47 protein-coding genes and 2 pseudogenes (1 of these 49 only partly in view) are annotated in these 57252 nt (G+C 72.1%); 23 read left to right on the top strand and 26 right to left on the bottom strand.

The window, feature by feature from the left end; translation table 11 throughout:
* The 4 genes and pseudogenes from ACFVWU_RS09535 to ACFVWU_RS09550 all read left to right on the top strand — a co-directional run.
* On the top strand, window positions 1-8466 hold an 8466-nt coding region (locus tag ACFVWU_RS09535), incomplete at its 5' end, for an amino acid adenylation domain-containing protein (protein ID WP_387617494.1).
* A gap of 178 nt (window positions 8467-8644) precedes the next feature.
* On the top strand, window positions 8645-9529 hold the full coding sequence (locus ACFVWU_RS09540; protein ID WP_387617496.1) for a siderophore-interacting protein: 885 nt from the start codon (window positions 8645-8647) through the stop codon (window positions 9527-9529).
* Between the two features lie 422 nt (window positions 9530-9951).
* On the top strand, window positions 9952-10593 hold the full coding sequence (locus ACFVWU_RS09545; RefSeq protein ID WP_387617498.1) for an LmbU family transcriptional regulator: 642 nt from the start codon (window positions 9952-9954) through the stop codon (window positions 10591-10593).
* A gap of 294 nt (window positions 10594-10887) precedes the next feature.
* A pseudogene (locus ACFVWU_RS09550) lies at window positions 10888-11190 on the top strand (IS630 family transposase); the annotation flags it as partial.
* A 157-nt stretch (window positions 11191-11347) separates the two neighbouring features.
* Here the strand turns inward: ACFVWU_RS09550 and ACFVWU_RS09555 are convergent.
* The 3 genes from ACFVWU_RS09555 to ACFVWU_RS09565 are packed head-to-tail and all read right to left on the bottom strand — an operon-like array spanning window position 11348 to window position 14003.
* Window positions 11348-12388, bottom strand: a complete 1041-nt coding sequence (locus ACFVWU_RS09555; protein ID WP_387617500.1) for a methyltransferase — start codon at window positions 12386-12388, stop codon at window positions 11348-11350.
* A gap of 59 nt (window positions 12389-12447) precedes the next feature.
* Window positions 12448-13311 carry a tryptophan 2,3-dioxygenase gene (locus tag ACFVWU_RS09560; RefSeq protein WP_387617502.1) on the bottom strand — a complete coding sequence of 288 codons (864 nt, stop codon included), beginning with the start codon at window positions 13309-13311 and terminating at the stop codon, window positions 12448-12450.
* On the bottom strand, window positions 13308-14003 hold the full coding sequence (locus ACFVWU_RS09565; RefSeq protein WP_387617504.1) for a DUF6875 domain-containing protein: 696 nt from the start codon (window positions 14001-14003) through the stop codon (window positions 13308-13310). Before ACFVWU_RS09565 ends, ACFVWU_RS09560 begins: the two co-directional genes overlap by 4 nt.
* A gap of 436 nt (window positions 14004-14439) precedes the next feature.
* On the opposite strand from ACFVWU_RS09565, the gene ACFVWU_RS09570 reads away from it, so the two are divergent.
* The gene (locus ACFVWU_RS09570; protein ID WP_387617506.1) at window positions 14440-14604 is read left to right on the top strand and encodes a hypothetical protein; all 165 of its coding nucleotides are present in this window, start codon (window positions 14440-14442) and stop codon (window positions 14602-14604) included.
* A gap of 19 nt (window positions 14605-14623) precedes the next feature.
* Here ACFVWU_RS09570 and ACFVWU_RS09575 read toward each other — a convergent pair whose 3' ends face one another.
* The 6 genes from ACFVWU_RS09575 to ACFVWU_RS09600 form a co-directional block, all read right to left on the bottom strand.
* Window positions 14624-15019, bottom strand: a complete 396-nt coding sequence (locus tag ACFVWU_RS09575; RefSeq protein WP_387617508.1) for a hypothetical protein — start codon at window positions 15017-15019, stop codon at window positions 14624-14626.
* Window positions 15000-15974, bottom strand: a complete 975-nt coding sequence (locus ACFVWU_RS09580) for a formylglycine-generating enzyme family protein (protein ID WP_387617510.1) — start codon at window positions 15972-15974, stop codon at window positions 15000-15002. Before ACFVWU_RS09580 ends, ACFVWU_RS09575 begins: the two co-directional genes overlap by 20 nt.
* Complete coding sequence (gene ribA, locus ACFVWU_RS09585) at window positions 15971-16648, bottom strand: GTP cyclohydrolase II RibA (protein ID WP_387617512.1); 678 nt, start codon at window positions 16646-16648, stop codon at window positions 15971-15973. The genes ACFVWU_RS09580 and ribA overlap by 4 nt, the downstream gene beginning before the upstream one ends.
* On the bottom strand, window positions 16645-18489 hold the full coding sequence (locus ACFVWU_RS09590; RefSeq protein WP_387617514.1) for a WD40 repeat domain-containing protein: 1845 nt from the start codon (window positions 18487-18489) through the stop codon (window positions 16645-16647). Before ACFVWU_RS09590 ends, ribA begins: the two co-directional genes overlap by 4 nt.
* 76 nt (window positions 18490-18565) lie before the next feature.
* Entirely contained in the window at window positions 18566-19846 is a 1281-nt protein-coding gene (locus tag ACFVWU_RS09595) for an MFS transporter (protein WP_387617516.1), read from the bottom strand.
* A gap of 2 nt (window positions 19847-19848) precedes the next feature.
* The gene (locus ACFVWU_RS09600; protein WP_387617518.1) at window positions 19849-21741 is read right to left on the bottom strand and encodes a WD40 repeat domain-containing protein; all 1893 of its coding nucleotides are present in this window, start codon (window positions 21739-21741) and stop codon (window positions 19849-19851) included.
* A gap of 427 nt (window positions 21742-22168) precedes the next feature.
* On the opposite strand from ACFVWU_RS09600, the gene ACFVWU_RS09605 reads away from it, so the two are divergent.
* The 5 genes from ACFVWU_RS09605 to ACFVWU_RS09625 all read left to right on the top strand — a co-directional run bounded on the left by ACFVWU_RS09605 (window position 22169) and on the right by ACFVWU_RS09625 (window position 27033).
* Window positions 22169-22945 (top strand): flavin reductase family protein, encoded by a 777-nt coding sequence (locus tag ACFVWU_RS09605; protein WP_387617520.1) that lies wholly within the window; start codon window positions 22169-22171, stop codon window positions 22943-22945.
* On the top strand, window positions 22942-23775 hold the full coding sequence (locus ACFVWU_RS09610) for a carbon-nitrogen hydrolase family protein (RefSeq protein WP_387617522.1): 834 nt from the start codon (window positions 22942-22944) through the stop codon (window positions 23773-23775). Before ACFVWU_RS09605 ends, ACFVWU_RS09610 begins: the two co-directional genes overlap by 4 nt.
* Before the next feature lie 65 nt (window positions 23776-23840).
* Window positions 23841-24776, top strand: a complete 936-nt coding sequence (locus tag ACFVWU_RS09615) for an isopenicillin N synthase family dioxygenase (RefSeq protein ID WP_387617524.1) — start codon at window positions 23841-23843, stop codon at window positions 24774-24776.
* Between the two features lie 122 nt (window positions 24777-24898).
* A complete protein-coding gene (locus tag ACFVWU_RS09620; protein WP_387617526.1) occupies window positions 24899-25288 on the top strand; it encodes an SDR family NAD(P)-dependent oxidoreductase in 390 nt (129 codons plus the stop codon).
* A gap of 227 nt (window positions 25289-25515) precedes the next feature.
* Window positions 25516-27033: an oxidoreductase gene (locus ACFVWU_RS09625; RefSeq protein WP_387617528.1), complete on the top strand. Its 1518-nt coding sequence runs from the start codon at window positions 25516-25518 to the stop codon at window positions 27031-27033.
* Window positions 27034-27135: 102 nt separating this feature from the next.
* Here the strand turns inward: ACFVWU_RS09625 and ACFVWU_RS09630 are convergent, their stop codons facing one another.
* Window positions 27136-27873: a flavodoxin family protein gene (locus ACFVWU_RS09630; RefSeq protein ID WP_387617530.1), complete on the bottom strand. Its 738-nt coding sequence runs from the start codon at window positions 27871-27873 to the stop codon at window positions 27136-27138.
* A 168-nt stretch (window positions 27874-28041) separates the two neighbouring features.
* Here ACFVWU_RS09630 and ACFVWU_RS09635 point away from each other — a divergent pair, with 168 nt between their 5' ends.
* Complete coding sequence (locus tag ACFVWU_RS09635; RefSeq protein WP_387617532.1) at window positions 28042-28230, top strand: hypothetical protein; 189 nt, start codon at window positions 28042-28044, stop codon at window positions 28228-28230.
* Between the two features lie 484 nt (window positions 28231-28714).
* Window positions 28715-28972, top strand: a pseudogene (locus tag ACFVWU_RS09640) (oxidoreductase C-terminal domain-containing protein); the annotation flags it as partial.
* On the opposite strand, the gene ACFVWU_RS09645 reads toward ACFVWU_RS09640, so the two are convergent.
* Window positions 28969-30021: a Clp protease N-terminal domain-containing protein gene (locus tag ACFVWU_RS09645; protein WP_387617534.1), complete on the bottom strand. Its 1053-nt coding sequence runs from the start codon at window positions 30019-30021 to the stop codon at window positions 28969-28971. The pseudogene ACFVWU_RS09640 and the gene ACFVWU_RS09645 sit on opposite strands and share 4 nt — an antisense overlap.
* A gap of 214 nt (window positions 30022-30235) precedes the next feature.
* Between ACFVWU_RS09645 and ACFVWU_RS09650 the strand changes: the two genes are divergently transcribed.
* Window positions 30236-31219, top strand: coding sequence for a S1C family serine protease (locus ACFVWU_RS09650; protein ID WP_387617536.1), 984 nt, complete (start codon window positions 30236-30238; stop codon window positions 31217-31219).
* Window positions 31220-31227: 8 nt separating this feature from the next.
* On the opposite strand, the gene ACFVWU_RS09655 is transcribed toward ACFVWU_RS09650, so the two are convergent.
* The 4 genes from ACFVWU_RS09655 to ACFVWU_RS09670 form a co-directional block, all read right to left on the bottom strand.
* Window positions 31228-31821: a GNAT family N-acetyltransferase gene (locus tag ACFVWU_RS09655; protein WP_387617667.1), complete on the bottom strand. Its 594-nt coding sequence runs from the start codon at window positions 31819-31821 to the stop codon at window positions 31228-31230.
* Window positions 31822-32355: 534 nt separating this feature from the next.
* Window positions 32356-32772 (bottom strand): hypothetical protein, encoded by a 417-nt coding sequence (locus ACFVWU_RS09660; protein WP_387617538.1) that lies wholly within the window; start codon window positions 32770-32772, stop codon window positions 32356-32358.
* 6 nt (window positions 32773-32778) lie between these two features.
* Complete coding sequence (locus ACFVWU_RS09665; protein ID WP_387617540.1) at window positions 32779-33333, bottom strand: universal stress protein; 555 nt, start codon at window positions 33331-33333, stop codon at window positions 32779-32781.
* 385 nt (window positions 33334-33718) lie between these two features.
* The gene (locus tag ACFVWU_RS09670) at window positions 33719-36103 is read right to left on the bottom strand and encodes a DUF4118 domain-containing protein (protein WP_387617542.1); all 2385 of its coding nucleotides are present in this window, start codon (window positions 36101-36103) and stop codon (window positions 33719-33721) included.
* Between the two features lie 80 nt (window positions 36104-36183).
* On the opposite strand from ACFVWU_RS09670, the gene ACFVWU_RS09675 reads away from it, so the two are divergent.
* The 3 genes from ACFVWU_RS09675 (at window position 36184) to ACFVWU_RS09685 (ending at window position 38210) form a co-directional block, all read left to right on the top strand.
* On the top strand, window positions 36184-36531 hold the full coding sequence (locus tag ACFVWU_RS09675; RefSeq protein ID WP_387617544.1) for a GntR family transcriptional regulator: 348 nt from the start codon (window positions 36184-36186) through the stop codon (window positions 36529-36531).
* 68 nt (window positions 36532-36599) lie between these two features.
* Window positions 36600-37529: a DUF1648 domain-containing protein gene (locus ACFVWU_RS09680; protein ID WP_387617546.1), complete on the top strand. Its 930-nt coding sequence runs from the start codon at window positions 36600-36602 to the stop codon at window positions 37527-37529.
* Window positions 37530-37601: 72 nt separating this feature from the next.
* A complete protein-coding gene (locus ACFVWU_RS09685) occupies window positions 37602-38210 on the top strand; it encodes an AAA-associated domain-containing protein (protein WP_387617548.1) in 609 nt (202 codons plus the stop codon).
* 7 nt (window positions 38211-38217) lie between these two features.
* Here the strand turns inward: ACFVWU_RS09685 and ACFVWU_RS09690 are convergent, their stop codons facing one another.
* Window positions 38218-39447: a hypothetical protein gene (locus ACFVWU_RS09690; protein ID WP_387617550.1), complete on the bottom strand. Its 1230-nt coding sequence runs from the start codon at window positions 39445-39447 to the stop codon at window positions 38218-38220.
* A 190-nt stretch (window positions 39448-39637) separates the two neighbouring features.
* Here ACFVWU_RS09690 and ACFVWU_RS09695 point away from each other — a divergent pair, with 190 nt between their 5' ends.
* Both ACFVWU_RS09695 and ACFVWU_RS09700 read left to right on the top strand, forming a co-directional pair.
* Window positions 39638-40387, top strand: coding sequence for a hypothetical protein (locus ACFVWU_RS09695; RefSeq protein WP_387617552.1), 750 nt, complete (start codon window positions 39638-39640; stop codon window positions 40385-40387).
* Between the two features lie 189 nt (window positions 40388-40576).
* Window positions 40577-41353: an SAM-dependent methyltransferase gene (locus tag ACFVWU_RS09700; protein ID WP_387617669.1), complete on the top strand. Its 777-nt coding sequence runs from the start codon at window positions 40577-40579 to the stop codon at window positions 41351-41353.
* Window positions 41354-41368: 15 nt separating this feature from the next.
* On the opposite strand, the gene ACFVWU_RS09705 is transcribed toward ACFVWU_RS09700, so the two are convergent.
* Window positions 41369-42031 (bottom strand): response regulator, encoded by a 663-nt coding sequence (locus tag ACFVWU_RS09705; RefSeq protein ID WP_387617553.1) that lies wholly within the window; start codon window positions 42029-42031, stop codon window positions 41369-41371.
* Window positions 42028-43218 carry a sensor histidine kinase gene (locus tag ACFVWU_RS09710; RefSeq protein WP_387617555.1) on the bottom strand — a complete coding sequence of 397 codons (1191 nt, stop codon included), beginning with the start codon at window positions 43216-43218 and terminating at the stop codon, window positions 42028-42030. The genes ACFVWU_RS09705 and ACFVWU_RS09710 overlap by 4 nt, the downstream gene beginning before the upstream one ends.
* A 124-nt stretch (window positions 43219-43342) precedes the next feature.
* Between ACFVWU_RS09710 and ACFVWU_RS09715 the strand changes: the two genes are divergently transcribed.
* Both ACFVWU_RS09715 and ACFVWU_RS09720 read left to right on the top strand, forming a co-directional pair.
* Window positions 43343-44254, top strand: coding sequence for an ABC transporter ATP-binding protein (locus ACFVWU_RS09715; RefSeq protein ID WP_387617557.1), 912 nt, complete (start codon window positions 43343-43345; stop codon window positions 44252-44254).
* Window positions 44251-45072 carry an ABC transporter permease subunit gene (locus ACFVWU_RS09720; RefSeq protein WP_387617559.1) on the top strand — a complete coding sequence of 274 codons (822 nt, stop codon included), beginning with the start codon at window positions 44251-44253 and terminating at the stop codon, window positions 45070-45072. Before ACFVWU_RS09715 ends, ACFVWU_RS09720 begins: the two co-directional genes overlap by 4 nt.
* Window positions 45073-45152: 80 nt before the next feature.
* On the opposite strand, the gene ACFVWU_RS09725 is transcribed toward ACFVWU_RS09720, so the two are convergent.
* Window positions 45153-46622 (bottom strand): MFS transporter, encoded by a 1470-nt coding sequence (locus ACFVWU_RS09725; protein ID WP_387617561.1) that lies wholly within the window; start codon window positions 46620-46622, stop codon window positions 45153-45155.
* Window positions 46623-46775: 153 nt separating this feature from the next.
* Between ACFVWU_RS09725 and ACFVWU_RS09730 the strand changes: the two genes are divergently transcribed.
* Window positions 46776-48842 (top strand): MDR family MFS transporter, encoded by a 2067-nt coding sequence (locus tag ACFVWU_RS09730; RefSeq protein ID WP_387617563.1) that lies wholly within the window; start codon window positions 46776-46778, stop codon window positions 48840-48842.
* A 25-nt stretch (window positions 48843-48867) separates the two neighbouring features.
* On the opposite strand, the gene ACFVWU_RS09735 is transcribed toward ACFVWU_RS09730, so the two are convergent.
* Window positions 48868-51270, bottom strand: coding sequence for a sodium-translocating pyrophosphatase (locus ACFVWU_RS09735; RefSeq protein WP_387617565.1), 2403 nt, complete (start codon window positions 51268-51270; stop codon window positions 48868-48870).
* Between the two features lie 214 nt (window positions 51271-51484).
* Between ACFVWU_RS09735 and ACFVWU_RS09740 the strand changes: the two genes are divergently transcribed.
* Complete coding sequence (locus tag ACFVWU_RS09740) at window positions 51485-51967, top strand: inorganic diphosphatase (RefSeq protein WP_387617671.1); 483 nt, start codon at window positions 51485-51487, stop codon at window positions 51965-51967.
* A gap of 55 nt (window positions 51968-52022) precedes the next feature.
* Here the strand turns inward: ACFVWU_RS09740 and ACFVWU_RS09745 are convergent, their stop codons facing one another.
* The 3 genes from ACFVWU_RS09745 to ACFVWU_RS09755 form a co-directional block, all read right to left on the bottom strand.
* Window positions 52023-52409: a VOC family protein gene (locus ACFVWU_RS09745; protein ID WP_387617567.1), complete on the bottom strand. Its 387-nt coding sequence runs from the start codon at window positions 52407-52409 to the stop codon at window positions 52023-52025.
* 9 nt (window positions 52410-52418) lie between these two features.
* The gene (locus ACFVWU_RS09750; protein ID WP_387617568.1) at window positions 52419-52871 is read right to left on the bottom strand and encodes a cupredoxin domain-containing protein; all 453 of its coding nucleotides are present in this window, start codon (window positions 52869-52871) and stop codon (window positions 52419-52421) included.
* A 116-nt stretch (window positions 52872-52987) separates the two neighbouring features.
* A complete protein-coding gene (locus tag ACFVWU_RS09755; protein ID WP_387617673.1) occupies window positions 52988-54025 on the bottom strand; it encodes an aldo/keto reductase in 1038 nt (345 codons plus the stop codon).
* 204 nt (window positions 54026-54229) lie between these two features.
* Here ACFVWU_RS09755 and ACFVWU_RS09760 point away from each other — a divergent pair, with 204 nt between their 5' ends.
* Window positions 54230-54868 (top strand): TetR/AcrR family transcriptional regulator, encoded by a 639-nt coding sequence (locus ACFVWU_RS09760; protein WP_387617570.1) that lies wholly within the window; start codon window positions 54230-54232, stop codon window positions 54866-54868.
* 97 nt (window positions 54869-54965) lie between these two features.
* Here the strand turns inward: ACFVWU_RS09760 and ACFVWU_RS09765 are convergent, their stop codons facing one another.
* The 3 genes from ACFVWU_RS09765 to ACFVWU_RS09775 form a co-directional block, all read right to left on the bottom strand.
* Complete coding sequence (locus ACFVWU_RS09765; protein WP_387617572.1) at window positions 54966-55613, bottom strand: hypothetical protein; 648 nt, start codon at window positions 55611-55613, stop codon at window positions 54966-54968.
* Between the two features lie 139 nt (window positions 55614-55752).
* On the bottom strand, window positions 55753-56799 hold the full coding sequence (locus ACFVWU_RS09770) for a TerD family protein (protein ID WP_387617574.1): 1047 nt from the start codon (window positions 56797-56799) through the stop codon (window positions 55753-55755).
* 125 nt (window positions 56800-56924) lie between these two features.
* On the bottom strand, window positions 56925-57252 hold the 3' portion of the coding sequence (locus tag ACFVWU_RS09775) for a cytochrome P450 (protein ID WP_387617576.1). The gene runs 857 nt beyond the window's last position; 328 of the gene's 1185 nt are visible here — the last part of the coding sequence; the start codon falls outside the window, past its right edge; the stop codon is at window positions 56925-56927.

Raw genomic sequence — 57252 nt, forward strand, 5'->3', positions numbered from 1 at the left:
AACGCCCCCGAGAGCCGCTTCGAGCTGCCCGGCCTGGAGGTCGAGGTCGGCCAGGCCCGCACCGGCACCGCCAAGTTCGACCTGTTCTTCAGCCTCGTCGAGCGGAGGACCGCCGACGGGGCGCCGGCCGGCATCCACGGCGCCGTCGAGTACGCCAGTGATCTGTACGAACCGGACACCGTACGGGCCCTGTTCGACCGGTGGGTGCGCCTGCTGACCACGATCGTCAACGCCCCCGAGCGGCCGATCACGGACGTCGAGGTGCTGACCGCTGCCGAGCGCGGCCGGGTCCTGCGGTCCTGGAACGACACCGAGGTCCCCGTCGCACCCGCCCTGCTGCCGCAGCTGCTCGCCGAGCAGGTGACGGCGACGCCCGACGCCGTCGCCGTCGTGGCCGAGGGCGCCACGCTGACGTTCCGGGAGCTGGACCGGCAGGCCAACCGGCTGGCGCACGAGATCCTGGCGCACGGCGGCGGTCCGGGCACGCTGGTGGCCGTCGCGCTGCCGCGGACGGTGGAGCTTCCCGTCGCGCTGCTGGCGGTGCTGAGGACCGGGGCGGCCTACCTCCCGCTCGACCCGGAGTATCCCGCGTCGCGGCTGGACTTCATGCTGCGCGACGCCCGCCCCGCCGTGCTGCTCACCACCCGGGCCACCGCCGAGGCGATCCCCGCCGGCGACGGCCCCGTGCGCGTCCCGCTCGACGAGCCGCGAACCCTGGCCGCCCTGAGCGCCCGGCCGGACACCCCACCGCAGATCACCGTGGCGCCCCAGCACCCGGCGTACGTCATCTACACCTCCGGGTCGACCGGCACGCCCAAGGGGGTGGTGGTGCCGCACCTGGCGCTGGCCAACTTCCTGAACGCCATGGACCGGCTGGTCCCCCTCACGCCCGAGGACGCCCTGCTCGCGGTGACCACGGTCGCGTTCGACATCGCGGCGCTGGAGCTGTACCTGCCGCTGATCAGCGGCGCGCGGGTCGTCCTCGCGCCCCGCGACGCGGTGCCGCAGCCGTCGGCGCTGCTGAACCTGGTGTCCGAACACGGCATCACCGTCGTGCAGGCGACGCCAGCGGTCTGGCAGACGCTGGTGTCACACGATCCCGCGCCGCTGCGCGGACTGCGCATCCTCACCGGCGGCGAGGCCCTCCCCGAGCGGCTCGCCTCGGCGCTGGCCGGCCTGGGGCCGGTCACCAACCTGTACGGACCGACGGAGACGACCGTCTGGTCAACCGCGAGCACCGAGACGGGCGCGCGGCCGCCGCTGATCGGCACGCCGATCGACAACACCCGGGCATACGTCCTCGACGAGCGACTGCGGCCGGTGCCGCCCGGTGTCGTCGGGGATCTCTACCTGGCCGGGACGGGACTGGCGCACGGCTACCTGCGCCGGTCCGGCCTGACGGCCTCCCGGTTCGTGGCCTGCCGCCACGGTGGCCCGGGCGAGCGGATGTACCGCACCGGCGACCTGGCCCGCTGGACGCCCGCCGGCGAGCTGGAGTATCTCGGCCGTTCCGACGACCAGGTCAAGCTGCGCGGCTTCCGCATCGAACTCGGCGAGATCGAGCGCACCCTCGCCGATCACCCCGGCGTGCGCCAGACCGCCGTCACCGTCCGGGAGGACCGCCCCGGCGACCAGCGGCTGGTGGCCTACGTGGTGGCCGACAGCGCGGCCGTCTCCCGCGAACACGGCTTGGAACAGCGCCAGTTGGAGGACTGGCGGGTGCTCTACGACTCGGTCTACGCCGGGGCCGCGAAGGCTCCGCTGGGCGAGGACTTCGCCAGTTGGAACAGCAGCTACACCGACGAGCCGATCCCACTCGCGGAGATGCGCGAGTGGCGCGCGCAGACGGTGCGGCGGATCCTCGACCTCAAGCCCCGCCGAGTGCTCGAACTCGGCGTCGGCACCGGGCTGTTGCTGTCCCAGGTCGCGCCGGCGTGCGAGGAGTACTGGGGCACGGACTTCTCCGACCACGTCATCGGCGACCTCGACCAGCACGTCACGGCGGATGCGGAGCTGCGCGAGCGGGTCACCCTCCGGGTGCAGGCCGCGCACGATCCGGCGGGGCTGCCCGCCGGGCACTTCGACACCGTCGTCCTGAACTCCGTCGCCCAGTACTTCCCCAGTTCCGACTACCTGGTCGAGGTCCTCACCACCGCCGTCCGGCTGCTCGCCCCCGGCGGCACGCTGTTCGTCGGTGACGTCCGCAACGCCCGCCTGCTGCGGGCGTTGCGGGCCGGCATCCACGCCCACCGGACGGCCGGCCCGCCGGACCTCACCGCGCTGCGCCGCGAGGTCGAGTACGACCTCATCACGGAGAAGGAACTCCTCGTCGACCCCGACTTCTTCGCCGTCGTCGCCGAGCGGCTCCCCGACGTCGCCGCCGTGGGCGTGTCGCTCAAGGAGGGCGGCTACGACAACGAGCTGAGCCGGTACCGCTACGACGTGACTCTGCACCGGCGGGGCGCGCCGACCACCGACGTGCGCGACGCTCCCACGCTGGCCTGGGACGCATTGGGTGATCTGGCGGCCGTCCGCGCCCACCTGACCGGGCACCGGCCGCAGCGGCTGCGGCTGACCGGCGTCCCGAACGACCGGGTCGCCGCCGAGCTGACCCTCGCCGAGGCGATGCGCACCGGGGACACGCCGGTCGCGCCCTCCCCCACCGTCGACCTTGCGGATCTGCACCGGCTCGGCGCCGAGCTGGGCTACCGCACGGCGGCCGCCTGGTCGTCGCACCCTGGGCTGGTGGACGTCGTCCTGGCGGTCGGGGACGCTCCGCTCACCGGCACCGGCCTGCCGGTGCCTAGGCCCGGCCCGCGCACCCCGCTGTCGAGTCTCACCAACGATCCGATGGCGCCGCGCACCAGCGGCGACCTGATGGCGCGGCTGCGCCGGCACGTCGAGGAGGTACTGCCGGCCCCCATGGTGCCCAGTGCGTTCGTGCCGATCAGCGCGCTGCCACTGACCGCCAACGGCAAGCTGAACCGCGCCGCGCTCCCCGCTCCGTCGCTGTCCACGGGCGGCACCGGACGCGATCCGCGCACCCCGCAGGAGCAGATCCTGTGCGAGCTGTTCGCCCAGGTCCTGGGGCTCCCCCGGGTCGGCGCCGACGACAACTTCTTCGAGCTGGGCGGGCACTCCTTGCTCGCCACCCGGCTGATCGCCGCGATCCGGGCCACGTTCGGCGTGGAACTCGCCCTGCGTGCCCTGTTCGAGCACCCGACCCCCGCGGCGGTGGCCACCGGCCTGGACACCGCCGCACCCAGCCGGCTGCGGCTCACCAAACAGCGGCGGGCGGAGCCGCTGCCGCTGTCCTTCGCCCAGCGGCGATTGTGGTTCATCCACAAGCTGGAGGGCCCGAGCGCGACGTACAACATCCCGCTCGCGCTGCGGCTGACCGGTTCGCTGGACGGGGCCGCGCTGCGGGCCGCGCTCTCCGACCTGGTGACGCGCCACGAGAGCCTGCGCACCGTCTTCCCGGAGGACGGCGGGGTGCCGCGCCAACTGGTGCTGGACCCCGTCGAGGCGGCGCCGGTGGTCGACACGGTCGCCACCGACCACGAGGGCCTGTCCGCGCTGCTGGACGCCGCAGCCCAGCGGGGCTTCGAACTGGCCGGTGAACCGCCGCTGCGGGTGCACCTGTTCACGCTCTCCGCCCAGGAGCACGTCCTGCTGCTCGTGGTGCACCACATCGCCGGCGACGGCTGGTCGCTGAACCCGCTGGCCCGCGACCTGGCCGACGCGTACGAGGCACGCTGCCGGGGCGAGGCGCCGTCGTGGGCGCCGCTGCGGGTGCAGTACGCCGACTACACGCTCTGGCAGAACGACCTGCTGGGCGACCAGGGCGACGCCGGCAGCCTGTTCTCCACCCAGCTGGACTACTGGACCCGCCGACTGCGGGGCATCCCGCAGGAGTTGCTGCTGCCCACCGACCGGCCGCGCCCGGCCGTCGCCTCCTACCGGGGCGACTACGTCACGGTCGGCATCGACGCGGAGCTGCACCGGCAGATCGCGGACCTGGCACGGCAGTCCGGCGCCACGGTCTTCATGGTGCTGCAGGCGGGCCTCGCCGTCCTGCTGTCGCGGCTCAGCGGCAGCGAGGACATCCCGATCGGCAGCCCGATCGCCGGGCGGACCGACCAGGAACTCGACGACCTCATCGGCTTCTTCGTCAACACCCTGGTCCTGCGCACCGACACCTCGGGGCGGCCCGACTTCCACGAGCTGATCGCCCGGGTGCGGGACACCGCGCTGGGCGCGTACGCCCACCAGGACGTGCCGTTCGAGTACCTGGTGGAGAAGCTCAACCCGCCGCGCTCGCTCGGCCGGCACCCGTTCTTCCAGACCATGCTGGCCGTCCAGAACGCGCCGGCCGGCTCCTTCCAACTCCCCGGACTGCGCGTGGACATCGCGCCGGGGCGCACCGGCACCTCGAAGTTCGACCTGTTCTTCAGCCTTGTCGAGCAGCGCGGCCAGGACGGTTCGGCGGGCGGCATCACCGGCGTCGTCGAGTACGCGAGCGACCTGTACGACGCCGCGACGGTGACCGGACTGTTCGACCGGTGGACGCGGCTGTTGACGTCCCTGGTGTCGGCGCCGCACCGCGCGATCGGGTCGGCGGACCTGCTCACCGACCGGGAAAGCCAGCTGCTGGAGGAGTACCACGACTCTGCCCGGCCGACGGTCGAGCGGAGCCTGCCGGAACTGTTCGACGAGCAGGTGGCCGCGCACCCGGAGGCGCCCGCGGTGGTGCACGGCAGCACCGAGGTCGGCTACCGCGCGCTGCGCGACGCCGCCGAGGAGCTCGCGGCGCTGCTGGCGGGCCGGGGTGTGCGCCGGGCCGGTACCGTGGCGCTCCTCCTGCCCCGCTCCCCCGGGCTGGTCGCCGCCGTCCTCGCGATCCTCAGGACGGGGGCCGCCTACGTCCCGCTGGACCCGAGGTACCCGGCGGCGCGGACCCGTATGATGCTGGCGGAGACGGGGGCGCGGGTGCTGGTCACCGACCGGACGCCGGCGCCCGGATCGCTCCCCGAGGGCACCACGGTCGTCCTCGTCGGCACCGACCTCGACGAGGGCTTCCTCCGGGGCCAGGAGGTGCCCGCGCCGGCCACGGTTCCCGGCGGCTGTGGCCCGGAGGACCTGGCATACGTGATGTACACCTCCGGCTCCACCGGCCGGCCCAAGGGCGTCGGCGTCACGCACCGCAACGTCGCCGAGCTGGCGGGCGACCCGCGCTGGCAGGGTGGTGCCCAGCAGCGGGTGCTGCTGCACTCCTCGCCGACGTTCGACGCGTCCACCTACGAGCTGTGGGTGCCGCTGCTCACCGGCGGCACCGTGGTGGTGGCCCCGGATGGCGAGCTCGACCTGCACGTACTCGGCGACACGATCGTCCGGCACCGGATCACCGGCCTGTGGCTGACCAGCTCGCTGTTCAACCTGGTCGCTGAGGGCCTGCCGGAGTGCCTGGCCGGGGTACGGCAGGTGTGGACGGGCGGCGAGGCGGTGTCGCCGCACGCGGTGCTCACGGTGCGGGCGATCTGCCCCGGCCTGCTCGTGGTCAACGGGTACGGGCCGACCGAGACGACCACCTTCGCGGCGAGCTGGCCCGTCCACGAGTTGGCCGAGGACGCGGCGTCCGTGCCGATCGGACGGCCGATGGCCAACACCCGGCTGTATGTCCTGGATCCAGAGCTGCGGCCGGTGCCGCCGGGCGTGGTCGGCGAGCTGTACATCGCCGGCACCGGGCTCGCCCGCGGCTACCTCAGCCGACCGGGCCTGACCGCTTGGCGCTTCGTCGCCGACCCGTCCGGCAAGCCCGGCGCCCGGATGTACCGGAGCGGCGACCTGGTCCGGTGGACGGCGGACGGCGCACTGGACTACGTCGGGCGCGGGGACGACCAGGTCAAGCTGCGAGGCTTCCGCATCGAGCCGGGCGAGGTGGAGAGCGTGCTGCTGCGCCACCCGGCGGTGCGGCAGGTGGCGGCGCTGGTCCGGGAGGACCGGCCGGGTGACCCGCGCCTGGTGGCCTACGTGGTCGCCGACCCCGAGGCCGCGGCCCGGGACGAGGCCGCCGAGCACCACCAAGTCGACGAGTGGCAGGGCATCTACGAATCCCTGTACACCTCGCCGGTGGCCGAGTTCGGCGAGGACTTCTCCGGCTGGAACAGCAGCTACGACTCCGCGCCGATCCCGCTGGAGCAGATGCAGGAGTGGCGCCGGGAGACCGTCGCCCGGATCCGGCGGCTGCGGCCGCGCCGCGTGCTGGAGATCGGCACCGGCACGGGCCTGCTGCTCTCCCGGCTCGCCCGGGACGCGCAGGAGTACTGGGCGACGGACTTCTCGCCGGTGGTCATCGACACAATGCGGGGGCACCTGGCGCAGGATCCGGAACTGCGGGACAAGGTCCGGCTGCGGGTGCTGGCGGCCCACGACACCGCGGAGCTGCCCGAGGGGTACTTCGACACGATCGTGCTCAACTCGATCGTGCAGTACTTCCCGAGCGCCAAGTACCTGCTGGAGGTGATCGAGGCGTCGATGCGGCTGCTGGCCCCGGGCGGCGCCCTGTTCGTCGGCGACGTGCGGAACCTGCATCTGCACCGCATGCTGACCTCCGCGACCCTGGCCCACAAGGTCCGCGACCGGCACGACCGCGCGAACCTGCGGCGGGCGATCGAGCGCGCCCTGGTACTGGAGAAGGAACTACTCGTCGCGCCGGAGCTGTTCGGCGCGCTCGGCGGGCACGTCCCCGGCCTCGCGGGCGCCCGGGTCGAGGTCAAGGGCGGCACCTTCCCCAACGAACTGACCCGGTATCGCTATGACGTGACGCTCTTCAAGGAGGGCGGCGGGCCGGTCATTTCGGCGCTGGACGCTCCCGTCGTCGAGTGGTCCGACCGGACCAAGACGGCCGGGCTGGCGGAGGCGCTCGCCCGGGTGCCGGCGCCGGTGCGCGTCACGGGCGTGCCCAACGAGCGTCTCGCCGAGGATGCGGCCGTGACGGCGGCGGTCCACGAGCAGGACCCGGACCTGCCCGTCGACGCCCCGCCGCTCGCGGCGCTGCATGCCCTGGCCGACCGGCTCGGGCTCGCCGCGCACGTGACCTGGGGAGCCGACCCCGGCCGGCTCGACGTGGTGTTCACCGGGCCGGACACAGCGGCCCCGGTGGTCGATCTGTACCGGCCGCGGACCCCGCTCGACCCTGCCGCTCCGCTCACCCCGTGGGTCCGGGCGCCCCTGACCGCACGGGCGGCCGGCGCGCTGGTGGCCGGCCTGCTCGACCACGCCCGGCTCCACCTGCCGGCGTACATGGTGCCGAGCGCGGTGGTGCCGATCAGCCGGCTCCCGCTCACGGCCAACGGCAAGCTGGACCGCGCGGCGTTGCCGGCGCCCGATCTCGGCTCCGGACCCGACGGCCGCGCTCCCCAGCTGCCGCAGGAGCAGGTGATGTGCGAGCTGTTCGCCGAGGTGCTCGGCCTGCCGCGGGTCCAGGTCGACGACGACTTCTTCCAGTTGGGCGGGCATTCGCTGCTGGCCGCTCGGTTGAAGGCCCGGATCCGTACGGCCTTCGGCGTGGAGCTGGGCCTGCGGGCGCTGTTCGAGACGCCCACCCCGGCCGGCATGTCCCAGCGGCTCGACACCGGCGAGACGAGCGACGGGTTCGAGGTGATGCTGCCGTTGCGCCCGCGCGGCGAGCGCGAGGCGCTGTTCTGCGTGCACCCGGGCGGCGGGATCAGCTGGTCGTACGCCGGCCTGTTGAAGCACCTGGACGCGGACCGGCCGGTGTACGGCATCCAGGCGCGCAGCCTCGGCGGGCCGGAGCCCCGGCCGACGACGCTGGAGGAGATGGCGGTCGACTACGCGGACGAGATCCAACGGGTGCAGCCCGCGGGCCCCTACCACCTGCTCGGCTGGTCGATGGGCGGCCTGGCAGCGTACGCGGTGGCTGTCGAGCTGCAGCGGCGCGGGGAGTCCCTGGGGGTGCTGGCCGTCATAGACGCCGCCCCGGGCTGGAAAGGGCTCACCCATGCCGACGTCCCGGAGCTGGACGAGGAGGATCTGCACGAGCACCTCAACTACCTCGTGGGGCTGGTCGACGAGTCGTTCGAGCTCCGCGACGGGGAGCGGCTGACCTTCGCGCGGACCATGGAGATCCTGCGGGAGCGGGGCAGCGCGCTGGCGAACCTCCGGGAGGAGCAGCTGCGGGCGATCATGGAGATCTCGGCCAACAACACGCACCTGCTCGTCGACTACGTCCCGGAACGGCTGGCCGGCGACCTGCTCCTGCTGACCGCGACCGACCAGCAGGACCCGGCGGTGACCCGCGAGGCGTGGACGCCGCACGTCGACGGGCGCATCGAGACGCACGCGCTGCCGGGCGAGCACGGCACGCTGCTCAACCGGGACGTCTCGCTGGAGGCGATCGGCCGGCTGGTCGCGGGGAAGCTGGCCGACCACCCGGACCGCGCCTGACCTCCCGGTCCCCGTCCACGGACGGGGACCGGCGCCGGACCGACATTGCAAATCCTTATGGTGTAAAGTATCGTGACGAATACGCTCCGGAGGGGAGGAGCAATTGGGCAGGCGGCAGCGTTTGCCGAACCTCGGGCCCCCTCGTCACGTCCCCCGCCCCGATCGCGCGAAGGAATCCATGAACAGCTTGCCGATCTGGCTACTCCAGGTAAGCCGGACAGAGCAGATCACCCCGCACATGGCGCGCATCACGCTCACGAGTGAGGATCTGCGCGGCTTCTCCCTGAAGGAGGCGGACCAGCAGGTCAAGCTCTACTTCCCACGCCACGGACAGCCCCGGCCGCTCCTGCCGGAGGCCACCGAGAGCACCGACCTCATGTCGTGGTACCAGGCGTACAGCGCCATCCCGGAGAACGAACGGCCATGGATGCGCAGCTACACGATCCGGGCGCACGACCCCGCCACCGACTCGATCAGCTTCGACTTCGTCCTGCACCAGCACGCCGGGCCGGCCACGCAGTGGGCGATCAACGCCAAGGAGGGCGACCTGCTCGGCGCCTTCGGGCCGACGGACTACTTCGCACGTCCGAAGGCGCTGTCGGCGTCGGTCGACGAGGCGGACTGGGTGCTGCTGGCCGGTGACGACGCCGCGATCCCCGGGATGGCGACCATCATCGAGAGCCTGCCGGCCGGCAAGCGCGCGTTCGCGTTCGTGGAGATCCAGGACGCGGCCGACGAGCAGTCGTTCCACACCGACGGCGATCTGACCACGACCTGGCTGCACCGCGGCGCGGCCGAGCCCGGGCACAGCGATGCGCTGGCGCGCGCGATCCGGGCGGCCGAACTGCCGGAGGGAAACGGTTTCGCCTGGCTCGCCGGCGAGGCCGGCGCGGTCCGGCAGCTCCGGCGGCACCTGACGGACGAGCGCGGCCTGCCCAAGCAGACGATCGATTTCTCGGGCTACTGGCGCCTGAAGCTGACCCAGGACGACGCGCCGACCGCCGAGGACCTGGCCGAGGCGCAGGAGCGCCTGGCCGAGGCACAGGCCGCCCAGTCGGGCTGACCCGAAAGTCTCTTGCGGGTAGACAACAGAAGAGCTACGGGCGAGCGGGAGATGCTGCTGGAGCAGCATCTCCCGTTTTCCTTTCGCACACCCGCGACGAAACTCCCACGCCTTCTCCATAGCCAAAAGGAGGCAAATCAGCCAATGTTCTGCACTCGATACGATATCCAAGCATACTTGATATGATCAGATCATCGAAAGGTCGGACGCCGTCGCGCCGGGTTCTACAACCTAAACGCGGTCGACAAGGTTTATTTCGCGGCCAGCTACCCCTCCCCCCCTGCGTCACGGAAAGCACTCCCCTCGGACCACTAGCAACAGGCGTCGAACGCTGGGCAGACCCTTGGGCATGTCCAGCACGCTTTGGCCATGACGGACGATGACAAGCCGATGCCGGAAGAGAGGTTCTTGTGCAGCACCCGGTGGACATCCGCGCTCAACACAGCCGCCCGCGGACCAGCGCACTCCTTCGAAGGAGCCGGACCGATGAGGGTCCGGAAGGGAAGGAGATCCTCACTACACGGGTCGGGCTGCGAATACCAGTCGCACTGACGTTCGAGAGATGGCAGCGTACGGGTTCGCAGATCTCACGTATCGTCGACTCCTCCGCCTGGTGTCTCGGCGATTGGCTGGTCTACGGCCAGCAGGAGTTCTCCGACCGATACCTCCATGCCATCGAGACGTGCGGGCTCGACTATCAGACGCTCCGCAACTATGCCTGGGTCGCCCGTAAATTCGAACTGGACCGCCGGCGCGAGACCTTGAGTTTTCAGCACCACGCCGAGGTGAGCTCCCTCCCCCCCGGCGAGCAGGACAAGTGGCTCGATCTCGCCGACGAGTTCAACTGGTCGCGCAACGAACTGCGCAGGAACATCCGCGCCCACCGTCAGCGCGACAGCGGCGGAGAACCGCCGAAGGACATCCTGCCCAAGCTCAGCGTCCCGGCCGACCGTCTGCGGCAGTGGCGCCGGGCCGCCGAACTCTCCGGCCACAGGTTCGAGCAGTGGGTGCTGCGGGCGCTCGACGAGGCCGCGCTGGCCAGCCTCCACCAGCCCGGATCCTAGTGCTGTGACCGGAGACGTTCACCGGGTCAGCGGTTGGCTTCGGGGCGCCTGACGGCGGTCGGATGGCCGCAGCATTCGACCGCCGTTCGGGGGTTCGGTAGCAGAACCGGTCATGGTCCGCAGGCTGACCGAGGACGAGGGCCACAGGCTGCAACGCATCGTGCGTCGCGGGACGACCTGGACGCTCGGTGGGCGGGAGGCTGTCCCCGCCGCCTCAGCACTGACGACGAGGACTTCGTCGCGCAGACAGCCGCCACCCGCCCGACGTGCTCGGCCAACCGTTCACCCGCCGGTCGCATCCGCCGCTGGGCCCGCCGCAACCGGCGCGAGCTGTGCTTCACCCCGACCTGCACGTCCTGCACGTCCTGGGCCAACCCGATCGAAGCGCGCTTCGGGCCGCTGCGGCAGTCCACCATCGCGAACTCGGACCACCCCAACCACACCATCCGGACCCACGCACTGCACGCCTACCTGCGCTGGCGCAACACCCACATCCGCGACCCCGGCCTCCTCGAGGCCCAACGCTGCGAACGTGCCCGCGCCCACAGCGAAAAGGGCGTCCGCTACGGCGGACGCCCCCTCACCCAGGTGGCCTGACAACCCGCCGACCCGGTGAACCCATCCGGCCACGGCACTAGGCATCGGCCCGCACCTCCGTCCGTGTCGGCCGGACAGCCCGGCACGACGGCGAAAGCTTCGTCCGGCCGCAGCGAACGGCCGGACGAAGCGGGGGTCGCTCCGGGGGCGGGTTCCGTTACTTCCACGCCCGCAGCACACCGTGCGGTGTCCACGTCCCGCCGGGAAGCCGCTCGACGCGCCGGAAGCCGACCTGGCGCAGCCACTCCTCGTACTGTCCCCAGCGGTAGAGGGTGCTGCTCGCCGCCGGCAGGGTGGCGAAGTACACGTTGTCGAGCGCGGCATAGAGCGGGCCGTCCCCGGAGTCCTCGGAGAAGGCGTTGAAGATGAGCACCTGTCCGTCCGGCGGCAGGCAGTCGTACGCCTTGCGGAGCAGGGTCGCGTTCTCCTCGGGCGACCAGATGACGAGCTGATTGGCGAACAGCACGCAGTCGTGGCCACCGGGGAAGGCGTCGGCGAAGATGTCGCCGGCCTGCACGGAGATCCGGTCCTCCAGACCGCGGTCGGCGATCCTCCGACGCGCGATGTCGAGCGCCCCCGGCATGTCGACCACCGTGAAGGACGTCCCCGGGTTGGCCTCCGCCAGGGCGATCGCGTTCACGCCGTCACCGCCGCCGACGTCCAGCACCCGGGACACGCCGCCCAGTTCCGCCCGGTCGACCAGGATCGGGTTGGACAGCCGCGACCAGGAGCGCATGCAGCGGTAGAACAGCGCCTCCAGCTCCGGCTGCGAGGCCAGCCGGTGGTAGAGGTCGTCGCCCTCGCCCGGGATGCTCCGCAGACCGACGTTGGTGTTCCGGCGCAGCGACTCCGCCAGGTCGGCCGCGGCGGGAATCGTGATGCGGTCCTCGAACCGGACGATGTCCTCGATGATGCTCCAGCTGTCGTCGGCGATCATCGAGGCGATCAGCTCGGCGTTGGTGTAGTGGTCGCCCTCGCGCACGGTCAGGCCGAGCGAGGTCGTGCCCAGCAGCAGGATCTCCGCCGCGCGGGGCTGCAGCTTCAGGCCGACGGCGATCTGCTCGGCGGTCAGTGGTCCGGCTTCGCCCAGCCGGGCGAAGAGACCGAGTTCGCAGCCCGCGTTGAGGAGCTGGAAGGCGGAGGCGCCGAAGAGGATTCGGATCAGACCGTCGTGGTCGACGGGGTCGGCCTTGGGCACGTTGCGCTCCCTCGTGGGATGGGTTGTTGATGTGATGACACGAAGTCGGACCGGCCCGGCTAGAGCTCGGACCGGACCGACCACAGTTCGGGGAAGAACCGGTGTCCGCTGATGCGGTCCAGCCACGGCACTCCGCTGGTGCCGCCGGTCCCCGGCTTGCCGCCGAGCACCCGTTGGACGACGACGAGGTGGGTGTAGCGCCATCGGGCGAACGACTCGGCGACATCCGTCAGCGCCTCCCCGAGCAGGAACAGCTCGTGGTGCCCGCCGCCGTCCGCGTACACCTCGCGCCAGGCCAGCTCGACACTGTCGTGCGGTTCGTACGGCGCCTCCGGCCGGCGCGCGAGGATGGCGTCCGCGACCGGGAGGCCGCGCCGGCGCAGCAGGGCCAGCACCGCGTCGTACAGGCTCGGCTCGCCGAGCTGCCGGGCCACCGCCGCGTGGCTGGTCGCCTCGCGGTGCGGCAGCACCATCTGCGGGTTCTTGTTGCCGAGCAGGAATTCGAGTCGGCGGTACGAGGCCGACTGGAAACCCGAGGCAGTGCCGAGGACGTGGCGGAACTCGGCGAATTCGCCCGGCGTCATCGCGCTGAAGAAGTCCCACGAGGACAGCGCGACCTGCTGGACCCGGGTGGCGCGGCGGAGGGTCCACAGGGCCGCGCCCAGCTGGTCGTCGGACAGGCGGTCACGGGCCTCGGTGAATTCGGTGTGGAGAAGCTTGAAGAGCAGCTCCATGACCTGGCTCATGATGATGAAGCCGGGTTCGGTGGGCGACGCGGTCCGGGGGTGCTGGAGCGCCAGCAGTGCGTCCATCTGCGCGTACTCGGCGTAGGCCGTGGGGGCGGCCTCGGTGGTGGGGCCACCGAAGGGGCAGCCCGCCGCCACCGCGCCGGCCAGGTCCTGCTCCGACTCCGAGGTGGTCACTCCGCCGCCTTCCGGGCCCGTGGCGGGACGCCGGGACCGGCCGGGTCCGGGTCCACGCGCGGGCCAGTCGGTCCGTGCAGGGCCAGGGCCTTGTGGTAGTGCGTCATCAGCAGCGGGTCGATCCCCTTGGCCTGACGCCGGAAGCGTTCCCCGAAGCGCCGGTGGTACTCGGCGAACCAGTCCCCCCGCTCGCCGAGGAACAGGATGTCGTGCACCGCCATCGACCGCACGACCACCAGCGGGACCGGTGACCGGCTGACCATGAAGGCGGGATTGCGGGCCGCCGGTTCCTCACAGGTCGGGTGGAACTGGCCGATCATCATTCCGCGATCGACGCTCTCCGACTTCACCTGCGCCTGCGCCTCGTCGAGCAGCCCGTACGCCCCCGGCTGCAGATCGGGCAGCAGGATGAACAGCGCCCGCAGCGACGGGTTGGACGTGTGCCAGGCGAGCTGCTGGAACTCGTCGAGACCGCACCGGATGATTTCCTTGAGCAGCAGCAGTCCGGCGGCAGGACCGACCAGCCGCACCACCGTCTCGACCGCGTCGGCCCGGCGCGCCGGTGCCACGAACGGACAGACCGCACCCGGCCGCCCGAGTTCCTCGTGCGGCTGCGTAATAAACGAATTCAGCCATTCATCGACACTGTCGACCGCTTTTCCGACGTCGACAGCCAATACCTCGGTGGACATTACTGTCGATTACCTCCGGCGATATCGCGAAAAATCGACACAGGCATTTATCGAACATTGCACCGCACCGATTTATTGGCTCGGCCAACCTTATCTTCGGGCCGAAAGATCGTTCAAGGTGCGCGGCGACGCCGTACGCCGGGCATTCTGTCCCGCCGGCGGGACACCGTCGTCGAATTCCTGAGTTCCACAAGAACCGGGCGCACCGAAATGCAGGCGGCGGTGAGGTTCGGCGGAGTCGGCGATCCGCCCGCCGCGAATCGGACCATCCTGCCGGTTGCGCTGCGCGAACGGAAGGGCCGTCCGGGCACCGGTCAGCGTGGCCGGCGGGCGCGGGCCCGCCGCGCCGGCGTCCGAGCCCCTCCCGGCCCGGCATTCCCTACGGAGCAGACATTCCCCCAGGGAAGCGCTGGAAAGCCCAGGAGGGGGATCAATCATGCCTTCCGCCCGCAACCCGTACATCACCTTCGACGGCGACGCCCGGCAGGTGCCCGTCGGCCGGCCGCCCGGGACGTCACGGGCGAGCTCGGCGCCGTCGCGGATCCCGCCGGGTTCGACGGCCGGGGTCCAGGCCGAGGCGGGGACCTTCAGTACGGCCTGATGGACTGCGTCAGTGATGGTCATCCCCACAGCGTGGAGGGGCCGGCGCTTCGCCGCAGGGCCGCCGCGGTCCGGGCAGCGTTCGCTCCGGTGGCCGGGGCGCCGAGGGGGCGGGTCATGGTCGACACCTGGATCTTGGGCGCGGGCGAGTGCCGGTTCTCCCACGGCTGCGCCGCTGCGCGGACGGGGCTGAGGGCCTGTCCGGCGTCGGTCAGGGTGTAGGGGGCGCCGTGCCGGTGCCCCGTCCGGGTGACCAACCCGTCCACCTGCACACGATTGAAGCAGGTGGCGATGAGCTGCCCGTAGACGCCGACCTGCTCGGCGAGACGGGTGACGCGGATGCTGCCGCTTGCCGTGAGCCGGCAAGGAGCCGTTCGGTCGGACTGGGCGTCGGGGTCACCGAGCCGGCTGTTCACTTGTCGCGAGGCGGAACCCGACTGGATACAGCGGCCCGGGAAAGGCCCCGTGACGGCGCCGGGTCCGGGCCAGGTCCCCGAACCGGGAGAAGCTGCCTCCCCTGGCCACCCGATAGTTGCCCATCGTCTCCACCAGATGGTCCTCGATCACCTGGCCGCCCGGGTAGGGGCGGTAGTCGTCCGCGACGTACTCCTCCACGTTCCCGCCCATGTCCAGTGCCCCGCACGGCGACCGGCCGTGCGGGAACGCACCCACGGGGGTGGTCGTGTGGATGCCCGCCTCACGGGTGTTGGCCGCTCGAACGTCGAACTCGTCGCCCCAGGGGAAGGCCCTGCCGTCCGTTCCCTTCGCCGCGTGCTCCCACTCGGCCTCCGTCGGAAGGCGCCAGGGATGGCCGGTGCGTCCGCTCAGCCAGGCGGCGTAGGCATCAGCGCTCTCGGGCCGGACGCCGGCCACGGGATGGTTGGCACGCTCATGGGGATAGGCCCCTAGATACCAGGTCGTGGGGCGGTCGTCGTGACCGCTGTCCAGGAGGAAGGTCCTGTACTCGCTGTTGGTGACCAGATAGGTGGCGATCCAGAACGCGTCGAGACGGGTGGTGAAGACCGGGGTTTCCTTCATGATCCAGCTGGTCTCGACGCCGACGTGCTCCCAGGCGGCGACGACCTGCTCCACCTCAGTGGTGGGCAGGCCGATCTCAACCATGCCGCCGGCCACGAAGCAGGTGGCGGGGCTGGCGGTGATGCGCGGGTCACCGAGCACCGAGAGGATGCCGCCAGCGGCGAGTCGCTCGGCGAGCGTGGCCTGCGGCTTCTCCACCAAAGTGGCCAGCTCGGCACGGGGCAGGGCACCGAGCGGTCCTGCGCCCGGCTCGCCGAGAGCGGTGGCCTCCGGGGCAGCCAGCGCGGCGTGCTCCCGGAAGTGCGGGGAATGGGGGACGTTCTCCAGTTTCATGCGAACCTCGGGACGGCGGCATCCTGCAGAGCGGACGGAGGGTTCACGGCCAGCGTGTGCCCACCGTGGGTAGCCTTGGCTTCGAGATAACGGGCGTTGTCGGCCGTGAGGTGGACCTGTGTGGGGATGCTCGCCTCGACGACGATCCCGTGTTCCCGGAGCTGCCGAACCTTGTCCGGGTTGTTGGTGAGCAGCCGGATGCGCTCCAGTTCCATGGCACGGAGCATCGCGGCGGCCATCGCGTAGTCGCGCTCGTCCTCACCGCGGCCGATCAGCCGGTTGGCCTGGAAGGTATCGTTTCCGTGGTCCTGGAGGACGTAGGCGTCCAGTTTGTTGTACAGACCGATGCCCCGCCCCTCCTGGCGCAGGTACAACAGAATGCCGCCCTCGGCGCTCATCCTGGTCAGCGCCTCGTCCAGTTGCGGGCCGCAGTCACAGCGGGCCGAACCGAAGATGTCTCCGGTCAGGCATTCGCTGTGCAGCCGGACGAGCGGGGTCTGGGGCTTCGCGGTCGGCGGTGCCGGGACCACGATCGCGATGTGCTCCCCTGGGTCCGGGAGCCCCGCGAAGGTGATGAGCTCCGCGGTGGTACCGCCCGTCCTGGTCAGGGTGATGTCGACCCGGGCTCTGATGCCGGCCGCGGTCTGGGCTGTGACCGGTGCGTGCTCGGTCATGCCACGACCTTCCCGGAGGAGCGGGCGAGCGACTCCAACTCGTTGACGTGCAGGGTCCGCTGAATGCCGACGGCGCCGTCCTCGGCCAGCCCCACGATCACGATCTTCCCGTCCCAGCCGGCGGCGGCGACCCGCGATTCGTCCAGGGCGAGCAGGCAGGACACACCCTGGGCGAACCCGGCCACCACGGTGCCGGAGGTCAGCGCGCCCGTGCCGTCCTGCCAGTCCACGTTCCAGGCGTAGAGCCCGAAGTCGTAGGACCCGGCCAGGACCACCGGGGCTCCCGGGGAGCCGATCACGGCGACACACTTGACCGACTCATCGGGGCCCAGAAGGGTCTGGACCCGATGCTCGGGGTGACCGCTGAACCGGCCGACCTTGACGGTGTGGTCGCGGGAGGCGCTGGCGGCGACCTCACCGCCGAGGACCGCTACGGCGTTGACCAGATTCCCGTGCTCCCACAACGTTCGCCGGTCCCGGAACGTCCCAACTGCGATGGTGCGGTCCGTGGCAGCGGAGAGAAAGCCGTCGGCGAAGGCCGCCAGTGACTTCACCGAGCCGCTGTGCGGGGCGTGGCGGCTGACCACCGTGAGGGTCGCGGGGTCGAGGGCGACCAGTTCGCCATTGTAGGTACCGGCGACGATCTGCTCCCCGTCGTCGCACAGCGACGGAATGGGGGCGCCTAGTTGAGCGCTGGCCGAAACGCGGCCGTCCTCGTAACGGATGACGTGCCCGGCGTAGGTGCCGGCGTACAGGACGCCGTCACGCACCGCCAGCGACAGGACGGGGCTGTCGGTGAGGGCGAGCGCGCGGACCGGGCCGCCTGCGGGTTCGTCGATTCCGACGGCGAGAACGGTGCCGGAGTCACAACCGACGAAGAGGTCGCCGCCGTCCCGCGCCAGGGCGTTGGGGCCGTGGGTGGCCACCTCCGGACTGCTGATCGCCTCAGCGGACGTGATGTCGAACAGGTGCGGGCCGTTCCAGAAGCTGCCCGTCGCCACCATCCCCTTGGCGATCGACACCGAACGGGGCCAGACCCGTGCGTCATGGATGCGGTGAAGGGCCGTACCGGCGGTGTCGAAGAAGTGCAGGGACCCGTCGTAGGCGCCCACCACGAAGACGGTGTCGTCCTCGGCCCAAGCCACCGCGCGGGCGGCCGACTGGGAGACCTTGATCGTCTGCAGCGGCTCCAGCTCCGGGGTCAGCAGTTCGACCGTGCCGTCGTCGCAGGCGATGGCCAGGATCTGTCCGGACCGGGACCAGCCACACCCCTCCACGGAGGAGTCGTAGCGCCGCACCAGCGGGTCGCGGGCGGTGTCCGGAGCGCTGACGGCGACCATGCCGTCCTCTCCCACGGTCGCCACCAGGCCCTGCGGACTGACCGACACCATCATGCAGTGGGCGGTGTGGGAGCCCACCTCGCCGAGGAAGGTGCCGTCGAGCGCGTGCCACAGGGTCGCCCGGCCGTCTTCGGAGACCGCTATGAGTCGCTGTCCGTCGGGCATCCAGGCGATCGAGTTGATGTCGTCGGTGTGACGGGCCAGGACGCCCAGCAGCTCGGCGGCTCCCTCCTCGGGGACGCGCCAGACGCCAACCGTCTTATCGGCGGAGGCAGTTGCCAACAGCTCGGGGTCGACCGGGTTCCAGGCCGAGGAGTTGACCAGTCTGCGGTGCCGCAGCCGTGCGGTCTCTTGCGGCCTGGCGGGGTCACTGGCGTCCCAGACCAGAACGGTGCCGTCGTACGAGCAGGTCGCCACCCGGCGACCGCCATCCTGGAAAGCCACATGGGTCACGGGGGCAGCATGGCCAGCCTGACGAGCCGGCAGGTCAATTGTGCGCATACTGATAATCCTTGCTGCTGAAGGGCTGCACCGTCGAAGTCGGCAGTGACGTCGGGCTCTCGCAGGCCCGGCACGGTCAGGTGGCGGGCAGTCCCTGGTCAGAAGTGGATGCGGCGCCGAGAGAATCAGGCACCTGGTCGGCCCAGGCCCGCCAGAAACGGGCCAAGAGCAGCAGGGCGAGCCCTGCGGTACTACCGAGGAAGAGGAGGACTGCGGTGTCTCCCCAGGCATCCCGCACCAGGGGGATGATGAGCGGAGCCACGACCAGAGGAATTCCGCTGATCAGATTGAAGAGCCCCTCGGCGCGGCCGAGAACATCTGTGGGCAGGTACTTGACGATGATCATCGCGCAGGTCGCCGTCACCGCCGACCGCATGGTGAAAAAGGCCGTCATGCTGAGCACAAACACCGGTGCGACTGGGACGACCATGAGGAACAGCGCGGCGGTCATGACCGCGACGGCGGCAGTCAGCACCGCCCGGGGCCGCGCGGTGGCCCGGGCAGCGATGTAGATGCTGCCCGCGAGCGCTCCGGTGTTGGCGATGCCCTGGGCGATGCCGACTCCGCTGGCCGACACTCCCAGATGGCTCCGCATGTACCAGACCATGAGGGAGACCACGCCCACACCGCTGACGAACTGAAGAGGCAGCGCGGTGATCTGAACGTACATCACCCGCTTCTCCTGCTTGATGATTCGCCAGCCGTCGATGATGTCCCGGACCAGCCCCGGATGTTCGGCCGAGCTCCGACCGCTCTTCGCCGGCGGGTGGACCCCGACGAGCCAGACCGCGATCGGGGCGAGGAAGGTCGCGACGTTGAACCACAGCAGCCCCAGGTAGCCCACGAGGCCGACGCCGGCGGCGACGATGAGTGGACCTACGATGTTGGAGGTCACGAACAGGCTGCTGAGAACGGCACGGGACCGAGCGGCGTTGTCCGGGAACATGCCCTTCACCCCGGCGATCCAGCCGCTGCGATACATCTCTCCGCCGAGCTGGACCACTGCGGCCAGCGGGAAGAGGACCACGTTCGACACGTGGCCTCCCATGGCGAACAGGTTGAGGGTCAGCGCACCCCCGAGCTGCACGAGCAGCCCAGGGACGACGAAGACCCGCGATCCCCAGCGGTCGACGACGGCGCCCAACCACGGGCTGATCAACAGCATCGCCGGGGCAAGTGCCGCCATCAGGGACATGGTGGTCAGCGAGCCGGTCAGGTCGTACACGTAGAGGGGCAGGCCGACCTTGTAAGCCGCTTCGCCGAGGTTGTTGGCGAAGTTGCCCGCCGCGAAGACCCGGAAGCGACGGTCGCGCCAAGGAGCGGGTTCAACCAGCTCGGGCGGCTTGGTCCCAGCCATAACTACTTTCCGTGGGATGTGACGGCGAGGCGGTACTGCGCCGGACGCCGCGGCAGCCAGCGATCCTCGAGTTTGGCGAAGATACCCCGCTTCACCGGCCGGTCCATCAGATAGAGCGAGAGGATACCGGTGCGGCAGCCCGCCAGCAGGTACGGTGCGCCGTCAGCGCCCCGGACGATCGTCAGCGCCTTGGGGTAGTCCTGCAGATCCTCCAGGAACCCGACGAAGTCGTCCCCTTCGTGGGAGTAGGCCGCGATCTGCATGCCATAGGAGCTCACACACACCAGGCCGTCGCTGACTGTGGCGTTCTCGGCGGTGTTGGACAGCAGCTCGGACCAACGACGCCGGACGCCGATCCCGATCTCTAGCTCCTTCAGCCCCCCGTCACCGACGACGTAGAGCAGGTCGTCTTGGGTCCACATCCGCTTCGGGTACTCGCCCTGGTCGAGACGCCACCGCGGCTCGTCGGAGGACCCGTCGAAGACAGCGATGACACCGTTACGTGTGCCCAGGATCCGTTCGTCGTCCGAGCGGTAGCAGGCGGTCCACACCGGGAGGCCGTCCACCTGGTAGACGGCGGTTTGCTCGCCGGACGCCGCGTCGAGTTCGATCCCGCCGGCATTGGTGGCGATCAGCAGCCGCTCACCTGAGGGCGAACTGGCAATGGTGTGCAGCAAACCCGGCAGGGACCGCGTCCAAAGGCGGTCACCGCCCCGTGCCATCCGGAATACCTGGCCGTCCCGGGAGACTCCCGCCCAGCCGCCGGCGACCGGAGCAACCCGGCGCGTGAAGCCGTGCCCCGTCTGGTGGTCCTCGACGACAGCAAGCGTCGGGCCGCTCACCCGATGCCGGACCTCCGCGACCGCGACACCGGAGTCGGTGGCGCAGTACAGGACGGCGGGGTCCTCGACCGAGGGCTGGATGTCCCATACCGCCTGACGCCGGTAGCCAAGTCCTCGGACGAACTCCCCGTCCTCGGTCAGCCGGACGATCTCACCGTCCTGGCACAGCACGAAAACGTCACCGGCCGGACTGATGGTGATGTCGCTGAGCTGGTGCGAGAATCCGCTCACAGTTCGCTCTATGCGCAGCTCACGCGTCGAGTTGTCGAAAATGTGCAGTTCCGAGTCGAATCCACCCGAGTAGGCGCGCAGGTAGTCGGGCGAGAATATGACGAACTCGACGTCGTCCCGCGCGAAGAGGAATTCGCTTTCCTTCTCCCCCTCCACGGAAACCGTGACCACGCCGTTCGCGATGTCCGCGGTCTCGCCTTCGCCGAAGTCCTGGGTGCACCAGAAGCGATCGTACCGCGCGTCGTAGCGGACCCGGTGGATGTTCCCGTCGTCCAGTTTCACGAGGTCCGGGAATTCCAGCGTCTCGAAGCTGCCGAAACGAAGGTTTCCACTCTTGTCCGATATCGCATGGCGAGTTGGGTGCTCCGTCGAGGCCCACTCCATCGGACTGGTCCCGCAGATGTTGTCGCGGATCTCGACAACCTCGAAGGTGTCGAGATCGAGCACGAGCATCTGCTGGTGGTAGCCACTCGTCACGTGGACACGGCCGTTCCAGATGCCGATCCCGCGCGAGCTGACGGGCGTCGGCTCCTCGCGCTCCACAAGCCTGGCCGGATCGCACACCGTGGCCGGATCCAGCCGGTTTACAAGATCCAGAGTGTCGAGCGACCAGCGCAGTAGCGCCCCCATGCGGTCCTTGCCGATCACCCAGCCGTCCGCGACGGCCAGCCCGTAGAGGGGACGGCCGCTCGGCACCCGGGGAGAGGATCGGATGACGTTGAGGTCATCGTCGAGCAGGTGGACACGACCGAAGGAATCCGAGGCGAGAAGCCCTTCCCCACCCACATAGAGAATCCTCATGATCCGGTCGGCAATTTCCACAGAACACCCCCGCTAGACAATGGCTCGCACGGAATCTGAGGGAGGCCGGCCGAATGACGGCCGACCCCCCGGTCCGTTCAGAACGGACTCAAATGACAGTCAGAGATGTCACTTGTTGACCTTGCTGTAAAGGCGAACCGGCTTCTCCATGGAAAACACCCCCCAACTCTCCCCGCGGCGGGCTCTCGGCATCCCGCACTCAACTGAGTCGATCACGCACTGCCCGGTACGACAACCGGGTTCAATTCAATGTGACGCACGTCACTTCTGTCGTGATGATCTCTCAGATAGTGTGCTGTGGCCACCGAATCGCCCGGGAACTGTGTCGGTGCGGCGGCGAACCTTCATATGCGGAGGATGTTCGTCCACATGTCTGGTTCGCCCGCTGTTCCCTGTTGCCGCAGGATCCGCCGGAAATGGAGCACACATGTCACGCGAGATTCCCAGCCAGCTCTGGAAGAGCCTGACCAGCACGATCGGGCTGGTATCCGTACGGAACGGCGATGCCGTGAACGTGATGTCGGCGGAGTGGTCCTACTTCGTCAACAAGGAGCCCCTCTACGTCGCCGTGGTGCTCAGCCCCGCTTCCGGCACGAGGCAGCTACTCGCGACCGGGAACGAGTTCGGGCTGACCCTGTGCTCCGAGGAGCAGGCGGAGCTGGCCGACTTCGCCGGAAGCTTCTCTCTGACGGAGATCGACAAGAGCAGCAGCGAACTCGTGCGGTTCGGGGCGCCCGAAGCCACCGGAACGCCCTGGGTGGAGGGCGGGCTGCTGGCCCTGGAGTGCCGGCTGCGCAACGTCGTCGAGTTCCCGGTCCACCACATGTACGTCGGCGAGGTAGTGGCGGCTCACGTGCCGAAGACCAAGCGCTCGCCGCTGGTCAAGCACGGGCCCATGCACGCGCTAGGCCCGCAGATCCGGCGTACCGCCGTGGTTGCCGCAGCCCAGTTCGTGGCGGAGGACGTGCTTCGCGTCGCCGCGACCGGGCCGTCGGCCGACCCCGACCAGTGGCGGATCACGCTGCTCGGCCAGGACGGCCAGGAGGTCGACCTCGGTACCCACCCCGCGGCGGAGTACGGCGATCTCCTCGTCGACCTCCCCCTGCCGGCGTCCGTGCCGACGTCCGCAGACGCGCGGGTCCGGGTGGAGCGCGCCGGCGCCAAGCCCGGGTACGCGCGGCTGGCACCGAGGCGGACGGCATGACCCGCGCGGCTCCCGACCCGCTGCCCTCCGAAGGGCTGAGGGTCGCCGCCCTGCAGGCCCGGGCCATCCCGGGGGAGGTCGCTGCCAACGGCGCCTCCGCCGCGGCGCTGGTCAGCAGGGCGGCGGCCGAAGGCGCTCGGGTCGCCATCCTGCCCGAGCTGCACCTGCCGGGCTACCACCTGGCCGGCCTCTGCACGGATCCGCGGGCCGAGGTCTCCGCCGACGAGGCGGGCCAGGTATCGGACCCCCGACTCGATCCCCTCCGCAGTTCCGCCCGGAGCGGCGTCACGATCGTCGTCGGTGCCGCGGTCCGCCGACCGGACCGGTCACTGACCAACTCGCTGCTGGCCGTCACGCCGGCCGGAGACGTGTCCGTCGCCTACGACAAGCAGCACCTCTGGCACTCCGACGAAGCCGCCCTGTTCAGGCCGGGCACACGCACTCGCACCCTGGACATCGGCGGCTGGAAGCTGGGGCTGGCGATCTGTTACGACATGTCGTTCCCCGAACACGCCCGGGCCGCCGCGGTCACCGGCGCACACGCCTACCTGTGCCCGAGCGCCTTCGCCACCGGGCGCGAACACCGCGCGCACGTCTACCTGGCCGCCCGGGCGCTGGAGAACACGGTGTACAGCATGTTCGTCAACTCCGTAGGCGGCCCGGCCGACCGCCCCTGCGACGGCGGCAGCGTCGTTTACGGCCCCGACGGCAGCTCCCTCGCGACCGCACGAGGGGCGTCCGAGCAGACGCTCGTCACGGACTTCACCCCCACGGCACTCGCCCAGACGCGAAAGTTCCTGCGCATGCTGAGCGAATACCGGTCGGCGTGACCATCTGAACCCCACTGCCAGTCCGGCCGATCCCGTCGGCCCGACGTCGATCGGGAAGGTCCACCATGCTCAAGGAACTGCACGAGATCGACCTCAACAGCACTGACGGCGAGAGGCGACTCCGGGCGGCGCTCCGGGACGGCTTCTTCTTCGTCCGCAACACCGTGCCGGAGGCGCTGCTGGACGATGCCTACCAGCTCCTGGAGGCGTTCTTCACGCTCCCGACGGAGGTCAAGCAGGAGTGCCGGGTGCCGGGCAGCAACGGTCAGTCCGGCTACACGCCCCCGTTGATCGAAACCGCCGAGAAGGGCCGGGTCCCGGACTGGAAGGAGCTCTTCCACTGGGGTGTCCGGCTGCCCGAGAACCACCCATTGCGCGTCCGGTACCCGGCCCGGTACCCGGAGCCGTTGCTGCCCGAGGACATCGTCCCCGGCATCGAGGCGGTTCTGACCGAACTTCACGCACGGATGCTGGCCTTCCAGCACGAGGTAGCGAGCGCGGTGGGGCGTGGGCTCGGCGTGCCTGCCGAGTACTTCGCCGAGCTGCTCCAGGACGGGCCGGTGGTCAATCGCGCGACCTGGTACCCGCCGATGGCTGACGCTCCGTCGAAGGATCACGTCTGGGCAGTCGAGCACCAGGACTTCGACCTCCTCACCGCGCTGCCCAGGGCCACCGCCCGCGGCCTCCAGGTGCAGGCAGAGGACGGCAGTTGGCTTTCGGTGGACGCGCCCGCCGGATACGCCGTGGTGAACGTCGGCATGGTGCTGGAACGGCTGACCGACGGTCTGGCCCGGGCGGCCGTGCACCGCGTGGTCGCGGACCCTGACCAGCAGGGCGGGCGGCTGTCAATCGTCCAGTTCTGCCACCCCGCGCCCTGGACGGTCCTGGCTCCACTGCGGATCCCCGGCGAAACGGAGCACCCACGCCGGTTCCCCATCCTCACTGCGGATGACCTGTTCCAGCGCACCATGTACCGGATCAACCGGCTCGGCAGCCGTTAGCCGACAAACACCCGGACCAAACCTGCCACTCGCCGTTGTTGGGCGACAGGACTGGGTTCGGGCCGGAGTTGAACGCCAGGCAGAGGCTGCGCCCGCCGGTCCCGTCGGCCAGGCTGCGGAAGATGTGCAGCACGACGGGCCACCGGTGGCCGTTGGTGAGCTTACGGTCCAAGATCAAGCCCGCCGACTTCGACCGGATCCTCGCGGTCAACACGCGCGGACAACTGTTCGCCGTCCAGCACGCCGTGCCTCACATGCGCCAGGGCGGCCGTATCGTGCTCACCTCCTCGGTGAGTGCCTCCAGGGCGTTCTTCCGCCACACGCTGTACGCCGCCAACAAGGCTGCGGTGGAGTCGATGGTCCTGAACCTGTCCGCGTGGCTCGACACCGCAGTGGCGCTTCGCCGGCTCGCGGAGCCCACGGAGATCGCCGCAGGCTACGCCTTCCTCGCCTCGGACGATGCGGCCTTCATGACGGGCCGCACCCTGCAGCTCGACGGCGGGATGTTCTGACGGACGGACCTGTCCAGGGGACAGTGGACACGCCGCCCCCTGCCCCGAGCGGTCCGCAGCCCCGTCGGGAGCGCGCCGTCCATAGGGCTGCGGCCCCGCCAGGGCCATGTCATTCCGCAGGTGACACCCGCGCAGGTCCACACCGCGCCTCTTCGCTGACTGCGGATCAGCCACACACCGAGATCCGCTAGGGTGCCACCCGGTCGCCGAGGCAAGGGGGAAGCAACATGCTGGCGTACGAGGAACTGGCGGAGGTCGAACGGCGGGTCTGGGACGCTTTCCCGTACGGCGGTGTGGTCGACCTACGCAGCGGAGACCCTGCGCAGGACGACCCGGTCGGCGGCGGAGCTTGGGGAGCGGAGCGCGCTGTCCGGGCCGAGGTGATCACGGCGCTGCTGCTGCGCAGGCCGGACCAGCAGGGGGCGGTGCCCGCGCTGCGCCTGGTGGGAGCGCGGATCACCGGCCGACTGGATCTTGGTGGAGCCACTGTCGAGAGCGAACTCAGCCTGGAACAGTGCCACTTCGAGCAGTCGGTGGTCCTGCGTGGCGCCTCGCTGCGTTCCACCGGGCTGATCGGCTGCTACCTGCCCGGACTCGACGGATGGCTGCTGCAGGTGGACGGCAACCTCTTCTTCGTGGACTCGGTGATCGAGGGCCGGCTCACCCTCACCCGTGCGCACGTCACCGGCGAGCTGCGCCTGAGCGGAGTGCGGCTCACTGCCACCGAGTTGCTGGACGGTTCGCAGTCGGAACCGACCAGCGGGTCAGGCGTCTGGGCGCTGTGGGCCGGCGGGCTGCTGCTGGACGGCGGCTGCTTCGCTCGCAAGGGGTTCGCCACGCGCGGCGGCCTGCGTCTGGTCGGTGCCCGGTTCAACGGCGGGCTGTTCATGGAGCAGGCCCGGATAGAGAACCCCGGCGGCGATGCCCTGACCGGCGACGACCTGACGGCCTCGACCATGGTGCTGAGCGAGGGCTTCACCGCGGTCGGCACGATCCGGCTGCCCGGTGCCACGGTCCGCAGCCGACTCTCGTTGGACACCGCCGTCCTCCAGGGGGGCGAACTGGCCCTGGACGGCAACCGGTTGCGGGCCGGAGAGCTGCAACTCACGGTCGCTGCCACCCCGGTGGGCTCCGTCGACCTGCGGGAGGCGCAGGTGGCGGTGCTCCATGACAACGAGTACAGCTGGCCGCCCGATACCTGGCTGGACGGTTTCGGCTACACCACCATCCAGGTCCCTGTCGGCAGTACCGAGCCGGTCGCCGCCCGGCTACGCTGGTTGGCCGACCTGCCCGGCTACGCGCCGCAGCCCTACGAGCAACTCGCCGCCTGGTACCGGAAGATCGGCCATGACGACGACGCCCGCAGGACACTGCTGGAGAAGCAGCGTCGCCGCCGACGGACACTCAGCCCGTCCGGCCGAGCCTGGAGCCGGCTGCTCGATGTCACCGTAGGCTACGGCTACCGCCCGTGGCAGGCGGCGCTCTGGCTGCTCGGCCTCGCTCTGCTCGGCACGGTGGTCTTCAGCCAGGGCGAGGCGCGCGCGGTGCAGCCCGGACAGGGCACACCGTTCAACGCGTTCGTCTACACCCTGGATCTGCTGATCCCGATCGTCGGCTTCGGCCAGCGCACCGCCTGGTACTGGACCGGCCCGTACCAGTGGTTCAGCTACGGTCTGATCGCCGCCGGCTGGCTGCTCACCACCACTGTGGTAGCCGGGGTGACCAGGTCACTCAGCCGGACCTGACAGGCGCGAACGTCTCCGAGGTGCGGTCGGGCAGGACGCCCGCCACCCGGCCGGCCTCCCCGTCGACCAGGGCCGAAGCGGCTGCCCCGGCCGCTGGTGTCCCTATCGGTGTTCGGGGTTCTCGTAGTCGCGGCGGCAGCCTGCGTCCCATGCGGTGCGCTGGTTGCCGTAGGCGGGGATGCCACCGAGGTCCTTCAGCGCCCGGGCCAGGTGCAGCAGGTTCCAGGTCATGAAGGTGGTGTTGCGGTTGGTGAAGTCGTTCTCCGGGCCGCCCGAGCCGGGATCGAGGTACGAGGGGCCGGGGCCCGCCTCGCCGATCCATCCGGCGTCGGCCTGGGGCGGGATGGTGTAGCCCAGGTGCTGGAGGCTGTAGAGGACGTTCATGGCGCAGTGCTTGACGCCGTCCTCGTTGCCGGTGATCAGGCAGCCGCCCACGCGGCCGTAATAGGCGTACTGTCCCTGGTCGTTGAGCAGGCTGGAGCACGCGTAGAGGCGTTCGATCACCCGTTTCATCACGGAGCTGTTGTCGCCGAGCCAGATGGGTCCCGCCAGGACGAGGATGTCGGCCGCCAGGACCTGCTGGTAGAGGTCCGGCCAGGCGTCCGTCTCCCAGCCGTGCTCCGTCATGTCGGGCCACACCCCGGTGGCGATGTCGTGGTCCACGGCCCGTACGACATCGACGTGCACTCCCTGCGTGTCCAGGATGGCGGTGCTCCGGTCGATCAGCCCCTGCGTGTTGCTCGTCTCCGGCGAGCGCTTCAGAGTGCAGTTGATCACCAGAGCGCGCAGATCGTCGTATCGGGCCGGCGGTGCGTCGGTGGCAGGCGACGAAGCGGTCACACAATCCTCCCAGAACCCTCTGCGCAGCACGATGCTCGGCGGCGCACGTCCACATCCGGCTCCAGCGTGCGGGCAGCCCACGGCCGCCGCCACCCCGACGCCGCCGAACGGCCCCGGCACGCTCGAGGCATCGACATCCGCCCGGCCACCTCGGTCAGCGGCTGATGAGTGGCCGGGGCAGGCGGACGTGCCTACTTCGGCGCACGCGGCTACACCATCGAGCCCGCCGGCCAACTGCTGCCCGCACTGCGCCGCGCCCTCGACGACGACACGGTCTCCGTGATCGCCTGCCCCGTCGACTACTCCGAGAACCTGCGCCTGACCGACAGACTGGGCAGCCTCCACGGCCCGTTCTGAGAAGGGTGCGGCCCTTCTGGGGGAAGGGCTGAGCTGGGAGAACCCTGATCGGGGCAGTACGCGGGGCCGCTCGTCCCTACCGTGGAGGTGGCCGGCCTCCGTGAGGAACTCGTCACCACCACCGGCGAGTTCGTCGACAACAACACCACCCCCACCGCCGTCGAGCGCGCCCAACTGACCGAAAGGTCCAGCGGCCGATCCCTGGTTGACCCTCCCGTGAGGGTAGGGCTCAGGGGCGGCAGTAGGCGCCGCACCGCGCCGAGGCCATACGAGGAGACTCCCCATGAACACCAACGCCCAGGCCGCAGCCCTGCCCGATGTTGTCGCCGCCTATATCGAGGCGGTCAGCGCCTTCGATGTGGACGCCATCATGACGGCTTTCGCCGACGACGCGGTGGTCAACGACACGAGCCGCGAATTCGCCGACCATGCCTCGATCCGCGCCTGGCTGGACCGCGAGATCGTCGGCGGCAAGGTCACGATGGACGTGACGGACCAGTACGACCTGGGAATGGAGTACGTCGGCTACGTCGAGCCGGGCGGCTACGACCGGGTGGTGTTCCGCGGGGACCCGGCCACCCGCGAGTTCATCGCGTTCTGGCTGTCCGGCGGCCGGGCGCTCGCGGGGATGAACGTCAACGTCTGGGACGTCACCGACCCGATCCGCGAACTGGTCCGCTCGGGGCAGGTGGTGGACGCCGACCGGCTGGCCGACCCGGGCGTCCCGCTCGGCGAGGTCTAGCGGCCCGTCCCACCGGGGACGCCGTCCCAGGGCGTCGGCCCTGATGCCTCGACCAGGCGCCGGGCGCGGGTGTCCTCCGCCAGCAGGGCCCGGGCCACGTGTTCGGTGCCCAGGGCCGCGACGTCGGCCAGGTAAGTCTCGACGGAGCGCGGGTCGGCGGGCAGCGACACCCCGCCGGCGTCGAGGAGGGCGTGGAGGCGGGCGTAGTCGAGGCCGAGGCCGGCGAGCAGTTCGCCGCCGGCGCGGTCCACGTCCGCCCGGGGCTCACGGCGGGTCACTTCATGGACGGCCAGCAGCGCGAGCAGGACGTGCTCGGTGCCGGGCGTACGGCGGCCGAAGCGCAGGGCCTGGGCGTCCGCCTCCAACCGGATCCAGGCTCCGCGCCCCGCCGCCCCCGGCTGCAACAGCCGCTTCCAGCGCGGGAGTCGGTGGCTACGGCGGGTGAGCAGCGCCTCCCGGGTGGGGTGCAGCAGCGGGTCGAGGGGGTCCGGGCGCTCGCCCCCGGCCTGCGGCGCGGCCGTCTCGGGACGGTCCGGTACGGCCTGTGGCGCGGCGCCGCCCAGGACCGCGGTGCGGCCCGGAACCTCGGTGTCGTCCAGGCCCGTGGCACCGTCCAGGCGGTCGAGTACGGCCTGCGGCGGGACGCCCACCGCGTGCAGCAGTTCGGCGGCACGAGTGCGGTCGTCCGCGAGCAGGGCGCGCAGCAGGTGCTCGGCGGTGAAGCTCCGCCCGCCGTCCCGGCGGGCGCGTTCCGTCGCCTCGGTGAGCGCCCGGGCGGCGGCGCCGGTCAGCACCAGGGCGTCGTCCCCGGCGGGGCCGAGCACCTCCCGGGCGGGCACCCCGTCGCCGGTCCCGTCGTCCGCGCCCCACCGGCCGTCGCGGTCGCGGCGCAGGGAGTGCAGGAGGTCCGCCGTCGCCCCGACGGCGGTGAGCGCCGCCCCGGCGGGGCCCGGCGACCCGGCGACGTCGATCAGGAGGTGTTCCGTCCCGAGCCGCCCGCCGCCCGGGTCTCCGAGCGTGCGCCGGTCCGGCTCCAGCATGGTGTCCATGAGCCCCTCCCACAGATGCGGCTTTGCTCGAACTCTACGCTCGTTTTGCTTGCCCTTTGCAGTTTTCCCGAGGTCAAGTACCGTCAAGAACTCGTCAGGACGGAGGTGGAAGCCGGCACGCGGTGCCGTTGTTGCCACCTGCAGAAACCTGCGTGCCCGCGGGCCCGCAGACCTGCGGAAACCCGACCCTGCGCCCGCGAGAGGGGTGAGCAGCGTGGCCGACACGCTTCCCGGACCGGGCCGTGTCCCCGAGGCTGAGGCGCCGATGGACGCCTACTCGCGGATCGTCACGTCCGTGGCCGCCGCCGTGACGCCGCGCGTCGCGGCCCTCCAGGTGCCCCGGCGCGGCCGGGGCGGCTGGTTCAGCACCGCGCTGGGCTCGGCCGTGGTCTTCACCGCGGACGGCTTCCTGCTCACCAACGCCCATGTGGTCGGCCACGCCGACGCCGGGACGCTGGCCTTCGCCGACGGCACCAGCTCGCCCTTCCACACCATCGGCGCCGACCCGCTCTCCGACCTGGCGGTGCTGCGCGCCGACGGCCCGACGCCCTCGCCGGTGACGCTCGGCGAGGCCACCACCCTGCGGGTCGGGCAGCTGGTGGTGGCCGTGGGCAACCCGCTCGGCCTGGCCGGGACGGTCACGGCGGGCGTGGTCAGCGCGCTCGGCCGATCCCTTCCCGCACGCTCCGGCAGCGCGGTACGGGTCATCGACGACGTGATCCAGACTGACGCCGCGCTCAACCCCGGCAACTCCGGCGGCGCGCTCACCACCGCGAACGGCGAGGTGGTCGGCATCACCACGGCCGTGGCCGGGAACGGACTGGGCCTGGCCGTCCCGATCAACGCCACCAGCCGCCAGATCATCGCCGCCCTGCTCACCGAGGGCCGGATCCGCCGCGCCTACCTGGGCCTGGCCGGGGTCCCGACCCCGCTGCCGCCCGCCCTGCGCCACCGCACCGGGCAGGACGCCGGGCTGCGGATCGTCGAGGTGGTCCCCGGCGCCCCCGCCTCCCGGGCCGGCCTGCACGAGGACGACCTGCTGCTCACCGCTGCCGCCGAGCCCATGGGCAGCGCCCAGTCCCTCCAGCGCCTGATGCTCGCCGACGCCATCGGCCGCCCGATCCCGCTCACCGTCCTGCGCGGCGAGGCCCTGGTCGACGTCATCGCCGTCCCGACCGAACTCCCCGCCGACGACTGACATCGGGGCTACCCGTCCGCCGGGTCGCGCCGAGCGCGTCGCATCACCCACAGCATCGGCCCGTTCCCCGGCAGCTGGATCTCCTCCAGCACCTCGAAGCCGAAGTGCCCGTACACGGCGAGGTTCGCCTCCTTGGAGGACTCCAGGTAGACCGGCAGCCCCGCCTCGTCGGCCCGAGCCAGCCCGGCGCGCAGCAGGGCGGATCCCTGCCCCCGCCCCTGGGCGACGGGGTCGGCGCCGAGCACCGCCAGGTACCAGTACGGCTCCTGCGGCGCGTTCGCGGCGGCCGCTTCGACGGAGCGCCGGAACGGCTCGGCCTGCTCGCCGAGCAGCCCGGTCAGCTCCCGGATCGTCTCCGCGTCCGGGACGGCCTTGTCCTGCGCCTCCGGTGGCACCCAGAACGCGGCGGCGTTCTCGGTGCGCTCGCACACCCCGTGCGGCAGGTACTGCCGGGTGAGCAGCGTGGTGAAGTAACCGCCCAGCGCGGCCGGGCGGGTGGCGCCCTCGGGGAACAACCAGCACATCATCGGGTCGTCCCCGAAGGCCCGCGCCAGTACTTCGGCCATCGGCCCGGCGTCCTCGACCGTCACCGCCCTCGGCATGACCGGCGCGATCGGTGTGTTCCACGCGCCAGGCGTGTTCGGCGTGTTCGGCGTGTTCGTCATCCGCATACGGACATTCTGCGCGCCCTTATCCCGGCCGCCCCGCCGGGGCATCCAACTCGCCCTCCGGGCACGATTCCTGACTGACCATCGCGAGCAGCCTTTCCCGGGCGCGCTCGTCGGGTCGGCCGGTGCGGGCGTGACCACCCTGACGCTCCGGGATGCGATGCCACTGGTCCGCAACGGCTCGCTCGTGTACGGCGGTTGGCACGCGGCCGCCTTCCTGCCGTGCGGACCCGCCTGCGGGGCGCTCGGGGTGGCGCCTCCACTCCCCCACCGCCGGAAGGGCCGACGGTTCGATGGAGTGGCCGCTGCGGGCGGCGGACCCGCTGTCCGAACGGCGGCCACTCCACCGGGAGGCGCCGGGGGCGCCTCACCTGTTCTGCACCGGTCGCCGAGAGCTCCGGAGTACCGGCCGGAGCCCCGGGATCGGCGCGGTCCGCCCGCGCCGGCGGACCGTCCTCGGGGGGCGCCTCAGACCGGACGGTCCAGGCGCACCGGCGTCGCCCGCACCGTCCGGCGGGGCAGGGCCGTGGGCAGGGAGACCAGCAGGGCGGTGGCGGTGAACACCGCGAAGTGCCAGGCTTCCGGCCAGGGCCCGGACCAGCCGAGTTCGGCGTGCCGGTGTTCGGCGAAGGCGTTGCAGCACAACCAGGCGGCCAGGCCGATCAGTGGCGCGGCCCGCGGGCGGGCGAAGCCGCCGACCAGGCCGCACAGCGCCAGGTAGGCGACGAGGGCGAGCCAGCCGGAGTGCAGTTCGCCGAGCCCGCGCAAGCCGAGGGCGAGCAGGCCGCCGCCGAGCAGGGCGACGGCGCCCGAGGCACCTGTCGAGAGGCGGCCCAGCACCGGGTGGTAGCGGGTACCGCCGGGGCGCGCCGAGTACATCCGCACCCCGGACTACCCCTTCACCGCGACCAGTTCGGGCGCCGGGCCGACCGGCAGGTGCCAGCGGGTGCGGCGGTGGAGGGCCTCCAGGTCGTGCAGCAGCTCGGGCACCGGGACGGTCAGCACCGGGCAGCCGGCCTCCTTGGCGCAGTACGCGGACACCGAGCGCCGCAGGCGGCGGCGGAGCAGGCCGCCGCTTCGCCCGAGCACCAGCAGGTCGTCGGCCCGGTCGGCGACGTGCACCAGGGCGGGCCCGGACTCGCCGCGGATCACCACCGGCCGGATCGCCACCCCCGGGTCGACCCCGCCGAAGGCCGCGTCCAGCGCCTCGTTCAGCCGCTGCTCGGCGGCCTCCCGTACGGCGGCCAGCAGCGGCGGGCAGGGCGAGCGGCGGTAGCCGAGCTCGCCGCCCGGCGGCTCCCAGGCGAGTACCGGCACCAGGACGGCGCCGCGCTCGCGGGCCTCGGCGACGCCGCGGTGCAGTGCCGCGAGGCTTCCGAGCGACCCGCTGACGCCGACCACCACCCTGGGGCCCGCGCTGTCCTGGTGCCGACCGTTGCCGTGCATGATCCGTCCTCGTCTGGTCGCGTCGTCCGTCGCTCTCCACCCAACCGCCGTCCGGACGCCGACCAGCCGTTCTTGACGGCTCCCTGACGGCCCGGACGCCGTTCCCAACGCACTCCATACGCGGACGGAGGCCCGGCCCGCCCTCATCCGTTCGGCCTACCCGGCGGGCGAGGACCGCCTCCGGACGGGCGCCTGGAAGCGCCCGGGCGGACCGGCATGCCCCATGGACTGTTCGATATCGAACGTGTGAGGCGGCGCGGGGGTGGAGCGCGGCGTGCCCCAGGTGTGCGACTCGAGCCACGACGTGCGCACGCTCCTTGCCGCCACCGCCCGGCTGCGCGACGGCGCCGAACTGGGCGCCCGGCAGCACTCGTGGCCGATACGGCTAGGGCGCGCACGGCAGGTCGAGCAGGTAGGCCGTCCCGCCGCCGGCGGCCGGTTCGACGGTGAGCTCGCCGTTCATCGCCTCCACGAACCCCCGGGCGACGGTCAGCCCGACCGGCTCGGCCCCGCCCGGGGCGCTCACCCGCAGGTGGACGCGGCCCGCCACGGTGCCCGCCTCCACCGCGGCCGGGCGCCCGGCCGCCGCCAGCACGTCGGCGACGGCGCGCTCCAGCAGGCCCGGGTCGGCGAGCACCGGCGGCAGCCCGTCGCCCAGGGCGAGCCGGACCTCGCCGTTCCCGTGCGAGCCCGCGCCGGAGAGCGCGGCCGCCACCACCGGGCGCAGCGCGACGGGCCGCAGTACCACCGGGATCTCCCCGGCCCGCAGCCGGCTGAGGTCCAGCAGGTTGGCGACCAGCCGCTCCATCCGCCGTACCTCGGAGTCGATCCGCCGCCGCTGCGGGGCCGGCAGTTCGCCGGCGTCCCGGCGCAGCGCGGCCAGCGGGGCGCGCAGGTCCTGGCCGACCGCCTCCAGCAGCGCGGTGTGCAGGGCGTCGGTGTGGGCGAGGGTCTCGGCCGCGGCGGCCTGGGCGGCGAGCCGCTCGCGGTCGCGGGCCAGCCGCAGCTGGGTGACGTACGGGCCCAGCAGCCGGGTGTCCTCCTCGCTGAGTGCCGGTCCGCGCAGCGCGAGGACGGTGTCGGGGCCGAGCTCGACGGCGAGTGAGGCCTCGTCGGGGCGCAGCGGGTAGCCGGCGCCGGAGGCGGCGGCGGGCTGCCAGAGCTGCCCGGTGCGGACCAGCACGACGGCGCCGTCCAGGCCGAAGACCTGGCGCAGTTCGGCGACCAGGTCGGGCAGCGCCCGGGCGCCGGATTCGACGGTCTCGCCCGCCAGATGGGCGAGGACGGCGGCCTCGGCGCGGGCCCGGTCGGCCTGTTGGGAGCGGCGGGCGAGGCCGTCGATCAGGTGGGCGATGATCCCGGCGACGGCGAGGAAGAGCAGGAGCACGGCGAGGTCGGCGCCGCGTTGGACGGTGAGGCTGTGCCAGGGCGTGGTGAAGAACCAGTCGGCGGCGAGCGCCCCGGCGACGGTGGTGCCGGCGGCGGGCAGCAGGCCGCCGAGCCGGGCGGTGGCGGCGACGGCGAGCAGCAGGCAGAGCAGCACGCCGCCGAGCGCGAGCGAGCCGCGCAGCGGGGAGAGCGCCCAGGCGAGGACGACGGCGGTGGCCGGGCCGAGCAGCCAGGCGAGTCGGCGCCGGGGCAGCGGTACGGCGGCCGGGCGGCGGCGCCTGGGGGCGGGTGGGACGGCCAGCAGGCCGGGTTCGGGCGGGGGCAGCACCCGGACGTCGATCGGGCCGGCCAGGCGGATCACCCGGTTGATGACGGAGCCGGAGAGCAGTTCGCGCGGCCGGCTGCGGCTGGTGGGGCCGAGCAGGATCTGGGTGGCGCTCTCGGCGTGGGCGAAGTCCACCAGGGCGCGGGCGACGTCCCCGGCGTTGACCTCGACGTAGCTGCCGTGGAGTTCGTGCAGCAGGGCGCGCTGTGCGGCCAGGCCGGGCGGCTCGTGGGTGGTGGTGCCGTCGTCGGGGCGGATGTGGACGCCGATCAGGTCGCCGTGGACCCGGGTGGCGGTGCGGGCGCCGCGGCGGATCAGGTGCTCGCCCTGCGGTGCGCCGTTGAGGGCGACGACGATGCGCTCCTTGGTCTCCCAGGGGGCGCGGATGCCGTGCCGGGCGCGGTAGTCGGCGAGTTCCTCCTCGACCCGGTCGGCCAGCCAGAGCAGGGCGAGTTCGCGCAGGGCGCCGAGGTTGCCGGCCCGGAAGTAGTGGTCGAGGGCGATGTCGACCCGGTCGGGCGGGTAGATCCCGCCCTGGGCCATCCGGGTGCGCAGGGCCTCGGGGCTGAGGTCGACCAGTTCGATCCGGTCGGCGGCGCGGACCACCTGGTCGGGGATCCGTTCGCGCTGGGCGACGCCGGTGATCTGCTCGACGACGTCGTTGAGGCTCTCCAGGTGCTGGATGTTGACGGTGGTGGCGACGTCGATGCCGGCGTCGAGGAGCTGGCGGACGTCCTGCCAGCGCTTGGGGTTGCCGGTGCCGGGGGCGTTGCTGTGGGCCAGTTCGTCGACCAGGGCGAGTGCGGGGCGGCGGGCGAGCAGGGCAGCCGTGTCGAGTTCGGTGAACCGGGCGCCCCGGTAGTGGACGGTCCGGCGGGGCAGCACCGGCAGGTCGCCGAGCTGCTGTTCGGTTCCCCGGCGGCCGTACGTCTCGACCAGGCCGACCACGACGTCCAGGCCCTCGTCGTCGCGCAGCCGTCGCCCCTCGGCGAGCATGGCGTACGTCTTCCCGACCCCCGGCGCCGCCCCCAGGAACACCCGCAGCCGTCCGCTCACCGCTCCGCCTCCAGGTCCCATGGTCGGCCGTGGATCGTCGATACGCACCAGATCTTGATGGTGCTATCGTCAGTAGCACCATGTTGCTGAAGCTGGACCTTGGCGACGCCCGCCTGCTGCACGAGCAGGTGGCGGGCGCGATCCGACGCGCCGTCGCGGAGGGTGAGTGTGCCCCCGGCGACAAACTGCCGCCCGCCCGGGAGCTCTCCCGGGCCCTCGGCGTCAACACCAACACCGTGCTGCGCGGGCTGCGCGCCCTGCGCGACGAGGGGGTGCTGGAGTTCCGCCGGGGCCGTGGCATCACGGTCGCCGCGGACGCCGGAACGCGCGCCGAACTGGTGGACCGCGTACGGCAGTTGATCGCGGACGCGGCCCGGGCCGGCTACAGCAGGAACGATCTCGTGGATCTGATCAGGGGGATGTCGTGAGGGACGAAGAGCCCGTGGGAGAGCCCGTCTCGAGCCGGCCGGTACGCCGGGGGGCGCTCTTGGGGGCGGTGGCCTGGACGCTCGGCGTGCTGGCGCTGCTGACCGTGCTGCCGCTGGCCGCACGCGACCGGCTGCCGGCGCAGGTGGCGACCCACTGGAACGGGCGCGACCCGGACGGCTCGATGTCGGTGACGGCGGCGGCACTCTTCCCGGCCGGCGTCTGGCTCCTGGTGGCGCTCGGGGTCGCCGTCGCCGTCCGGTTCCGGCCCGACCCGGCCCGCCACTGGGCCGGGCCGGTGCTGGCCTTCACCGGGGTGCTGCTGACGGGCGCGCAGACCTCCATCGTGCGCGCCAACCTGGACCGTGCCCGCTGGCAGGACGCCGCGCCGATGGGCATCGAGGTGGTCGTGATCGTCGTGGCGGCGGGCCTGGCCGGTGTGCTGTCCTGGCTGGCCACCCGCCCGGGCGCCACCGCCCCGGCCCGGCCCGGCACGCCGCTGCTGGAACTGAGGGCCGGCGAGCGGACGGCCTGGCTCTCCCAGGCCGCCAACCCGTGGCTGCAGCTGCTCGCCGCCGTCACGGCGCTGATCCCGCTGACGGCCGTACTGGTCGCCGTGGGCGGGCTGGCGGAGCCCGACTGGGTGACCGTCGTCATCCTCGCCCTCTCCTCGGTCGTCCTCCTGCTCTGCTCCTCGGTGCGGGTCCGGGTGACCGACGAGGGACTGCACGTCGGCTTCGGCCCGTTCGGCTGGCCCGCCCGGAAGCTCTCCCCCGCCGAACTCGTCTCGGCCCGGGTCGAGCGGCTCACCGCCCGCGGGGCCGGCGGCTGGGGCTACCGCGCCAACCGCCGGGGCACCACCGTGTTCCTGCGCCGGGGCGAGTGCCTGGTCGTCCGCACCAAGCGCGGGAGGGACTTCGCGATCAGCGTCGACGACGCCGAGCGCGGGGCCGCCCTGTTGAACACGCTGATCGCCCGCACCGGCAGCCCCACCCGCTGACGGCGCGGCCGGTCGGCCCCGCCTTGACCCGCCCGGACCCCGCCACCGGAGGCCCCCGCAGGACCGCCTCCGGTGGCGGGCCCGTCCGTCGGCGATCAGGCTGGTGCGCGGTCGGGCCGGTGCGGTCGGCCCCTCGCTGAACGCGCCCGCCACCGTGTCCACCGATCCGTCCAACCTGCCGTTCTACGCGGTGCGTTCACTGCTGCGGATGTTCGTCGCGCTGGTCGCCTCGGTGATCTTCACCTTCGCCTACGCCACCGCCGCGGCCCGGCTGCGACGGACGGAGAAGGTGCTGCTGCCGGTCCTGGACGTCCTCCAGTCGGTGCCCAGCCTCGGCTTCCTGCGGACCTCGCCCGCACCACCGACGGCCGCTTCGCCATCACCCCGGCCGGCCGCGAGTTCGCCGACGCCGACATCCTCGCGAGCAAGCAGCTCTTCGCCCGCAACGCCGCCCGCCGCGCGCCGCTGGTGCGCGCCATCGTCCAGTCCCTGGCCGCCACCGAGAACCACAAGCTGCGCGAGGACCTCTTCCTGGACCTGCTGCGGGCCGGCTTCGACACCGAGGACGCCCGCCGCCAGCTGGAGACCGCGATCGACTGGGGCCGCTACGGCGAGCTGTACGACTACGACGCGGACGACGCCGAGTTCGCGCTCGACCCCGGCGCCGAGGCGGCGCTGTGAGGGCCGGTCAGTCCTGCCAGAAGTACAGCAGGGTGTCCACGTTCAGCGGAAGTCGCCTACCGAACCAGTAGACGCACAGATCGGTGACGATGAGGTTCGCGGTGGCGCGCTCCACCCAGTGGAAGCCGGCCCGCTCCAGGGCGGTACGGGCCGGCGAGTCGTCGTCCAGGGTGCGGTCCCACTCGCCGAGGGTGCCGACGAACGGGCCGAGGGTGCTGACGCGGACGGTGCCGCCCTCGCCGAGCCGGATCGCGTGGTACGTGCCACTGCCGATCCCATGGTGCTCGAACGCGTCGACCGGGGCCTCGAAGGCGATCCCCGCGCCGCCCAACGCCTCGATGGATCGGCGTAGTTGACCCTCTACGTCGACCGGGGCGGGCGGCTCGCCACAGATCGCCTCAAGCCGCCAGCGCGGGTCGGTGCCGCGCTCGCTCGCCGCCGCGTACTCGTGCACGATCGCCCGGCGCATCTGCTCGGGCAGGCCGGGGACGTCGACCCGGGGACGGCCGAGGCGGGCGTACCGGTCCGCCGTCTCCTCGGCGTCGCCGGTGAGCCGGTGCAGGGCGCAGACCGCCCACAGGGCCGCCTCGACCGGCGGCCGCCCGGCGAGGTAGGCGCGCAGCCGGGCCGGGTCGGTGGCCAGCAGGTAGGCGTGGTGGGCGACCATGCGGTCCGGGTCGGCGAGGGAGGCCGTGATGTCCTGGCCGGCCCGGTGGCGTAGCAGGTCGCGGGCCAACCGGTCCTCAGGCCGGGCCTCACCGAGGTCCTCCAGGACCGCCGGGAGGCCGCACCGGTCGGCCAGCGCGTTCAGTCCGGCCTCGCCCGCACCGCGCTGGACGTCCCGCGGCTCGGCGGCCCGGACGGCGAGGTCGCCCGTCGCGGTGCGGTCGCCGAGCCGGCCGCGCGCCTTGAGGAAGGCCTCGTGCAGACCGAAGTCGTCGTCCTCCTCCTTCCGCTCCGGCTGCCGTAGCCACGGCAGGAGTTCGGCGCGGTCGCCCAGCGCTTCGAGCAGGGGGACCCGCACCTCGGCGTCCTCCTCGACGTCCTGGATCCGGGCGATCAGCGCGGGCACGTGCTCCTCGGGCACCCGCCCCGCCAGGGCCAAGGCGCAGGCCTGACGGCGGAACCACTCGTTCGCCGGATCGGCGACGTAGCGGGCGAGTTCGTCGGCGTCGTGCTGCCACAGGGTGGCGGTGGGGTCCGGATCGAACGGGGAGATCGCGTCGATGCTGGTCATCGGGGAATGCTAACGGGCCCCGCCGCCCGGTAAACCACCCGAATCGGTGGTGGGTCGATCTCCGTTGCGGGTACACCAGTTGACGGCCGCTTCCGTGCGGCGGCGCCCGTCGACACCGCCCTACGTGATTCCCCAGCGGCCGGACGATCCGCGGGCCACGGCTGCCCGTACGGTAGGCGAGGAGGCGTCCATGAGTGACGACGTGCGCAGCGAGAGAACTCCCGACTCACCACAGCAGCAGAGCGTCCAGGACGAACGGACGGTCAGCTTCCTGCGCTTCGGCGTCGGGGCGATCGGCGTCCTGCTGCCGCCGGCGCTGCCGGTCGGCAACTGGCTGGCGGACGAGGTCATGGGGCGCGGCACGAACGGCTTCTGGCCGGCCTCGATGAGCGCCGCGTACTACACCGGGACGCGGAACGTCCTCGTCGGGGCGCTGTGCGCGCTCGGGGTGTTCCTGATCTGCTACCGCTTCGACCGGCGGGACGACCGGTGGAGCACGGCGGCCGGGGTGTTCGCCCTCGGGGTCGCGCTGTGCCCGACGGCGCCGGGGGACCCGACGGAGGTGCAGCGGGTGGTCGGGGTGTTCCATCTGGTCTTCGCCGCGCTGCTGTTCGTGATGCTGGCGCTGTTCTGCCTCTACTCCTTCCGCAATCCGCGCTCGGCGCAGCCGGCCCGGGTCGGCGCGGCCTACCTGGCGGCGGGGGTGCTGATCCTGGTCGCGCTGCCGGCCGCGGCCGTCTGCGGGCTGTCCGGGTTCGGGGCGGACTGGTCGGTGCGGCCGATGTACCTGTGCGAGTGGGTGGCGACCTGGGCCTTCGGTGCGGCCTGGATCGGCGCGGCGGTGGAGCTGGCGGCGGGGCACGGCGGGCGGGCCGGGTCCGGGGCGCTCCCCCGTCAGGCGGTCGGGATCGAGGCGCGGAGTCCGGAGGCCCAGGCCTGAGTGTTCGTCATCTCGTCCTACCGGTCGACCGTTACCATGCGCACCGAGGACCGCCGCGGTGGCGGCCGGTGACGGATGCCCAGCGGCAACGGGAGGGCGAGCATGGCGAACGAGGTCCGGGCCCAGCAGGAATCTCAGCAGGGACCGCAGCAGGAACCACGGCAGGACTACCCCTCGGTGGACCTGCGGATGGACGTACCGCACTCCGCGCGGGTGTACGACTACCTCATCGGCGGCAAGACCAACTTCGAGGCGGACCGGGTCGCCGCGCACGCCTCGGTGCGGGCCTGGCCGTCGCTGCCGGTCTCGATGCGCACCACCCGCGACTTCATGCAGCGCTCGGTGCGTCACCTCACCGAGCAGTACGGGGTGCGGCAGTTCCTGGACATCGGCACCGGCATCCCCACCTCGCCCAATGTGCACGAGATCGCCCAGGCGATCGCCCCCGGGACCCGGGTCGCGTACGTGGACAACGACCCCATCGTGCTGAGCCACGCGCGGGCCCTGATGTCCAGCACGCCCGAGGGCCGCACCTGTTACGTGGACGCCGACTTCCGCGACCCGGAGTCGATCATCGACAACCCCCGGCTGCGCGAGGTGCTCGACCTCTCGCAGCCGGTGGCGCTGTCGCTGATCGCCATCGTGCACTTCGTGCTGGACGAGGACGACCCGCAGGGCATCGTGCGCCGCTTCATGGACGCGCTGGCGCCCGGCAGCTTCCTCGCCCTGACGGTGTTCACCGGCGACACCGACCCGGTCGGGGTGGGTGGCGTCGGCCGGGAGTACAACGCGCGCGGCATCCCGCTGCAGATCCGCGACAAGGCCGAGACGGAGGCCTTCTTCGACGGCTACGAGCTGCTCGACCCGGGCGTCACCCTGGTCCACCACTGGCGGCCGGACGCCGACGCCCCGGTGGTCCGCGACCAGGACATCGCGATGTACGCGGGCGTGGCGATCAAGCACTGACGAAGGTGGGCCTGGTCAGCCGGGCACGGAGACCAGGCCCGCCTCGTACGCCAGGATGACCAGCTGCACCCGGTCGCGGGCGTCCAACTTGGCCAGCAGCCGGGTCATGTAGGTCTTCACGGTGGCGATGCTGAGCACCAGCTCGGCGGCGATCTCGGTGTTGGACAGACCCCGGCCGACCAGGGTGAGGATCTCCCGCTCCCGGTCGGTGATCACGTCCAACCGGTGGGACGCCGGTGCCGGGACCGGTGTCGGCTGCCGGCCCGCGAACGCCCCGATCAGTCGCCGGGTGACGCTCGGCGCGATCAGCGCGTCCCCGGCGGCGACCACCCGGACGGCGGCGAGGATGTCGTCCAGCGCCATGTCCTTGACCAGGAAGCCGGACGCCCCGGCGCTCAGCGCCGCGTACACGTGCTCGTCCTCGTCGAAGGTGGTGAGCACCACCACCCTGGTCGGCCCGCCGGCGGCGGTCACCTGCCGGGTGGCCTCGATGCCGTCCGTGCCGGGCATCCGGATGTCCATCACCACGACGTCCGGCCGCAGTTCGGCGGCCAGCCGGACGGCCTCGGCGCCGTCGCCGGCCTCGCCGACCACCTCGACGTCCACCGTCTCGGTGATCACCATCTCCAGGGCGGCCCGTACCAGCGGCTGATCGTCGGCCAGCACCACGCGGATCATGCGGTCTCCATCTCGGGGATCGGCAGCCGGGCGGCGACCCGGAAGCCGCCGTCCGGGCGCGGCCCGGCCTCGAACTCGCCGTGCAGCAGGGCGACCCGCTCACGCAGCCCGGCCAGGCCGAAGCCGCTGCCGGGTGCGGTGCCGTGGCCCCGGCCGCAGTCGGTGATCTCGACGGCCAACTCGCCCTCCCTGCTGCGGTCCACGGTCACCAGGCAGTCGCGGACCTCCGCGTGCCGGACGACATTGGTGACCGACTCCTGGATGATCCGGAACGCCGAGAGGTCGATCTCCGGCGGCAGCGGCCCCTGTTCACCCGCGCGCCGCACCGTGACCCGCACGCCCGCCGCGGTGGTGGTCTCGGCCAGCCGGTCGAGGTCGGCCAGGCCCTGCGGGACGGTGTCCGACGCCTCGCCGTCGGCCTGGCGCAGCGCGACCACCATGCGGCGCAGCGCGGCCAGGGTCTCCCGCCCGGCGGCCTCGATCTCACCGAGGGCCTGCTTGGCCCGCTCCGGCCGGCGGTCGATCACCCGGCGGGCGGCGCCCGCCTGCAGGGCGACGATGCCGATGCTGTGCGCGACGGTGTCGTGCATCTCCCGGGCGATCCGCAGCCGTTCGGCGGTGACCGCCTCGGTGGCGGCCCGGCTGCTCAGCGCCTCGGCGTGCTCCCGGTTCTGCCGGAGCGAGCGCCCGGCCAGCCAGGCGACCAGGGCGAGCAGCGCGGCGCCGTCGGCCGAGCCGATGTGGGTGCCGGTGAAGATGCCGACGGTGTTGCCGCGCACCAGGCCGATGTGCAGCACCAGGAAGACCGCCGCCAGGGCGAAGGCGGCACGGGAGCTGCGGCGCGGGCGGGTGGCGGTGATCAGGAACAGCGCGACGTCCACGGCGAGCAGCGCCGCTGGCGGCACCTGGGTCTTGGCGGCCCAGCCGTCGGTCTCGGTCCAGGTGGCGATCAGCAGCAGGGTCACCGAGAGCACCGGCATCCGACGTACCAGGGCCGCGCCGAGGAAGGCCACCGCCGTGTCGGCCAGGGTGAACGGCAGGCCGCCGTGCGCGGCGGCACCGTGGTGCAGCCGCCCGGTGTCGCGGAGCAGCACCGCGGGGTAACCGGCGGCCACGCACCAGGCGAGGGCGACCCAGGCCTCGGGCGGGACGCGCCGGAACAGCGGGGGCGTTGGCGTCGCGGGCATGATCGAGATCGTAGCCAGGCGGGCCGGCGCCGTCATCCAACCGTGGTTGTACGGCCGGGGGTGACCTGCGGTGTCGACACCGGTCCGATGTGGCGGCAGGGCCTCCCCCGGCACCGTGGTGCCCATGATCGAAGTCTCCGAACTGACGAAGCGCTACGGCCGTCGGACCGCCGTCGACCGCCTCACCTTCACTGTCCGCCCCGGCCGGGTCACCGGCTTCCTCGGCCCCAACGGCGCGGGCAAGTCCACCACCTTGCGGCTGATCCTCGGCCTCAACGACCCCACCTCCGGCACCGCCACCGTCGGCGGCCGGGCGTTCCGCGGCCTGCCGCGCGGCCTGCGCGAGGTCGGCGCATTGCTGGACGCGGGCGACGTGCACGGCGGGCGCACCGGCGCGGCCCAGCTGCGGGCACTGGCCCGCAGCAACGCGATCCCGCGCGGGCGGGTGGACGAGGTGCTGGCCGAGGTCGGGCTCTCCGATGCCGCCGGGCGGCGGATCGGCGGCTACTCGCTGGGCATGAAGCAGCGCCTCGGCATCGCCGGCGCGCTGCTCGGCGACCCGCCCGTGCTGCTCTTCGACGAACCGCTGAACGGGCTCGACCCGGAGGGCGTGCTCTGGGTGCGGCGGCTGTTCCGCCGGCTCGCGGCGGAGGGGCGCACGGTGTTCGTCTCCAGCCACATGATGGCCGAGATGGAGCACACCGCCGACCACCTGGTGGTGATCGGACGCGGCCGGCTGATCGCCGACGAGAGCCTCACCGAGTTCGCCGCCCGCGCGGGCCGGGCCGGAGTCACCGTCCGGGCCGCCGAACCCGACCGACTGGCCGCGGTACTGCGCGCCGCCGGCGCCACCGTGCGGCCCGGCCCGGACGGCACCCTGGACGTGACCGGGCTGGACACCGAACGGATCGGCGAACTCGCCCTGGAACAGCGCCTGTTGTTGTACGCCCTGACCGCCCGCGGCGCCTCCCTGGAGGAGGCCTTCATGGAACTGACCGCCGACAGCGTCGAGTACCTCGCCGGAGAGCCCCGTTGAGCACCGCAACTCCCCTCCCCCGCCCGCGTTTCGGCGACCTGCTCGGCGCCGAGTGGCTCAAGTTCCGGTCCCTGCGCTCGATCCCCTGGGTGCTCGGCCTCGGCACGCTCGTCATCGTCGCCGCCAACCTCAAGGCCGCCCAGTACACCCACGACCACTTCACGCCCGGCGACGGCGACCCGGCGGTGATGGCCCAGGTCGCACTGAACGACTCCTTCCACAGCGGCTCCGCCGACATCCTGATGCTGATCGCGGGCGGCCTCGGCGCGACCGTCATCGCGGGCGAGTACGCGACCGGGCTGATCCGCACCACGCTGGCCGCCGTGCCCGACCGCCGGGCGGTGCTGCTCGCGAAGGCGGGCGTGCTGACCGCGGTGATGCTCGGCTTCGGAGTGGTCAGCGCGGGCGTCTCCTTCGGCCTCACCCAGGCGATCCTGGCCGACCGGGGCATCGGGCAGTCCATCACCGACCCGACGGCCCTGCGGTACGTTTCGGCGGCCGCGCTGTTCGCCCCGGTGTGCGCGCTGGTCGGGCTCTGCCTCGGCACCCTGATCCGGCACAGCGCGGGCGCGGTGGTGGGCACCGTGGTGGTGCTGTTCTTCCTGCCGTCCTTCGTGACCGAGCGCTACCGCTGGACCGCCGACGTGCTGCACGCCCTGCCCCTCCCCGCCTGGCAGCGCCTGGCCCGCACCACGCTGGCGGGCCTGCGGCCCACCGAGTACCCGGCCACGGTCGCGGGCTCCTGGACCACCTACGCGGTGTGGTCGCTCGCCTCGGTGGTCATCGCGACGGTGGTGATCCAGCGCCGGGACCACTGACCGCGCGGTCGCGGACCGGTCGAACCCTCGCCGTCACGACAGCCGGGACCGCCTCGCTGGCGGGAGTTCGAGGACAGGCCCTACGCCCGCCGGCCCGCCACCTCGTCCGCCAGCGCCACCAGCAGCGCCATCAGGATCAGGCCCCCCGCCACCGCGACGCCCAGTTGGAAGGCCAGCGCCCAGTCCGGGTGGCGGCCGCCGGCGTGGGCGAAGAAGACCGAGCCGACCACCCCGATGCCGACCGCCGAGCCGACCCGCTGGGCGGTCTGCAGCACACCACCCGCGCTGCCCGCGCGGGCGAGCGGGACGTACTGGAGGGTGAGGGTCTGGTTCGGAGAGATCACCAGGCCGCTGCCCACCCCGGCGAGCAGCAGCGGGCCGAGCATCGCCCAGCCCACCGAGGGGCCCGACCACAGCTGCACCGCCAGGGCCGAGGCCAGCAGGCCGAGCAGCACCAGCAGCAGCCCCGCCACCACCAGCCGCCGCCCGAGCCGGGTCACCAGTCGGCCGCCGACGGCCGCCGCCACCCCCGATCCGACCGCGAAGGGGGTGACCGCCAGGCCCGCCGTCAGCGCCGAGTAGTGCAGGCCCACCTGGAGGTAGAGCGTGAAGATGAAGAAGATCGCGGTGAACCCGGCGAAGTACACCAGCGACAGCAGCACCCCCGCCGCGTACGGGCGCACCGCGAACAGCGCCATGCTCACCAAGGGTTCGCGCCGCCGCGCGTAGTGCCGCTCCCAGCCGACGAAGGCGGCCAGCAGCACCGCCGCCAGCGGCAGCAGCAGCCAGCGCACCGCACCGTGCCACTGCTGCGCCTGGACGAAGGGCAGCAGCAGCGCGACCGTCCCGACGCCGAGCAGCAGCACGCCGACCGGGTCGAAGTCGCGGTGCCCGACCCGGCCGGCGGTCGGGCGGGGCGCCGGGAGCAGCCGGTAGCCGATCGGCAGCGCGGCGGCGCCGATCGGCAGGTTGACCAGGAACACCCAGCGCCAGCCGTCCTGCGGGCCGAACAGGTGGATCAGCAGGCCGCCGAGCAGCGGTCCGACGGCGGTGGACAGCCCGATGGTCGCGCCGAGCGCACCGAAGGCCCGGCCACGGTCGGCGCCCTGGAACAGGATCTGGATGAAGCCGGACACCTGCGGCACCAGCACACCGCCGGCCGCGCCCTGGAACAGCCTGGCCAGCACCAGCCACTCCTGGTTCTGCGCCGCCCCGGCCAGGGCACTGGCCGCGGTGAACAGGGCGAGCCCGGCCAGGAAGACGGCCCGCCGGCTACGGGCGTCGCCGAGCCGCCCGGCCGGGACGAGCACCAGGCCGAAGGCGAGCGCGTAGCCGCTGAGCACCCACTGCAGGCCGCTGTCGGACATGTGCAGCCCGGCCCGCACGGTCGGCAGGGCGACGTTCACGATGCTGACGTCCAGCAGGGTCATGAACCCGGCGACCAGGCAGACCATGAGCGCCCGCCAGCGCCGTGCCTCGGCCCGCCCGCCGGCGGCGGAGGAGCCGGGCGGCCCGGGGTTCACGGCGTTGCGGGAGGACTGGGCGATCATTGGGAGCCCCTTCCCGGTGTCCGGGGGGATCCGGCTCGGCCCATCGTCGCCCGGCCCGCACCGCGCCGCCACCCGGGCCCGGGCACGGGCCTCCCCTCACCCGTACGGCCGAACCGGATCGCGACCGGCCCGTACCCGCCGGAGGCTGGCGGCATGACTGTCGCCAGCGAGACCCAGCCCTCCGCCCCGCCGGTGCTCGACGTACGGCAGCGGAACGTCGTCTTCGGCACCATCGTGCTCGGCATCCTGCTGGCCGCCCTGGACCAGACCATCGTCGGCACCGCGCTGCCCACGATCGTCGCGGACCTCGGCGGGGCCGCGCACATGTCCTGGGTGGTGACGGCCTATCTGCTGGCCGAGACGGTGGCCACCGTGCTGGCCGGCAAGTTCGGCGACCTGTACGGGCGCAAGCTGCTGTTCCAGGTCTCGGCGATCGTCTTCATCACCGGCTCGTTCCTGTGCGGCCTGGCCACCGACATGATCCTGCTGATCGCCTGGCGGGCGGTGCAGGGCATCGGCGCGGGCGGGCTGATGGTGACGGCCATGGCGCTGATCGCGGACGTCATCCCGCTGCGCGAGCGCGGCAAGTACCAGGGCGCGATCGGCGCGGTGTTCGGTGTGGCCACGGTGATCGGGCCCCTGCTGGGCGGGCTGTTCACCGACCACCTGTCCTGGCGCTGGGCGTTCTACGTCAACGTGCCGATCGCCGTCCTGGTGGTGGCCTCGGCCGCCCGGACCATCCCGTCGGTGCGCTCGGCGGTGCGTCCGGTGATCGACTACCTGGGGATCGCGCTGGTCTCGGTCGGCGCCAGCGCCCTGATCCTGGCGACCAGTTGGGGCGGCAACCAGTACGCCTGGGGCTCCGGGGTGATCATCGCCCTGTTCGCGGGCGGCGCGGTGGCGCTCGGGCTGTTCTGCTGGGTGGAGACCCGGGCGGTCGAACCGATGCTGCCGATGCGGCTGTTCCGCAACCCGGTGTTCGCGGTCTGCTCGGTGCTCAGCTTCGTCGTCGGCTTCGCGATGCTCGGCGCGCTCACCTTTCTGCCGACCTTCCTGCAGTACGTGGACGGCGACTCGGCGACGGTCTCCGGCGTGCGGATGCTGCCGATGGTGATCGGCCTGCTGATCGCCTCGATCGCCAGCGGCAACGCGGTCAGCAGGACCGGCCGGTACCGGCTGTTCCCGATCGTCGGCACCCTGGTGATGGCCCTCGGCCTCTACCTGCTCTCCCGCCTCCAGCCCGGCACCGGCATCGCGTTGGCCTCGCTCTACATGTTCGTGCTCGGCGTCGGCATCGGGCTGAGCATGCAGGTGCTGACCATCGCCGTGCAGAACACCGTCGACTACACGGACCTCGGCACCGCCACCTCCGGGGTGACCTTCTTCCGCACCATCGGCAGCTCCTTCGGCACCGCCGTGTTCGGCACCGTCTACGCCAACAGCCTCACGACCGAACTGGCCAAGGGCATCGCCTCCGCCGCCCGGCTCACCGGCGCCGACCCTGCCGTGCTCGCCCGCGCCGCCGAGAGCCCGCACGGCCTGCACCGGCTCCCCGCCGCCCAGGCCGCACCGATCGTCCAGGGGTACTCCGACGCCCTGCACACCGTGTACCTGTGGTCGATCCCGGTGGCCCTCGTCGGCTTCGTGGTCGCGTTGTTCCTCAAGCAGGTGCAGCTGCGCGACACCGCCCGGGCCGGCTCCACCGACATGGGCGAGGGCTTCGGCCAGCCGACCACCAGCGACTCCGACCCGCACCTGGAGTACGCGGTCTGCACGCTCGTGCGCGGCGTGGACCTGGACACCGTACGGACCATCGTCGGCGCCGCCGACACCCGGGTGGACCTCGCCGGGGCCTGGGCCCTGATGGAGGTGGCCCGCCACACCAAGGCCCTCGGGCACGCCTCCCTCGACCTGATCGCCGCCCGCAAGCGGGTGCCGCCCGAGGTGCTGGAGCCCGTCTTCGAGCGGATGACCGCCGAGGGCTACCTCACCCGCGACGGCGACGGGTTCACTCCCACCGAGGCCGGCGTCAGCCAGGTGCGGGCCCTCGGCCGCGCCTGGTCGGGCTGGCTCAACGACCGCCTGGACGCCGACGCCGGCCGCCCGCGCAGCCCCGAGCTGCGCACCGCGGCGGACGCCGTCGCCTGGCGCCTGCTGGTCGAGGACCTCGCCAACGGCCTTCCGGCTCACGTTCGTTCCGAGGACGGCGCGAGGGTCTGAGGCACGGTCGGTGCGGTCGGGCGCCTCACCGGACGGGTGCGGGCTCCTCCGGCGCGGGGGCGCCGGCGGGCGTTTCGTCGGCGCCGACGGCGATGCCCCGGCGCTTGGAGATCCACACGGCGAGGACGACGACGGCCAGCGCCAGCAGGGCGATGGCCAGCCGGAGGCCCAGGTTGGCATGCGGGCCGAAGCTGAGTTTGACGATCGCCGGCGCCACCAGGAGGGAGACCAGGTTCATCACCTTCAGAAGCGGGTTGATGGCCGGTCCGGCAGTGTCCTTGAAGGGATCGCCCACGGTGTCGCCGATGACGGTGGCTTCGTGCGCGGGGCTGCCCTTGCCGCCGTGGTGACCGTCCTCGACCAGCTTCTTGGCGTTGTCCCAGGCGCCGCCCGAGGTGGCCAGGAAGACGGCCATCAGGGTGCCCGCGCCGATCGCTCCGGCCAGGTAGGAGCCCAGTGGGCCGACGCCGAGCAGGAAGCCGAGGGCGATCGGGGTCAGCACGGCGAGCAGGCCCGGGGTGACCAGTTCGCGCAGCGCGTCGCGGGTGCAGATGTCCACCACCCGGCCGTACTCGGGCCGCTCGGTGCCGTCCATGATGCCGGGCCGGGTCCGGAACTGGCGCCGGACCTCGAAGACGACCGAGCCGGCGGAGCGCGAGACGGCGTTGATCGCCAGACCGGAGAACAGGAAGACGACGGCGGCGCCGGCCAGCAGGCCGACCAGGTTGTCGGGCTGGTCGATGGCCAGGCTCAGGCTCGAACCGTGGGCGGCCGGGCCGATCTGTTCCTCGGCGGTCGCGATGGTGTCGGTGTAGGAGCCGAACAGCGCGGTGGCGGCGAGCACCGCGGTGGCGATGGCGATGCCCTTGGTGATCGCCTTGGTGGTGTTGCCGACGGCGTCGAGTTCGGTGAGCACCTGGGCGCCGGCGCCGGTGATGTCCCCGGACATCTCCGCGATGCCCTGGGCGTTGTCGGAGACCGGGCCGAAGGTGTCCATCGCGACGATCACACCGACGGTGGTCAGCAGTCCGGTCCCGGCCAGCGCGACCGCGAACAGGGACAGGATCAGCGAGCCGCCGCCGAGCAGGAAGGCGCCGTAGACGGCGGCTCCGATGGCCACGGCGGAGTAGACGGCCGCTTCCAGGCCGAGCGCGACGCCGGAGAGCACCACGGTGGCCGGCCCGGTCAGCGAGGTCTTGCCCACGTCCCGTACCGGGCGGCGGGTGGTCTCGGTGAAGTAGCCGGTCAGTTGCTGGATGACGGCGGCCAGCACGATCCCGATGGCCACCGCGGCCAGGGCGAACACCCGCGGGCTGCCCGCGTGCCGGGTGATCTCGGCGGACACCCCGTGCAGACCGGAGAAGCGGGCCGGGAGGAACGCGAAGACCGCGCCGGCCACCAGGACGAGGGACACCACGGCGGAGGCGAAGAAGCCGCGGTTGATGGCGGTCATCCCGCTGCGGTCCGTGGGCCGTGGGGAGACCATCTCGATGCCCAGGACCGCCGTGAGCACCCCGATGGCGGGCACCACCAGCGGGAAGGTCAGCCCGTTGTCACCGAAGGCGGCTCTGCCCAGGATCAGCGCGGCGACCAGGGTCACGGCGTAGGACTCGAACAGGTCGGCCGCCATCCCCGCGCAGTCGCCCACGTTGTCACCCACGTTGTCGGCGATCGTCGCCGCGTTGCGGGGATCGTCCTCGGGGATCCCCTGCTCGACCTTGCCCACCAGGTCCGCGCCCACGTCCGCGGCCTTGGTGAAGATCCCACCGCCCACCCGCATGAACATCGCCAGCAACGCCGCTCCGAAACCGAAGCCCTCCAACACCTTCGGCGCGTTCGCCTGGTAGATCAGCACCACCGTCGCCGCCCCCATGAGGCCCAGCCCCACGGTGAACATCCCCACCACCCCACCGGTACGGAAGGCGATCCGCATCGCCCGGTGCGACACCCTTCGCACGATCGACGCCGCCGTCGGTCCTTCCCAGGACTCGGCGGCCGGGACCGGCGCCGTCCCCGCCCGGGCCGCCGCCGCCACCCGGACGTTGCTGCGCACGGCGAGCTGCATCCCGACGTACCCCGTCGTCGCCGAGAAGGCCGCCCCGACCAGGAAGAACACCGAACGCCCGATCCGCTGCCCCCAGTTGTCCGCCGGCAGCAGCAGAAGCACGAAGGGCACCACCCCCGCGAAGACGCCCAGGGTACGGAACTGACGCCTCAGGTAGGCGTTCGCACCCTCCTGAACCGCCCCGGCGATCCGCCGCATCGTCTCGGTGCCCTCGTCCGCGGCCAGGACCTGGCGGGCGAACGCCCCGGCCACCATCAGGGCTCCCGCCCCGATCACCGCGACGATCACCAGCAGTGTCCGGCCCGACCCGGTCAACACGGGCGCGGCCGCAACGGACACGCCCACAGGAAAGATCCCAGCCATTCCGTCCTCCTTGACGTCGTGCCTGGGGCGCCAGGTGCGCGAATTCGCCGCCCGGGAACTGTCAGACCGAGGCTAACCCCGGGGGCTGGAGGTCTCCACGGGGGTTAGGGCAATCGCGTGCCCGGCATGCGACGGCGAGTGATCCCCTCGAAGATGGTGCTGCCGACGCCGTCGGACGCCACGGATCGTGAAGGAGAGCGACATGGACCCCGAGGTGGACTTCGAGGTGATCGTCGAGATCCCGCAGGGATCACGGAACAAGTACGAGATGGACCATGCCGTCGGACGGATCCGCCTGGACCGGATGCTGTTCACAGCCACCCGCTATCCGGCGGACTACGGGTTCATCGAGGACACCCTCGGCGGGGACGGCGACCCCCTCGATGCCCTCATCCTCGTCGACGAACCCACCTTTCCCGGATGCGGCATCACCTGCCGCGCCATCGGCATGTTCGTCATGACCGATGAGAAGGGGCCGGACGAGAAGATCCTCTGCGTGCCCGCCCACGACCCCCGCTTCACCCGTCTGCAGGACATCGACGACATGCCCCGGCACGACTTGAACGAGATCACCCACTTCTTCGAGGTCTACAAGGATCTCGAACCCGGAAAGTCCGTCGAGGGCTCCCACTGGGCGAACAAGGCCGACGCCTACGCCGAGATCGAGGCCTCACGCGCCAGAGCCGCCGCCCGGTAGGCCCGTGCTGCGGCGCACTGTCCTCCGGCTTGACCTCCGGCGAACCGACGAGGCGTCAGGAGCCGCTGCCATAGGGCCTGGTGATGACTTCCAGGTGGTGGCCGGACGGATCCAGGAAGTAGACGCCGCGGCCGCCGTCGTTGTGGTTGATCTCGCCGACCCGCTGCATGTGCGGGTCGGCGTAGAACTCGATGCCACCCTGCTGGATCCGGGCGAAGATGCCGTCGAACTCCGCCTCCGAGACCAGGAAGGCGTAGTGCTGCGGGGTGAGGCGCTCGGCATCGGCGGTGGCGAAGTCGAGGGTGACTCCGTTCGCCGTGGCGAGTGGCAGGAACGGGCCCCAGGCCGCTCCGAGTTCGAGGCCCAGGATGCCGGCCACGAACTCGGCGGACTCCTGGCGGTCACGGGCGAAGACGATGGTGTGGTTCAGCTCGACGGACATGCCGGTGGCCTACTGCACCACGACCGTGCCGTGCATGAAGGGGTGGATCGAGCAGATGTACGCGTACGTCCCGGGCGTGGTGAAGGTGTAGCTGTACGAGGCGCCCTGGTTCAGCGGCGCGGAGTTGAGCGGTCCGGAACCGGTGCTGGTCACCGTGTGCGCGTCGCTGTCGTTGTTGGTCCAGGTCACCGTGGTGCCCGTGCTGACCGTGAGTGTGCTGGGCGCGAACGCGTAGTTCGCTATGGTGACCTGCTGCGCTCCGGCGGCCGGGGCCTTGGGCGCGGCCGTCAGGACCGTCTGCGAGACCGCGGACGCGGCGACCCCGTGCGATGGTGCGGCCGCCGTGCCCCCGGCGCCGAGCGCGCCGAGCCCCGCGGCGACCACAGCGGCCACCAGGGGTCTCGCGATCCGACGGCGCGCGTTGTCGTTGCTCCTGGTATTCCTGCGTGATATCTCAGTCATGATGCCCACCCGACGTGTGTTGGCTTGACGCAGGGCCTTTTCAGCGTATCCCCGCGCCGCCGGATGGACATCTCAGCAGCCGGTGAAAGCCAGCGAGCTCGGTTTTCGCAGGTCAGTCAGCTGGCGATCGGCGGATTCAGCCGGGCGAACGCGGCCTGACGGTGGTACGGAAAGTACGGGTACGGCGCGGTGCGGGCGCTCGCCGCGTCCAGTCGGGCGACCTGCTCCGGCGTCAGCGACCAGCCGACCGCGCCGAGGTTCTGCCGCAGCTGCTCCTCGTTGCGGGCGCCGATGATGACGGAGGAGACGGTCGGGCGGCGCAACAGCCAGTTGATCGCGACCTGCGCAACGGTGCGGCCGGTCTCGGCGGCGACCCCGTCGAGCGCGTCGACCACCCGGTAGAGCAGCTCGTCCTCGACCGGCGGACCGTAGTCGGCGGTGTCGTGCAGTCGACTGCCGGCCGGGAGGGGCTGCCCGCGGCGGATCCGGCCGGTGAGGCGGCCCCAGCCGAGCGGGCTCCAGACCAGGGCGCCGACGCCCTCCTCCCGGGCGAGCGGCATCAGCTCCCATTCGTAGTCGCGGCCGACCAGGGAGTAGTAGACCTGGTGGGCGGCGTAGCGGGGGCGACCGCAGCGGTCCGCGAGGGCGAGGGACTTCATCAGCTGCCAGCCGGAGAAGTTGGAGACGCCGGTGTAGCGGATCTTGCCCGCGCGGACCAGGTCCTCCAGGGTGGCCAGCACCTCCTCGATCGGAGTGCCGGCGTCGTAGGCGTGCAGCTGGAAGAGGTCCAGGTAGTGGGTGCGGAGGCGGCGCAGCGCGTCGTCCACGGATCGGGTGAGCCGGGCGCGGGAGGTGCCGGCGTCCTGGGGGCCGTCACCGAGCGGCAGTCCGGCCTTGGTGGAGATCAGCACCTGGTCGCGGCGGCCGCGGACGGCCTGGCCGAGCACCTCCTCGGAGGCGCCGTCCGAGTAGACGTCGGCGGTGTCGAAGAGGGTGACCCCGGCGTCGATGGCGATGTCGAGCAGGCGGCGAGCCTCCTGGACGTCGGTGGTGCCCCAGGCGCCGAACAGCGGGCCGCGGCCGCCGAAGGTGCCGGTGCCGAGACCGAGCACGGGGACCTTGAGTCCGGACGCGCCGAGCCGGCGCCACTCCATGCCGGTGCCGCCCATGCCGGTGGTGACCGCTTCCGTGCCGGCCGTGCTCGTACTGGCCGCTTCCGAGGTGGCCGTGTTCGTGCCGGCCGGGTTCGCGCTTGCCATGACAGTACTCCCCTCGAAGCCCCTAATGGGACTCCCATTCCGTTAGGATGCCTCGAAGCTAGCAGACCCCTCCCACCTAATGGAACAGGAATCCCGTTAATGGCCGCCGAACCCGTCGACCCCGTCGAGTCCTCCACACCCGGCACGGTCCGCCCCGGCGGCCGGACCGCCCGGGTGCGCGCCGCCGTCCTGCGGGCCGCCGAGGACGCCCTGGTCGAGCACGGCTTCGGCGGCCTCGACCTCGGCGACATCGCCCAGCGGGCCGAGGTCGGCCGCACCACCGTCTACCGCCGCTGGGGCAGCACCACCGCCCTGGTCGCCGACCTGCTCGCCGACATGGCCGAGCAGTCGCTGCCGCGCACCCGCAGCGGCACGCTCACCGAGGACCTGCGGGCCAACGCGCGCCTGGTCCAGCGCACCCTGGCCGACCACCGGCAGGGCGCGCTGTTCCGCGCGGTGATCGTGGCGGCGAACGGCGACCCGGGGACGGCCGAGGCCCTGCAACTGTTCTACCGGCGCCGGGTCGAGGAGTGGGCGCCGTGCGTCACCGAGGCCGTCGAACGCGGCGAACTCCCGCCGGACACCGACCCGTTGGAGGTGATCCGGGCCGTCTCGGCGCCGCTCTACTACCGGATGCTCACCACCGCCGAGCCGCTCGACGAGCCCGCCGCCGACCGCGCCGCGGCCGCCGCCGAGGCCGCCGCCCGGGCCGGGGCGTACCGGCGGGAGGGCGACTGAGGCACCCGGGAACGCCCTGGAAGGCCGGGGGCCACCCGGGAACGCCGACGGCCGCACGACGCGCTCGCGTCGTGCGGCCGCTCGGGCCCGGGACCGGTCAGTCCTCGTCGAACTCCTCGTACTCCTCGCGCAGGTTCTCCAGCAGCCCCACCCAGAGGTCCGACTTGTCCGGCCCCTGGCCCAACTGCGCCACCAGCGCCTCGAATTCGTCCAGCGCGGCCTGCGCGTCGCCGTTGACGATCCGCTCCTCGAAGCCGGCCAGCAGCCCCAGGGCGCCGATCACCTCGGGCAGCGAGTCGGCCGCCCAGCCGCCGTGGCCCCGCCCGGTGGTCCAGCCGTCCGAGTTGTAGATCTCGACGACACCGCACTCGGCGTCGACCATCAGGTGCCAGTCGTCGAACTTGCCGACGCAGTAGGCCAGGCCCGCCGGGGAGTCGTCCTCGGGGTCGCGGGCGTACAGCTCGTCGGTGTCCGCCTCCCACATGCCGCGCTCGGGCAGGTCCGCCGAGTCGTAGCCGACGAAGTCCAGCTCGACGGCCGGGATGCCGACCTCGGCCAGGAACGCCCGGGCCGCGCCCGACTCCAGCCCCTCGGGCAGCGTCTCGGGCCGCCACAGCGTGCCCTCGCCGAAGCGGGACTCCAGCCAGGCCGCCGTGGGGTTCCTGGCGGCGGCCAGCAGCTCGGCGTGCGGCCCGTCGGCCACGTCCGCGGCATCGGTGGCTTCGGTCGCGTCGGTCGCGGTCATCGGTACATCTCCCCCGGTCAGAGCGGCGCAAGGGCCCCATTCAAGCGCACCGCACCGACAGCAGGTGCCACCGGGCCGGCTCCTCACGGACAGGACGGGGGCGCCTGCGACGGGAGGAGCCGGCCGGAAGGACGACTTCCTAGAAGAACGAGTCGTCGTCGTCCTCGTAGTAGTTGTTGACGACCACGTGGGGCTCGTCGTCGCTCAGCGCCTCGTTGAGCAGCATGCCGCCGACCAGGCCCGCCGCGCCCGCGCCGATCATCGCGCCGGTGCCGAAGCGCCGGCCCTGGTCCTGCTGGCCGGGCACCTGCGGGTGGCCCTGCTGCACGGGCTGGACCTGCTGGACCTGCTGCGGGTAACCGGCCTGCGGCGGGGTGTAGAACGGCGGGACGGTGGTCTGCACCCGCTGGGCGCAGGCGGCGCAGGCCTCGACCTGGCGCGGCACGCCCCACTGCGGCTGCCACAGCACAGCGGTCGAGCCGTAGCCGTGCGAGGGGTCGAAGAAACACGTCACGGGGGAACTCCCTGTTGCTGGCTGGGACTTCGGAACGGCGGGCGCCGCGGCGGGGGCGGCGGGCACGGCGGGGACAGGAGCCGGGGCGGGCGTCGGCGCGGCGGCGGGTGCGGGCTGCAGCACGTCGACGCCGAAGTCCGCGGCGATGCCCGCGAGCCCCGAGGCGTACCCCTGCCCGACGGCGCGGAACTTCCAGTCCGCGCCGTGCCGGTAGAGCTCGCCGAACACCATCGCCGTCTCGCTGCCCGCCTCCGGCCGCACGTCGTAGCGGGCCACCTCGGTGCCGCCGTCCGCGTCGCTGAGCCGGATGTACGCGCCGCGGACCTGCCCGAAGGTCTGCCGCCGCTGCGCCGCTTCGTAGATCGCCACCGAGAAGACGATCTTCTCCACGTCGGCGGCGACCTCGGCGAGCCGGACCTCGATCCGCTCGCGGTCGTCACCGCCGCCGGCGCCGCCCTGGTGGCGGACCGATCCGTCCGGGCTCTGCAGGTTGTTGAAGAAGACGAAGTGCTGGTCCGTGAGGACCTTCCCGGACGCCCCGCAGAGCAGCGCGCTGGCGTCCAGGTCGTACCCGCCGCCGGCCGTCCAGCCGAGGCCCACCCGGACCACTCGCAGCCCGGGGGCCTGCTTGCCCAGGGAGACGTTGCCGCCCTTCGTCAGGGCCACACTCATGGGGTTTCCTCCACCACCGTCCGAAACACGCTGTCCGACCACGACAACGCTGTAGAGATCGAGCCGGTTCCCGGCCGTCGCGTCAACGCCGCGTCAGCGCCGGACCGCTACCCGCCGGTGCCGCGTCAGTACCGCACCGGGAGTTCCAGCAGGCCACGGGCCCGCATGGTGGGCCGGTGGCGCAGCCGCCCGACCGGGACGTCCAGGGCGAGGTCGGGGAAGCGGCGCAGCAGCGCGGTCAGCGCGAGGGAGGTCTCCATCCGGGCCAGCGGGGCGCCCAGGCAGTAGTGGATGCCGTGGCCGAGGGCGAGGTGGCCGTTCTCGCGGCGGCGCAGGTCGAGCCGGTCGGGGTCGGTGAACTGCTCGGGGTCGCGGTTGGCGGAGGCGAGCGAGAGCAGCACGGTCTCCCCGGCCGGGACGGTGACGTCGCCGATGGTGACGTCCTCGCGCGGG

The organism is Kitasatospora sp. NPDC058190 (genome assembly GCF_042883685.1).
In the GTDB taxonomy this organism is placed as follows: Bacteria; Actinomycetota; Actinomycetes; order Streptomycetales; family Streptomycetaceae; genus Kitasatospora.

Coding starts and splice junctions, on each gene's coding strand:
- ACFVWU_RS09540 (WP_387617496.1), top strand. CDS start 8,645: ATGAACAGCTTGCCGATCTGGCTACTCCAGGTAAGCCGGACAGAGCAG.
- ACFVWU_RS09565 (WP_387617504.1), bottom strand. CDS start 14,003: ATGTCCACCGAGGTATTGGCTGTCGACGTCGGAAAAGCGGTCGACAGT.
- ACFVWU_RS09570 (WP_387617506.1), top strand. CDS start 14,440: ATGCCTTCCGCCCGCAACCCGTACATCACCTTCGACGGCGACGCCCGG.
- ACFVWU_RS09580 (WP_387617510.1), bottom strand. CDS start 15,974: ATGAAACTGGAGAACGTCCCCCATTCCCCGCACTTCCGGGAGCACGCC.
- ribA (WP_387617512.1), bottom strand. CDS start 16,648: ATGACCGAGCACGCACCGGTCACAGCCCAGACCGCGGCCGGCATCAGA.
- ACFVWU_RS09590 (WP_387617514.1), bottom strand. CDS start 18,489: ATGCGCACAATTGACCTGCCGGCTCGTCAGGCTGGCCATGCTGCCCCC.
- ACFVWU_RS09595 (WP_387617516.1), bottom strand. CDS start 19,846: ATGGCTGGGACCAAGCCGCCCGAGCTGGTTGAACCCGCTCCTTGGCGC.
- ACFVWU_RS09605 (WP_387617520.1), top strand. CDS start 22,169: ATGTCACGCGAGATTCCCAGCCAGCTCTGGAAGAGCCTGACCAGCACG.
- ACFVWU_RS09610 (WP_387617522.1), top strand. CDS start 22,942: ATGACCCGCGCGGCTCCCGACCCGCTGCCCTCCGAAGGGCTGAGGGTC.
- ACFVWU_RS09615 (WP_387617524.1), top strand. CDS start 23,841: ATGCTCAAGGAACTGCACGAGATCGACCTCAACAGCACTGACGGCGAG.
- ACFVWU_RS09620 (WP_387617526.1), top strand. CDS start 24,899: ATGTGCAGCACGACGGGCCACCGGTGGCCGTTGGTGAGCTTACGGTCC.
- ACFVWU_RS09625 (WP_387617528.1), top strand. CDS start 25,516: ATGCTGGCGTACGAGGAACTGGCGGAGGTCGAACGGCGGGTCTGGGAC.
- ACFVWU_RS09645 (WP_387617534.1), bottom strand. CDS start 30,021: ATGGACACCATGCTGGAGCCGGACCGGCGCACGCTCGGAGACCCGGGC.
- ACFVWU_RS09655 (WP_387617667.1), bottom strand. CDS start 31,821: ATGCCGAGGGCGGTGACGGTCGAGGACGCCGGGCCGATGGCCGAAGTA.
- ACFVWU_RS09665 (WP_387617540.1), bottom strand. CDS start 33,333: ATGCACGGCAACGGTCGGCACCAGGACAGCGCGGGCCCCAGGGTGGTG.
- ACFVWU_RS09675 (WP_387617544.1), top strand. CDS start 36,184: ATGTTGCTGAAGCTGGACCTTGGCGACGCCCGCCTGCTGCACGAGCAG.
- ACFVWU_RS09690 (WP_387617550.1), bottom strand. CDS start 39,447: ATGACCAGCATCGACGCGATCTCCCCGTTCGATCCGGACCCCACCGCC.
- ACFVWU_RS09695 (WP_387617552.1), top strand. CDS start 39,638: ATGAGTGACGACGTGCGCAGCGAGAGAACTCCCGACTCACCACAGCAG.
- ACFVWU_RS09700 (WP_387617669.1), top strand. CDS start 40,577: ATGGACGTACCGCACTCCGCGCGGGTGTACGACTACCTCATCGGCGGC.
- ACFVWU_RS09705 (WP_387617553.1), bottom strand. CDS start 42,031: ATGATCCGCGTGGTGCTGGCCGACGATCAGCCGCTGGTACGGGCCGCC.
- ACFVWU_RS09710 (WP_387617555.1), bottom strand. CDS start 43,218: ATGCCCGCGACGCCAACGCCCCCGCTGTTCCGGCGCGTCCCGCCCGAG.
- ACFVWU_RS09715 (WP_387617557.1), top strand. CDS start 43,343: ATGATCGAAGTCTCCGAACTGACGAAGCGCTACGGCCGTCGGACCGCC.
- ACFVWU_RS09725 (WP_387617561.1), bottom strand. CDS start 46,622: ATGATCGCCCAGTCCTCCCGCAACGCCGTGAACCCCGGGCCGCCCGGC.
- ACFVWU_RS09730 (WP_387617563.1), top strand. CDS start 46,776: ATGACTGTCGCCAGCGAGACCCAGCCCTCCGCCCCGCCGGTGCTCGAC.
- ACFVWU_RS09735 (WP_387617565.1), bottom strand. CDS start 51,270: ATGGCTGGGATCTTTCCTGTGGGCGTGTCCGTTGCGGCCGCGCCCGTG.
- ACFVWU_RS09745 (WP_387617567.1), bottom strand. CDS start 52,409: ATGTCCGTCGAGCTGAACCACACCATCGTCTTCGCCCGTGACCGCCAG.
- ACFVWU_RS09750 (WP_387617568.1), bottom strand. CDS start 52,871: ATGACTGAGATATCACGCAGGAATACCAGGAGCAACGACAACGCGCGC.
- ACFVWU_RS09755 (WP_387617673.1), bottom strand. CDS start 54,025: ATGGAGTGGCGCCGGCTCGGCGCGTCCGGACTCAAGGTCCCCGTGCTC.
- ACFVWU_RS09760 (WP_387617570.1), top strand. CDS start 54,230: ATGGCCGCCGAACCCGTCGACCCCGTCGAGTCCTCCACACCCGGCACG.
- ACFVWU_RS09765 (WP_387617572.1), bottom strand. CDS start 55,613: ATGACCGCGACCGACGCGACCGAAGCCACCGATGCCGCGGACGTGGCC.
- ACFVWU_RS09770 (WP_387617574.1), bottom strand. CDS start 56,799: ATGAGTGTGGCCCTGACGAAGGGCGGCAACGTCTCCCTGGGCAAGCAG.